We start from the raw sequence: 55,997 nt of genomic DNA, 5'->3' as shown, positions 1-55,997 counted from the left end.
CGAAGTCTGGTACGCCCATGATGTCCTGGGCTGCAATCGAAGTTGCTTCGACATCGTTCAGTGGGTTCAGGAAAAGCACGTTGCTCAGACACCAGAGCCGATATTCGCGTTCGTTGGACTCCCCGCCCATGTCCCAGCCATCCGGCTTGTGTGCTTGTCCGATCGCTTCAACGTCGTAGTGATCCGAGATCTGCTGTGCGCAACGCGCAAAGTACTCTATCAGCGTGCTGTCGCCAAGATGAGGATGCTTACCGATCAGAGCCACTGCTTCTGTCAGATCGCGATGGGCATGAAGTGCGAAGACTCCGGCGTGTCCAGAGTCGTACAACGCCACGGCATAGTGCATCAATCCTCGCCCTCGATTGGCACGCGCCATCCAGAACTTGGGATCCATCTTGAGTGCTGCACTCCAATGTGCCCGGGCTTCGACGAAGCGTCCAAGGGTATCGAGCTGGTTGCCGAGATTGGTGCGTATCTGACAGCGGCGGAATACCCCCATTGCATCAACGCCCGGGCTGTTTATCGCGCGACGCAGCAGGTACACCTGTTGTCGAACCTCTGGTTGTTCGAAGTCCCAAACGGCCGCCCGATCACTACGTCGCGCTGCGTAGCGACATGCCCAAGCATTTGCCCTGAAGTAGTCGAGCAGCGCCATCTCGGCTGGAACAAGACCACGAGCCTGCAATTCATCCGCAAGCTTGAGTGAATCGTCAACCAGGTCCGGGTTGGACTCGTCGTCCGCCTGATCCACAAGGCGTGCAATCAAGTCCAGAGCGTCGTCGTTGGAAAGGCCATCTATCGTCGGCTTGCTGATTGGATCGACCATATTTCCTCCCCTTCGTTATTACCGGGCGCTGTGCGATTCTGGACGTAGTTGTCTGGGCGCGCGTGCCTCGTGCTTATTTCGCACGCCTTGCGCAAGAGGCCGTTGCCTATGCATTCCCTCTCGGCTCGACGTCTCGAAGACGGTCTTCGCCTTCACGTATCAATTCCCCAATGAAGTCCGGACGCGGGGCGACCTTTGCCTTCCATTGCGGGGACCTGATGTGATCGAGATGGCCGCGCATCTCCACGGCGATCCGTTGCGCATCTGAGCTGCCCCACCATTGAGAAAGTGCCTCTGGCAGCGCTTCGTCTCTGGACCGATCTGTCCCGAAATCAAAGAGAAGCTTTGCGATCTTGCGCAAATGCTTGTCGAAGCTGGCGAAGAGGTAGCGTGTCTTACCATCGCGGCCTTCTTCGTTGACCCGCCGAACGAACTCACTTAGATGCGTAAGGTCCCATGCGGCATTTCGCACACCCGCAATGGCAGCCTCCCGGTCAAGGGAGTTCTTGTCCTTGAAAACTCGTCGCCTCGGGGGAGAGTTTGGTGCGAAGTAGACGCTGGCCATCAAAGCCGCGGGACCACCGAACATGAAGTCATCTCGCATCCAATTGAACAGGCGGAGCACGCGATCAATGGGAAGAAGCGACAACTGCTCCAACTCGAGCATTTTCAGGGCGATGATGTAGTTCCGATTCCAACGCTTGATTGGCGTTGCTAGGTCAAGCCTTGGATTCACCACGTGAGCTTCGTATCGACGCGAGAGAACATCCTGTCGCCCTAATGCGAGGTCCAGCAGGTCTTGGGACACGGCGTTGTTCGCAGCACGAAACCAGCCCAGTTCAGTCCACGCCTCCTCGTTGCCTTGCTTGTGTGCCAGTTCATGGAAAGCGATCGACGGTTCCGCTTCGATGTGCAGACATTGCGAAAAGGCCAGCAGTCCCGCCGCGATCCTGAGTTGCTGATCGCCGCGTACAGCCGCTCCTTGAGCCAGCTGAGCGAGCCGCGAGGCTACATTTCTATCCGGCAGGAGCCAAGTCTGAATGCCTTCGAAGTCTTGCTCGTAGAAAAATCCATTCGGGTGATACAGCCCGACTGGAGGCGGGATATAGCCCGGAACGCACACGTCAGCCTCGGCAAGCAGGTGGCAAGTCTCGAGGAGGTCTGCCATGGGGAAGTCGGACGGTAGCGCCGCACACAGATCCTCCTCATCTTCGTCTTGCATCGATCTCGCCCTCGTGCAGATATCTGCGTGACTCATTCGTCACCAACCCGGCTGTTCGCGTATCGGCAAAACTTTGGCTGTCCACGGTAGGTCCGAGGGAACTCATGAGTGAGGACTATCGAAGATTGGGTGTTCCCCAGTCGATGAGGGAACATCAAACTCCACGTGCGCAGAGCCCCACGGACCGAAAGCAGGAACGTCGTATCGCCATGTGCAACGAGATCCTGTTGTCGGGTGGAGATCGATATCTACTTGTGCGCCAACGCGCACGACCGATGGGCCACCAACCACAACGACTCTTGCGCCCTCGAAGTACAGCTGTCTTAGCGGAAGCGTCAGTTCGCATCCGAAGACGCAGATCGATTCGGCCTCCTCGGCCACCAGCAGGAATGTCGTCGGCAAATCTTCATCGCGAAGAAGTCTGGCTACCTGTGCATCTTTCACTTGGATCCTGCAATTTTTTGGCTGTATCTCACTACCATTGCCGAGCGAAATCCCGCCTTCAAGGATGTCAACCGCCTCCGCCAACGCCTCGTGTTCGTCGCGCGTGAATGAAACGGCGGAGGAGAACAGAACACGTGCCTCCAAGTGCCTGGCAAGAGTCCCTACGCGTCGGGAGTACGACAGCAAGGCATTGACTGCCTGGAAGTAGCCTTTGAGTCCCTCGCTTTCATTGAGGGAGCCGCGCAGCAGTTGCCGCCCCTGGATCTCGAGGGTCATTTCGAGCCTCCATCCTTTGCTCAAGAGCTGGAAGATTTCCGCCGCTTTGTCTATATACGGCAATGCGCGCACGTCTAGGCCGTTCCATTTGTCTAGATCAAGAAAGAAGGTGCTTTGATCGATCGCGACATCGCCCTCGAAGTGCTTACGGAAGCTGAGGCTTAGCAGCTCATCGAATCCGGTGCCTTGGTACGTCAATGACCGTCGCCCGACAGCGACAGTTCCAGTCATGTCGTCTAGAGGCTTGATCGTTCCGTCTTCCGGGTGCTTGAGACTTAGTTTGAGCGTGGCAGACCTGTTGCGCGGTTCGAGCCTTAGCACTCCACCGGATTCAGCAGCTGATTCAAAAATGCGAGAGACGAGGGGTGAACCGCTGCTTGACACTGTGTGAGCCGGAAGGCTCACGGGACTACCGTGGTCCATTAGTTCACGCAGCGCTGCTCTTGCTGCTCCTCCATCTGGCGCCGCGTTTGCATCAAAGGTGAATGACACCCGCATAGGCTCTTTGGCACTGATCGAATGAGTGAAGACATTGCCGGCATAGCTGGTGCGCACATCGCAGCGCGGATCCATTGATTGCAGTTCCAACTCCATCGCTCCAATAAGCTGAGCAACGGCATTCCGCGGCAGATGTCGAGGGGCGCCGCCCAGGCTTGCTACGACGAGTTGCTGAGCGTCGGAATCGGTTATCAAGCGCTGACCTTGTCGACTGCGAGCTCGTTCCTCCGCGTTTTCTTTCCACCGACGCAGGAGTTCCGCAGGGAAGAGGTCGGCATTGGTGTCCACACGATCATGGCACGATGCGCATAACCAAATCCCGTTGTCGATGGAGCGACGCTCCTCCAAGCTCATCGAGTCCAGGAATCGAGGCCCACCAGACATGGCAGCATGAATGTGTGCCGCTTTGCCGATCGTGCTGACCCGGCGATTACCTGGCCCAGCGGCAGTTGTTGCGACATCACAGCAGGAGCATTGATGCGCTACACGATCCTTGAGGCGCCTGATAGTGTCAGGAGGAAAGTCTGCTTGTCTCATTTTTCTTCCTGCCGTTGACCGCTTTCATAGCCAGCCCGTTGACGCTAGAACGGTATGTCATCGTCAACGGCTTTGGTTCCTGAAGGAGGGGGCGCCACGTGCGTCGAACGGCCGCTGGAAGGCACCCTCATCGCAGGCGCATCCACAGCCCTCTCGAAGGTGGCATTGCCCGGCATCGTTGCACCAGCGCCGACACCGTCAAGCGCGGCCTTGAGCGCCGCTTCGACCGCGTCGATGCGCTCTTTGCACACCTTGTATGCGTCAACGGACTCCGTGACGATTGTCAATAGATCATCGATGTTGGGTTCGTTCTGATCACGCAGGGTCTCCGCATGCTTCTGCAGAACTCCATAGGCGTCCTTGAAACTTCTCTGAGCCATGGTCACTTCTTTCGTTTGGCGGGGATGGTTCGCACTTCGGTTGACCCGTCCCTGAATTGAATATTGAGCGTCGGTGAAATCTGGGCTTGCTCGCTGGAGGTCACCGGTCTTCCCTCGTCGGTGCGCACGATCGCGAAACCACGTGTCAATGTTTTCTCGGGGCCCTGTCCCGCCACCTCGCGCATCAGCGCCTGAGCATTGCCGCGGGCCTGCTGCACTACGCCCACGGCGTGTTCCGCTACCCGCTGCAGGCGGTTGTCCAGAGCTTGGGCTACCGTTCGCGTGACTGCCGACGTACGATCGACGACGGTGTTGAGCGCCAGGCCTGTCGCAGACCTTGCCTCGCCGATGTTCGAGAGCGCATCGATGCGAATAGCGGTCATCAAGACCGGCACCTCCTGCTTGGCCGTTGCGACGGCTTGCATTGCATCGGCGCGCACTTCGTTCAGCAAGGCCAGGTTTTGCCGGGATGCGTCATGGACGCGCCGCACCGAGCCGACGGCGATCGTGTTCAGGGTGGCCGTACTTTCCTGTTTCGCTCGAGCCAGATGCTCGCGGGCATCGGCTCTGATTCCCGCTTCACGGCGCTCTACGCCAAGTCGGACAATGCGAGCAGCTTGCGTACCAGCCGCAAGGATTGCATCCCAAGCCGCCCGGGCTTCGCGCACGCGCCGCGAGATCTGCTGCTCAATCCCGCCGATGACTTTGCTCGGTGTGTCGAAGCGGGCGTAGGCCACCTCATCAGGCAGTGTGCTGTCGCGCTCATGGCCGATGCCCGTGAGGACTGGAATGTCCTGGTCGCAAACGAAGCGGGCAAGCTCGTAATCGTTGAGCCAAGCGAGGTCGTTCACTGCACCGCCGCCGCGGATGATGACGATCGCGTCGGGGCGGTCGGTTTGTCCCAGCTCACGCAGCGCGGCCGATGTAGCCGCTACTACCTCGCGTGCTGCGCCCTCGCCCTGAAAGCGGCTGTACACATAGATGAAGCGGCAGATGCCGAAACGTTCCAGCCGCTCGGCCTCTTTCCTGAAATCGCCCAAACCGGCCGCCTCCTGCGGTGCGACCACCAGAACGACGCGGTAGTCCCACGGCGGCGAGAGTCGGCGATTGCGATCGAACACACCTTCCTGCTGGAGTCGGGCCCGGATTTCTTTCTTGCGGGCTTCAAGGTCGCCGAGCGTGTACTCGGAGTCAATCGCATCGATCTCGAGACTGAGGCCATATTGCGCCTTGAAGACCGGCTTCGCTCGCACCAACAGCTTGATGCCTGCGCCGATCACCGCGCCCGAGGCTTTTTCAAAGTCAGGAAGGATGCGCGAGGCCGTGCCGGCCCAGATCATGGCTCGTGCCCTGGCGATGGGTTGCCCCGCGCTGTCTCGTTCAGAGAGCTCCAGGAAGACATGACCATTGCGCACACTGGCTTCGTTGACCTCGACTAGTGTCCAGACGCCGCTGGAGAAGGCCTTGGCCACTGCGGCCGCGACGCCGCTGAGCAGGCGGGAAAGCGGGATGCCCTTCTTGACTGTGACTATGCCGGACGCCGGCGCATCCGCAAGCGCGACGTCCGTAGCACCGCTGGCAGTTGGCGCGGCACCCGCAGGTAGCCAGGCACTGAACGCGACCAGGTCGACACCGGCCTCGACGTACCAGCGCTTGACCGTGCCGTCGAAGCGCGCGCCGAGCGCCTTCGCGGCATCCTTGGAGCGGTAGGGAACGTCGAGGTACTGGCGGGACATAGTGCGTTCAGGTTACCGCTTCGCGCCAAGAGCAACCGATCTGGTGTGCGGCATCGCTACTAGGGAACCCAAGGCAGCAGGGATCCTTTTGCAGCCCGCAAAACTGCCGGATGAAGTTCATTTGTGCTGGGCTCTACGAGAGGGTTTGACGACTGCTTCTTCATCTTGGGCATTCCCTGTCGAAACAGGCAGATGCATACGTGTTGCGGATGCTGCGCTGACGAGTAAATGATGCCGTCCAATGCGGCATTCCTGCATTCACTGGCCAGAGCTTGCGTGCTTTCATGCCGCGGTGACTGCAGACCAGGGAATTTTTCCGCCATCCCACGAAGGTCCACGAGCCGCAAGCGCCGCTCACTCTTGAAACAAGCAGCGGAATATTCGCGGAGCTGCGACAGGCTGCAGGCCATGAGTTCACGCCGAAAGCGCGTCTCATACAGCGCGGTCTCCTCTGTGTCTGCGAGATAAGCCGTGACGTCGTCGATCAAATCAAAACGGCCGTCCAGCGTACCCGCCGGCGCAAGAATGAACCCGTTCACGCGCGCGCTCGCAGGAAGCGCGCGAGTCCGCTGAATCCGGTACCAAGGTACTTGTAAAGGGAGTTCTACATATGGAAGTTCGAAATTCTTGAAATTCATTGCTTGAGGTCAGTGAGCCTCAGCCGTTGCCAGTTTCAGTATGCGTTCAAGTGCGGCGCCCTGCTCCAGGGCCGCGCGCGGGGTCCGCCCGTCGAGAGCTTCCCGCGGCGTTTCAAGAAACGCGAGCAGTCGCCAGCCATCGTTCGTATTCAGGTTCGCCGAAATGTGCGTGAGGGCCGGCCAGATGGACGGCTCGAACTGCCATCGCGGCAAACGAAATCCGCGACGCAGATTCGAAACACCGATGCATCGACCTGCCTTGATCCAGGCATTGATCGTGACGCGAGTTGTTCCTGCGACGCTGGCCGCGTCATCCGTCGAAATCATATCGGCAGCCTCGATGCGCTCGCGTCGAAATTGAGCCCCCGACTGCAGCAGGGCGGTCGTTTGTGAGGCCGGCACATACACATTTGTGACGGAATCATTCGCTTTAGCGCTTGAAGTGGCTCGGGATGAGGAAATTTGAGGAGGGTTCATGCGTTCAACAGAGAAATTTCGTCGCATCAAGGCGCGTTGCGCAGATTTGCCTTGGCTGCACAAAAGAAGCCCCTCACTTCAAGCACGGCGGTGCTCGCTCGAGCTTTGCAAATAGCTCGTCGAGTCTGGGCCTGGCGGGTATGGGAAAAGTAGCGGATGCCCAGCTCCGCGACAAATTGCCTCACCCTCATCAGCCTCTCGGCCCAGAAAATGACGAACTCGGAAAGTTCAGGCCATCGCGACTGCCAGAGCCCGCGGAATCTGCTCTCTAAACCATCTACCCCGAGAGTCTTATGTACTGCCAAAAAAGCCTTCATCATCGCCACGGCGACTTCAGTCGGCTCAAAGGGGACGACAGCCCCGTTGCGGCGAATGATCTGGTAATGACCTAAGTCTCTGTCAGATGGAATTGGCGGCATAGTGGGCGCGCCGGGTTCAGACCAAGTAAGCATTGCAGCCTCCAAGTACCAAAGAACAAATGCTTCGGTACGAGGCTCTAGGATACGGCGATTCGGAAAGTTTGTAAAACTCGTTAAGTTGGAATGGCAACACGGAACATGCCCCGGCCCAAGGAGGAAGGGCCCGGCGGCAGCACGGAAGTAACGTGTCGGTTTCGGCGCTTCGTCGAGTTTTCTCAACTACCGTGGACGATTTCTCAATTAGCGCATTGGCAACCGCCGGCAGTTGCCGTGTCCGCGAGCGCAACGTCCGTGGAACCACCAGCAGATGGTGCGGTGCTGCGGGCAGCCAGGCATTGAACGCGACTAGGTCGAGACCGGCTTCCACGTACCAGCGATTGACCGTGCCGTCGAAGCGCGCACCAAGCGCCTTAGCAGCATCCTTGGAGCGGTATGGGACATCGAGTTATTGGCGGGACGGGGTGCGTGGTCAGACTGTCGTTTCGCGCAACGGGCGTCCGATTTTGCGAGCGGGATCGAACCTGTAGACGTGTTTGCGCGCCGAGCGTCTGCAGCGGCCCACGATCTGCCCCCGGAATTCCTTGCCGGCCTCGAATAGGACAACACTCGCACTGCAAAGGGGCCAGGTGCCTTGCAAGCCGCAGGATTCCCATGGGTTGAGGTGCGCTCATGGCGCGTAATCTCGCGAACCCGCCTCCAACCGCTTCCGATCCTGGGCCGGTCCGGGCCTGCCACGGCCGCCGGAACAGCACCTGCTCTTCGAGCTTGAGGGCGATCAAAGGCGGTCCTCGGAGCCTTCTGCGCATAACTGCGCTCCCGCCAAGCTGCCCGCAGATCTATCCGGGCAGAGTCGCAGCCGAGGCTTCGCCGTCGCAGGTCAACGAGCAGGCCGGTCGGAACCGGTCTGTAATAAGGCGAAATGGATCGAACGTCCGGAGTTAAATCCGGTTGGTCAGCGTGCGAGCGCCGGGTTGATTATCAGCGAAGGCCTCTTTCCCTCCGCGATCGGTGGCGCCCGGCGTCGAGATCGACGCACAGGTATTAGCCTTCGAGGCCCCGGCCCGCCGAAGGATGACGCTCCTTCTGACCGACCGTAGTCGTACTCGAAAACCCCTACCGCGTCCCTGCGACACGGTTTCCGCGGCGGCCAGCAGCCCGATTTGCAAGTCGTGAGAATGTTTGCATCTATTCTGAGAACCTACATTCTTACACGTCGATGTTCGCGGCCCTCAGCGCGTTCTGCTCGATGAACTCGCGGCGCGGCTCCACCTCGTCGCCCATCAGCATCGTGAACACGCGGTCGGCCTCGATGGCGTCGTCGATCTGCACGCGCAGCAGGCGGCGCACGGTCGGGTCCATGGTGGTTTCCCACAGCTGTGCGGGGTTCATTTCGCCCAGGCCCTTGTAGCGCTGGCGCGAGGTGGCGTTTTCGGCCTGGCCGATGAGCCACTTCATTGCGATGCGGAAGTCGGCCACCTTTTCTTCCTTGGCGCGCTCGCCTTCGCCGCGGCGGACGATGGCGCCCTCGCTGCTCAGCAGGTTGCGGAAGGTGTTGGCGGCTTCGGCAAGCGCGGCGTAGTCGGCGCCGTGCACGAAGTCCTGCGTGAGCACGCTGCTCTTGATGTTGCCGTGGTGGCGGCGGCTGATGCGCAGCAGCGGCTTGTCGGTGCGGGCGTCGAACTCGCTGCTCACCTCGGCCGGCACGCCGGTGGTGTTGAGTTCGCGCAGCTTGGCCTGCAGCGCCACGGCCGAGGCTTCGGCCGCGGGCGTGGTGTCCAGGTCGAGCGCCACGCCGTCGGCAATCGCGCGCAGCGCCTCGGCGTCCATGAAGTTGCGCAGGCGCGCGATGACGGCCTCGGCCAGCTGGTGCTTGCGCGCGAGCTCGGCCAGCGTGTCGCCGCTCAGGGTGGTCGAGTTGGGGCCACCGGTCTCGATGCTCGCGTCCTTCAGCGCCACCTTCAGCAGGAAGGCGTCCAGCGCGGGGCCGTCCTTCAGGTACTGCTCTTCCTTGCCGACCTTCACCTTGTAGAGCGGCGGCTGGGCAATGTAGATGTGGCCGCGCTCGACCAGCTCGGGCATTTGCCGGTAGAAGAACGTGAGCAGCAGCGTACGGATGTGGGCGCCGTCGACGTCGGCGTCGGTCATGATGATGATGCGGTGGTAGCGCAGCTTGGCAACGTTGAAGTCGTCCGCCCCGCCGCCCGCGGTGGTGGCGCCGGCGCGGCCGATGCCGGTGCCCAACGCCGTGATCATGGTGAGAATTTCGTTGCTGGTGAGCAGCTTCTCGTAGCGCGCTTTTTCCACGTTCAGGATCTTGCCGCGCAGCGGCAGGATGGCCTGGAACTTACGGTCGCGGCCCTGCTTGGCGGAGCCGCCGGCGGAGTCGCCCTCCACCAGGTAGACCTCGCACAGCGCCGGGTCCTTTTCCTGGCAGTCGGCCAGCTTGCCGGGCAGGCCCATGCCGTCGAGTACGCCCTTGCGGCGCGTCATTTCGCGGGCCTTGCGGGCGGCCTCGCGGGCGCGGGCGGCCTCGATGATCTTGCCGCAGATGATCTTCGCGTCGTTCGGGCGTTCCTGCAGGTAGTCGGTCAGCAGTCGCCCGACGATGTCTTCGACCGGCGCACGCACTTCGCTGGACACCAGCTTGTCCTTGGTCTGGCTCGAGAACTTGGGCTCGGGCACCTTCACGCTCAGCACGCAGCACAGGCCTTCGCGCATGTCGTCGCCGGTGACTTCGACCTTGGCCTTCTTGGCCAGTTCGTTCTCTTCGATGTACTTGTTGATGACGCGGGTCATCGCGGCGCGCAGGCCCGTGAGGTGGGTGCCGCCGTCACGCTGCGGGATGTTGTTGGTGAAGCACAGCACCTGCTCGTTGTAGCCGCTGTTCCACTGCATGGCCACTTCAACGCCGATGTGCGTGCCGGGGATGCCGCCGTAGGTGTCGGCGGGCTTTTCGCCCGCTGCATAGAACGAGTTCGGATGCAGGACGGTCTTGCCCTTGTTGATGAATTCGACAAAGCCGCGCACGCCGCCGGCGCCCGAGAAGTCGTCTTCCTTGCCGGTGCGCTCGTCCTTCAGGCGGATGCGCACGCCGTTGTTCAGAAAGCTCAGTTCGCGCAGGCGCTTGGAGAGAATTTCATAGTGGAAATCGTTGTTCTCCTTGAAGATTTCCGTGTCGGGCAGAAAGTGCACCTCGGTGCCGCGCTTGTCCGTGTCGCCGATGATCTTCATGGGCGAGACCTCGAAACCGTTCACGGTTTCGAGCAAACGGTTCTGCACGAAGCCGCGGCTGAATTCGAGTTCGTGGATCTTGCCCTCGCGGCGCACGACCAGGCGCAGCATCACGCTCAGCGCGTTCACGCAGCTCACACCCACGCCGTGCAGGCCGCCCGACACCTTGTAGCTGTTCTGGTTGAACTTGCCGCCGGCGTGCAGCTCGGTGAGCGCAATTTCAGCGGCCGAGCGCTTGGGCTCGTGCTTGTCGTCCATCTTCACGCCGGTGGGAATGCCGCGGCCGTTGTCGGTCACGGAAATGGAGTTGTCGCTGTGGATGGTCACGACGATGTCGTCGCAGTGGCCCGCCAGCGCTTCGTCGATGGAGTTGTCGACCACCTCGAACACCAGGTGGTGCAGGCCCGTGCCGTCGGAGGTGTCGCCGATGTACATGCCGGGGCGCTTGCGCACCGCCTCGAGCCCTTCGAGGATCGTGATCGAGCCTTCGCCGTAGCTGGTGTCGGCGGGCGTGATCTCGATCGGCACCGCACTCTCGATCTCGGGCGTGTAGACCGGCTCGGTGTGGGGCACTTCGGGCTTGTTTTCTTCTGCACTCATTCGGATATTCCTCTATCTCTCACGGCATTCACGGGATTTTTCGGGCCTTCGGGGCCTGCTTTTCCTGCCTCTTGAAAGCGCAAACCCGCGGAGGGCCGCGGGCTGTCTGCGCAAGGCGCTGTGTTTTCTGTCTTCTAGATTCGCATCGGCATCACGACATATTTGAAGGATGCGTTCTCGGGGATGGTCAAAAGGGCGGAGCTGTTGGAGTCGGCCAGGTCCAGCTTGACCATGTCCTGGCCCATGTTCGCGAGGGCGTCGATCAGGTAGGTCACGTTGAAGCCGATCTCGATGGCGTCGCCGCCGTAGTCGATGTCGAGCTCGTCCTGTGCTTCTTCCTGTTCGGCATTGTTGGACGCAATGCGCAGCGTGCCGGGCTCGATGTTCAGGCGCACGCCCTTGAACTTCTCGCTTGTCAGGATGGCGGTGCGCTGCAGGCTGGCCAACAGGGGCGCGCGGCCGAGCGTGACGCTGTTCTTGTGGTTCTTGGGAATCACGCGGTTGTAGTCGGGGAACTTGCCCTCGACCAGCTTGGTGACGAACTCCATGCCGCCGAAGCTGAACTTGGCCTGGTTGTTCGCAAACTGCATCTCGATGGCGCCTTCGGCGTCAGACAGCAGGCGCTGCATTTCGAGCACGGTCTTGCGCGGAAGGATGACTTCCTGGCGCGGCACTTCGACGTCGAGCGTAGCCGACGAAAACGCCAGGCGGTGGCCGTCGGTGGCCACCAGGCTCAGCTGCTTGCCTTCGGCCACGAACAGGATGCCGTTCAGGTAGTAGCGGATGTCGTGCACGGCCATGGCAAAGGAAACCTGCGAGAGCAGGTCCTTCAGCGTCTTTTGCGGCACGCTGAACACAGGACCGAAATTGGCGGCCTCTTGCACCAGCGGAAAGTCTTCGGCCGGCAGCGACTGCAGCGTGAAGCGGCTCTTGCCGCCCTTGAGCACCAGCTTGCTCGCGCTCGACTCGAGGCTCACGGTCTGGTCGGCCGGCATGGTGCGCAGGATGTCGATGAGCTTGCGCGCGCCGATGGTGGTGGTGAAGTTGCCTTCATCGCCGCCGAGCTCGGCCGTGGTGCGGATCTGGATCTCGAGGTCGCTGGTTGTGAGCTGCAGCTGGCCGCCGGTCTTGCGGATCAGCACGTTGGCCAGGATAGGCAGGGTATGGCGTCGCTCCACGATGCCCGCCACCGATTGCAGCGCGGCGAGGACTTTGTCTTGGGTTGCCTTCAAAACGATCATGTCTTCTTCCTCTTCTCTTATCTCTTTGAATCCGCTTGTAAGACGCCATTCTCCGCTGTTGCGGGTGGCTTTCTTGATGACATCCGGGGTCAGCCCTTGAGCGTTTGTTCAAGCACGTGGAGTTGCTGGTTCAGTTCGGTGAGCTGCTGGCGCTCTCCCGAGATCTTGCGCACCGCATGCAGCACCGTTGTGTGATCGCGCCCGCCGAAGAGCTCGCCGATTTCCGGCAAGCTCTTCTGGGTGAGTTCCTTGGCCAGGTACATCGCGATCTGCCGCGGCCGCGCAATGCTGGCCGGGCGTTTCTTGCTGTACATGTCGGCGACCTTGATCTTGTAATAGTCGGCCACCGTCTTCTGGATATTTTCGACCGAGATCTGCCGATTCTGGATCGACAGCAAGTCGCGCAGCGCCTCGCGCGCCAGGGCGATCGAGATTTCTTTCTGGTTGAAGCGCGAGTAGGCCAGGATCTTGCGCAGCGCGCCTTCGAGCTCGCGCACGTTGGAGCGCACGTTCTTGGCAACGAAGAAGGCCACTTCCTCGGGCATCTCGGCCGATTCGGCGCGCGCCTTGTTGATCAGGATGGCCACGCGCATTTCGAGCTCGGGCGGCTCGATGGCGACCGTGAGGCCCGAATCGAAACGCGAAACCAGCCGCTCGTGGATGTCGGCGAGACCCTTCGGATAAGTGTCGCTGGTCATCACGATGTGCGACTTCTTGGCCAGCAGGGCTTCGAACGCATTGAAGAATTCTTCCTGCGTGCGGTCCTTGTTGGCGAAGAACTGCACATCGTCGATCAGGAGCAGATCGAGCGAGTGGTAGCGCTCCTTGAACTCGTCGAAGGTCTTGCGCTGATAGGCCTTGACCACATCCGATACGAACTGCTCGGCATGGATGTAGAGAACTTTGGAATCGGGCCGGTCGGCGAGCAGCCGGTTACCCACAGCGTGCATCAGGTGGGTCTTGCCCAGGCCGACGCCGCCGTAGATGAACAGCGGGTTGTACAGATGGCCCGGCATGCCGGCCACGTGCATGGCCGCGGCGCGCGCCATGCGGTTGGCCGTGCCCTCCACCAGGGTGTCGAAAGTCAGGCCCGAATTCAGCCGGTTCTTGAAGCCGGCCGCGGCCGGCTCTTCGCCCGGGCCGGCCATGTCGCGCGGCACGTCGGTTTCTGCCATGACGGCAATGGGCGCAGAGCGCACGGGCGCTTCACGCGGAGCAAGCGCTAACTCAACTGCCACCGGCTGGCCGTACATCTTCTCGGCCATGGCGGCGATCTTGCCGGCGTACTGGGCGCGGATCCAGTCGAGCTTGAAGCGGTTGGCAACGAACACCGTCATGCGCGAAAGGTCGTCGGTGACCTGCGCCGTCAGGGGTTTGATCCAGGTATTGAATTGCTGCTCGGACAGCTCCTGCGCGAGCTGGTCGACACAGGCCTGCCAGAGGCTTTCACCGATGCCGTCAGTCGACATGGGTGCTTGAAAAAGTGGTGCGTCCCTCGTCCATTTTTTGGTATATGTATTGTGGATATTCTCTGCTGCAAGGCGGCCCGCATTCTAACTTGTCAAAACCTTATCCACATCCCCCCGGGCACCATGCAAAGGCCCGCAAAGTTACTCGATGTTTGGTGTTGGGCCGAATGTTTGCGATAATTGCGGGTTTCCCTGAAAACCTCATTGCGTCTTTCGGGGGTCATCCGAAAAACGCTCCCAGCGCCCGCCTGCCCGATACAGCCTTTCCAGGCTTCGTCGGGCTCGGTGGATATCGGGGGAATCAGCAGGAAATCTCATCATGAAACGCACTTACCAAGCTTCCAAAGTCCGCCGCGCCCGTACCCACGGCTTTCTGGTCCGCATGAAGACCCGTGGCGGCCGCGCCGTCATCAACGCACGCCGCGCCAAGGGCCGCAAGCGCCTGGCCGTCTGACGGCAGTTCCTCTGCCGTTGCCAGCCGCCGACCCGCCAGCGCCAGCTTTCCCAGCCAGTGTTTCTGGCGTGTCTGGCCCGGCTTCCATGCAGCGGCTCAAGACCCGCGCGCAATTCCAGGCCGTCCTCGCAGGTGCCACCGTGGCGCGCACTGCTCATTTCGCGTTGCATCGCTGCGCACTCGATTCAACATCGAGCGCGCAGCCCTTGTTCGCGTCCGACGATGTCTGGCTGGGCGCCATGGTGCCCAAGCGCTGGGCGCGCCGTGCCGTCACGCGCAACGCCATCAAGCGACAGATCTATACCGTGAGCGCCGCGCCCGGCGTCGGCCTGCCTCGTGCGGCGCACGTGGTGCGGCTGCGCGCGGCGTTCGACCGCAAGGAATTCGTGAGCGCCAGTTCCGACAAGCTCAAGGCCGCGGTACGCGCCGAGCTTCAGCAACTGCTGGCTCGGGCCGCGCGCGCCCCTGCATCCTCGTCGTCATGAAGCGCCTGCTGATCGGCCTTGTGAAGGGCTACCGCCTGTTGCTGAGCCCTTGGCTCGGGCAGTCGTGCCGCTTCGAGCCGACCTGCTCCGTCTATTCGATCGAGGCGCTGGAAGTCCACGGCGCGCTCAAGGGCAGCTATCTCACCCTACACCGCATCGTGCGCTGCCAGCCCTGGTGCCAGGGCGGGCACGATCCGGTTCCACCGAAATCACCGCGTCGCACTGACAAGTCAGGCTCGCTGTTTTCGTCTCTCCTTTCCTCCGACAAGAAGTCTTCGTCATGAACGATATACGCCGCACGATCCTGTGGGTGATTTTTGGTTTCTCGCTGGTGCTGCTGTGGGACCAATGGCAGGTCTTCAACGGCAACAAGCCCACCTTCCTGCCGTCGACCAAGCCGGCTGCCGTGGCCTCCGCCCCGGCGGGCAGCACGCCGGCGGCCAGCAACGGCGTACCGAGCGCATCCACGGCCGGTGGCAGCGCCGCCGCCGTGCCCACGCAGGCTGCGCCCGCGGCGCCACGTGAGCGCGTCAACGTCACCACCGATCTCTTCAAGGCGGTGATCGACAGCGAAGGCGCCACGGTCAACTACCTCGAGCTGCTCAAGTTCGACGAAGCCGATCGCACCAAGCACGTGGTGCTGTTCGAGAACGACTCGCCCGCCACGCGCTACGTGGCGCAAACCGGCCTGCTGAGCCAGACCGGGGAAGCCTTTCCCAACCACCTGACGCCAATGACGCCGAAGGCCGGTCCGCGCGAAATGGCCGAGGGCCAGAACACGCTCGAAGTGAGCTTCGAAAGCGCCCCCTCGGGCGGCCTCAAGTACGTCAAGACCTATGTCTTCAAGCGCGGCGAATACACCGTCGGCGTGCGCCATGAAGTGGTCAACGTGAGCGACCAGCCGCGCGACGCGCAACTCTACATGCAGCTGCTGCGCCACGGCACGGTGGCGGCAGGCACGATGTTCGGCACCAACACCTTCACCGGTCCGGCGGCCTACACCAACGAAAAGAAGTTCCACAAGCTCGACTTCAAGGACATTGCCAAGGGCAAGGTCGAGCCGCCGCCGCCCGCCAACGACGGCTGGATTGCAATGGTGCAGCATTACTTCGTGTCGGCGTGGCTCCTCAAGGGCGACCCGGCCAGCGAACAGCTCCGGCGCGAATTCCGCGTGAAGGACCTGGGCGACAACCTGTTCACCGTGGCCATGGTGGCCACGCTGCCGAAGATCGCCCCGGGCCAGACCCTGGTGGTCAACAGCGCGCTGTTCGCCGGCCCCGAAGAAGAAAAGAAGCTCGAAGCCATTGCACCGGGCCTCGACCTGGTCAAGGACTACGGCATCTTCGCGATCATTTCCAAGCCGCTGTACTGGCTGCTGAACCAGCTGCACGGCATCCTGGGTAACTGGGGCTGGGCCATCGTGGCGCTGGTAGTGCTGCTGAAGGCGGCCTTCTACTGGCTCAACGCCAAGGCCTACGCCAGCATGGCCAAGATGAAGGCCATCAACCCCAAGATCATGGAAATGCGCGAGCGGCTGAAGGACAAGCCGCAGGAAATGCAGCAGGAGATGATGCGCATCTACAAGACCGAGAAGGTCAACCCGATGGGCGGCTGCTTCCCGATCCTGATCCAGATCCCGGTGTTCATCGCGCTCTACTGGGTGCTGCTGTCGTCGGTCGAAATGCGCCATGCGCCGTGGATCGGCTGGATCACCGACCTCTCGGCACCCGATCCGTGGTACATCCTGCCGATCGTGATGACGCTGACCTCGCTGTTCCAGACCTGGCTCAACCCGACGCCGCCGGACCCGATGCAGGCCAAGCTGATGTGGATCATGCCGCTCGCGTTCAGCGTGATGTTCATCTTCTTCCCGGCCGGCCTGGTGCTGTACTGGATCACCAACAACGTGCTGTCCATCGCGCAGCAGTGGTTCATCAACAAGCGGCTGGGCGTGCTGGGCAAGTAAGCCGCAGGGGCTTCCGCCTCACCGCAAACACCCGCAAAGGGCCGCATTCGCGGCCCTTTTGCTTTTGCTGAAAGAATCGCGCTTCCATGACATTCGCCCGCACCACCGATCCCATCGTCGCCATTGCCACCGCCTCGGGGCGCGGGGCGGTGGGCATCGTGCGCGTTTCGGGCGCCCGGCTCGCGCCGCTGATCGAAGCGCTTTGCGGCCGGCCGCTCAAGCCACGCGAAGCCACCTACCTGCCCTTCCGCGATGCGGCCGGCGAGCCGGTCGACCGTGGCCTGGCCATCCACTTTCCCTCGCCGCATTCGTTCACCGGCGAAGACGTGCTCGAACTGCAGGCGCACGGCGGAACGGTGGTGCTGCAACTGTTGCTGGCGCGCTGCCTCGAAGCCGCCGCCGAGCCCGACGCGGTCACTGGCCGGCCGCGGCTGCCCGGCCTGCGCGTGGCCGAGCCGGGCGAGTTCAGCCAGCGCGCCTTTCTCAACGGCAAGATCGACCTGGCTCAGGCCGAGGCCATTGCAGACCTGATCGACGCCAGCACCGAGGCGGCCGCGCGCAGCGCCGGCCGTTCGCTCTCGGGCGCCTTCTCGCGCGAGATCCATACGCTGCGCGATGCGTTGATCCACCTGCGCATGCTGGTCGAGGCGACGCTCGACTTTCCGGAAGAGGAAATCGACTTTCTTCAAAAGGCCGATGCGGCCGGGCAGCTGGTGAGATTGCAGGCGCAACTTGCGGCGGTGCAGCAGCGCGCGAAGCAAGGGGCGCTGCTGCGCGAAGGCATCAAGGTCGTGATTGCAGGCCAGCCCAATGCAGGCAAAAGTTCGCTGCTCAATGCACTCGCCGGTGCCGAACTGGCCATCGTGAGCGCGGTGGCAGGCACGACGCGCGACGTGGTCTCGCAAACGATCCAGATCCATGGGGTGCCGCTGCATGTGGCCGACACCGCGGGCCTGCGCGAGAGCAGCGACGAAGTCGAGCAGATCGGCGTTGCGCGCGCGTGGGGCCAGATCGAGAGCGCCGACGCCGTGCTCTTTCTGCACGACCTGACGCGCTCTAGCCATGCCGACTACGCCGCCGCCGACGCGGAGATCCTGCGCGGCCTGCGGCAGAAGCTGCCCGCGAGCGTGCCGGTGCTCGATGTGTGGAACAAGCAGGACGCCGCGCCCACAACCGCCATACCTGCGTCGGCCCAGGGCATTGCCCTTTCTGCCAAGACCGGCCTCGGCATCGAAGCGCTGCGCGAACAACTGCTTGCCATGGCGGGTTGGCAGTCGGTGCCCGAGGGCGTCTACCTCGCGCGCGCGCGCCATGTGCAGGCGCTGGGCCGCGTCCAAACCCACTTGGAGTTGGCTGCAAGCCACTTGGCTGCACAAGCCCAACTGCTCGATCTGCTGGCCGAAGAGTTGCGCCTGGCGCAGAACGCACTGAACGAAATCACCGGCGAATTCGGCGCGGACGACCTGCTGGGGGTCATCTTTTCGCGCTTCTGCATCGGCAAATAGCGACAGCCGCAACGAAAAACGTAAAGAGTTGTAGCCGAAACCTGCGGCCTTCGCGGATACTTCGGCACAGATGCGGGGGTTGAGAAAAGCATGTCCATCCAGAACCTGAGCCGCGCCATCGCGGACAACAACAGCAACGACGCCTTTGCGTTGACGCTCAACGTACAGCAGTGGGAAACGCTGGCGGGCTATCTGCAGCCCATCGATACCGGCGTTGGCGACGTTCTCATCGAACAAGGCACCCACGACCGCTCGGTGTACTTCCTCGAAGGCGGCGCCATCAGCGTGCATCGCGTCAGCAGCAAGGAACAGATGAAGCTGGCCGTGCTCATGCCGGGATCGGTGGTGGGCGAAGGCTCGTTCTTCTCGCGCGAGCCGCATTCGGCCAACGTGGTGGTGACCGGCGCCGGCCGCGTGTGGCGCCTCACGGCCATCCGCTTTGCGGAAATGTCCAACCGGCAACCCAACCTCGCCCTCGAAATTGCCATGGGGCTCGGCGCGGTGATCGCCAAGCGCATGGGGCATCGGTCCAAGCGCGTCGCGGTGACCTGAACCTCCATCGGGTCGGTTCCGCAATTCAGGCCCAGACGGCTCTTCACAGCCAGTTTTTGAAATCGTTTTCCTAGAAGTCAGTCGTCATGGCCTTGATCTGTCCGGTGTGCAGCGCGGAGAACCGCGAGGGCGCGAATTTCTGCAGGAGTTGCGGCGGAAAGCTGGCGCCTGCGGCACCGGCGCCGATGGCGCCGCCACCGGGCCCTGAAAGCCGGTCGGAGCGCGAATGGGCCGCCACGGCGCCCGCGCAGTTGCGCGCACCCACCATTCCCGGCGGGCTTTTCGACGGCAGCTTGCCGATCGCTTCTCAAGCCGCCTACGCGCATGCCGGATCGCTGGCCGATGAAAAAACCGTCATCGTCGGGGCGGGCCGCTCCAAGCGGCCGCCTTCGCCGCCGCGCGAGCCCCGGGCCAAGAAGGCTTCGAGGCCTCGGACGCCGCGCCCTGCCGGCGCGGAAGTGCGCAACAAGCCACCGCGCATGCGCGGCATCCTGCTTTGGCTGGTGCTGCTGGCAGTGGGGCTGCTCATGATCGTCGCCGGCTGGTACGGCTACGGAAAAGGCACGCCGGACGAACAGGCCGAAGCAGCGTCGCCCCCGGTGCCTGTTGCCGCGCCTGCCGTGGCGCCTGTTCCTGCATCGCCAGCTTCCGAGGCGGCACCGCTTGCGTTGCCGCCCACCGAGCCCCCGGCTGCTGCAGATGCGGCACTTGCCGCCGCAGCCCCGGCCACGCCGGCCGCCGCAACCCCGAAGCCGCCATCCGCCGCGGCCAAGTCCCGCAAGCCCGCGCCAGCGGCACCGTCGCAGCCGGGCGCGCCCGAGCCCGCGCCGGCAGTGGCCGCCGCGCCCGCGCCGCAGCCCGCAGCGGCGGGACCGTCAGATCCGCAATCCATCTGCGGCGACCGCAATTTCATCGCCAAGGCGCAGTGCATGGCTGCGCAGTGCCTCAAGCCCGAATTCAAGCCGCACGCGCAATGCGAAGCGGTGCGCCGTCAGCAGCGGATCGAAGAAGAAAAGCGCAATCCCACGCTGGTGAACTGAGCGGGCTCCGAAGGCTGCGGCCGCCCCTGCCGGCGCCTTCTCTCAGCCTTTTTGCAGCCGCTCGATGGCGACCGCCAATGCGGCCGGCTTGCCCGACAGCACCAGCGTGTCGCCGTCCGTCAGCACCGTGTCGTCGGTGGGATCCTGCGGCTGGCCATCATGCCGGCGCAGGCCGGCAACGCGCACCCCCAGTGTTTCCAGCGCCATCCGCGCCAGCGTCTGGCCGACGGCGCGCGCGCCGGGCGTGAGCGTGAAGGTGTTGAGCCGCTCATGGTCGAGTTCGTCGGCGTTGTCGTCGTCGGCACCATGAAAGTAGCCGCGCAGCAAGTTGTAGCGTGCATCGCGCTGGTCTTGCACCACGCGGATCACGCGCCGCATCGGCACACCGACCAGCGCCAGCGCATGGCTCGCGAGCATCAGCGAACCCTCGATGGCTTCGGGCACCACCTCGGTGGCGCCGGCGGCCTGCAGCTTCTCCAGGTCGTGGTCGTCCTGGGTGCGCACGATCACCGGCACCTGCGGTGCGTGGGCGCGGGTATTGGCGAGCACCTTCATGGCGCCGGGCACGTCGAGGTAGGTGACGACCACGGCGCTGGCGCGGGCCAGGCCGGCCGCCATCAGCGCCTGCAGCCGCGCCGCGTCGCCGAACACCACCGAATCGCCGGCTGCAGCGGCCTGCCGCACGCGGTCGGGGTCCAGCGCCATGTACGGAATGCCTTCGCGCTCCAGGATGCGCGCCAGGTTCTGGCCGCAGCGCCCGTAGCCGCAGATGATCACGTGCTTGGCGGTGTTGATGGTCTTGCGCGCGATGGATGTCATCTGCAGCGACTGCTGGAGCCAGTCACTCGCCACCAGCTTGCGCACGATGGCGTTGGTGTACATCACGATGAAGGGCGTGGCCAGCATCGACAGCACCATCGACGCCAACACCGGGTTGGCCAGCCACGGCGGCAGCAGGCTGCGCTCCTGCGCGAGCGTCAGCAGCACAAAGCCGAACTCGCCCGCCTGCGCCAGGTAGAGGCCGGTGCGCAGCGACACGCCCGAGGTGGCGCCCAGCACCCGCGCCAGCACCGTCACCAGAACCAGCTTGAACGCCAGCGGTATCAGCAGCAGCACACCCACCAGCGCCCAGCGGTCCACCACGATGTGCCAGTCGAGCGACATGCCCACCGTGATGAAGAAGAGCCCCAGCAGCACGTCGTGGAACGGGCGGATGTCGGTTTCGACCTGGTGCTTGTATTCGGTCTCCGAAACCAGCATGCCGGCGATGAAGGCGCCCAGCGCCAGGCTCAGGCCGGCCAGTTCCGTCAGCCAGGCCAGCCCGAGCGTGATCAACAGCACGTTCAGGATGAACAGCTCCTCGCTGCGCCGCCGCGCCACCAGCGTGAGCCACCAGCGCATGATGCGCGGCCCGCCATAGAGCAGCACACCGATCAGCAGGATGGCCTTCACCGTCGCGAAGCCGATCGCCTTGGCCAGCGCTTCGGGCGGCGCGCCCAGCGCGGGAATGAGCACCAGCAGCGGCACCACGGCCAAGTCCTGGAACAGCAGCACGCCCATCACCCGCTTGCCGTGCTCGCTTTCGAGCTCGAGCCGCTCCGCCATCAGCTTGACCACGATGGCGGTGCTGCTCATGGTGAGCGCGCCCGAGAGGGCCAGCGCCGTCTGCCAGCCGAGCCGCCAGGCCGGTGGCAGCTGCGACGCGATCAAGAGCGCGCCGGCCGTGGCAAGGGTCATCGTCAGCAACACCTGCAGCAGGCCGAGCCCGAACACATGCTTGCGCATGGCGCGCAGCTTGGGCAGGCTGAACTCCAGCCCGATCACGAACATCAGGAACACCACGCCGAATTCGCCCAGGTGGCGGATGGCCTCGGAGTTCTGCGCCAATGCCAACGCATGAGGGCCGATCAGCACGCCGGCCGACAGATAACCGAGCATCGGCGGCAGCTTCAGCGAGCGGCAGACCACCACGCCGATGACCGCGGCAAGCAAATACAACAGCGTGAGATCGAACGAAGACATGGCTGGATGCTAGAGCAATGTCCATGCCCCGCGCGCGCCGCTTTCACCCGATGACGGCGGATGCCGGCCGCCCCGTAAAATCCGCCGATGAGTTCAGCTCCCCTGCCCCCCGTGGTCGACGCCGACGCCATCCTTGCGCGGGCCCGCGCCACCTTCGACATCGAGTCCGATGCCGTACTCGGCCTCAAGTCGCGCGTGGGCCCGAGCTTCGTCGAAGCCGTGCGCAAGGTCCTCGAGGTGCGCGGCCGCGTGGTCGTGATGGGCATGGGCAAGAGCGGCCACGTCGGCCGCAAGATCGCCGCCACCCTGGCCTCCACCGGCACGCCGGCCATGTTCGTCCACCCGGCCGAGGCCAGCCACGGCGATCTCGGCATGATCAAGTCGGTCGACCTGGTGCTGGCCATCTCCAACAGCGGCGAGGTCGACGAGCTCACCGTGATCCTGCCCGTGGTCAAGCGCCAGGGCGTGCCCCTCATCGCCATGACCGGCCGCACCGATTCCACCCTGGCGCGCCACGCCGACATCGTGATCGATGCCGGCGTTGCCAAGGAAGCCTGCCCGCTCAACCTGGCCCCCACCGCAAGCACCACCGCCCAGATGGCGATGGGCGACGCGCTGGCGGTCGCGCTGCTCGACGCGCGCGGCTTCGGCTCCGAAGATTTCGCGCGCTCGCACCCCGGCGGTGCGCTGGGCCGCAAGCTGCTCACCCATGTGAGCGACGTGATGCGCTCGGGCGACGACGTGCCGCGTGTGGCGCCCACCGCAACGCTCAGCGAACTGATGCGCGAGATGAGCTCCAAGGGCCTGGGCGCCACGGCGGTGGTCGACGCCGACGGCCGGGCCATCGGCATCTTCACCGACGGCGACTTGCGCCGGCAGGTGGAGACCGGCGGCGACCTGCGCGGCCTGACCGCCGCCGACGTGATGCACCCCGGCCCGCGCACGCTGCGCGCCGATGCGCTGGCGGTCGAGGCGGCCGAGCTGATGGAAGAACACCGCATCACCAGCGTGCTCATCGTCGACCCCGCGGGGCTTTTGATCGGCGCGCTCAGCATCAACGACCTGATGCGCGCGAAGGTCATCTGATGCCGCTCGACTTCCAGGCCGAAACCTTGCTGGCCGCGCAGGATGTGCGGGTGGCCTTCTTCGACATCGACGGTGTGCTGACCGACGGCGGCGTGTACTTCACCGAGCACGGCGAAACCCTCAAGCGCTTCAGCATTCTCGACGGCTACGGGCTCAAGCTGCTTCGGCTGGCGGGCATCACGCCGGCGGTGATTACCGGGCGCGACTCCAAGCCGCTGCGCGTGCGGCTCGAAGCGCTCGGCATCCAGCATGTGCGCTACGGCACCGAGGACAAGCTGCCCGCGGCCGAAGCCATGCTCGAACAGCTGGGCTTGGGCTGGCACCAGGCCGCGGCCATCGGCGACGACTGGCCCGACCTGCCGGTGCTGGCGCGCGTCGGCTTTGCAGCGGCGCCGGCCAACGCGCACGTGGAAGTGCGCGACGCCGTCAACTACGTTACCCGCGCGCGCGGCGGCGAAGGCGCGGCGCGCGAGTTCTGCGACCTGCTGCTGACGGCCTGCGGCCAGTACAGGCGCCTGCTCGACGCGGCACGAGGTCCCACGCAATGAGCCGCGCCTGGAACCTGCTGCGCAACGCCGTCGACCGCGCCACGATCTACCTGCCCATCATCCTGACGGCAGCCGTGGCGCTCGGCACCTACTGGCTGGTGCGCAATGCGCCCAAGCTGCTCGAGCCCACCGTCAAGGCCGCGCCGACGCACGAGCCCGACTATTTCATGCGCGGCTTCGTCATCAAGAACTACCTGCCCAACGGCGACTTGCGCAGCGAACTCCACGGCAAGGAAGGCCGGCACTACCCCGACACCGACACCACCGAGGTCGACGACGTGCGCGTGCGCTCCGTTTCGCCGCAGGGCTACACGACCCATGCCACGGCCAACCGCGGCCTGTCGAATTCCGACGGCAGCGAGATCCAGCTCTTCGGCAATGCCATCGTGATTCGCGATCCGGTCGTCGGCCCCAACGGCAAAGCCACGCCGCGGCTCGAGTTCCGCGGCGACTTCCTGCACGCGTTTCTCGACACCGAGCGCGTGACCTCGAACAAGCCCGTCACGCTCATTCGCGGCACTGACCAGTTCACCGCCGACAACCTCGACTACGACAACCTGAGCGGGGTCGCCAACCTGACCGGGCGGGTGCGCGGCGTCCTGATTCCATCGGCGGCCACCCCAGGCGGCAAGCCGCGCTGAAGAAGAAATTCACCGGAAGCCGCCCGCACCCATGACTGCGTCCCCGTTGGTCTTCATCACCGGTGCATCGAGCGGCATCGGCCAGGCCCTGGCCGCCAGCTTTCACCACGCCGGCTACCGGTTGGCGCTGGTGGCGCGGCGCACCGCGGAAATCGAAACCTGGGCGAACGCCCGCAATCTCGATCCGGCCAGCTACCGGATCTATAGCGCGGACGTGGCGCAGACCGACAGCATCCTGGCCGCTGGCGCCGCATGCATCGAGCGCCAGGGCCTGCCCGACGTGGTCATTGCCAACGCCGGCATCAGCGTGGGCATCGACACCACGGAGCGGGAAGACATCGACGTGATGGCGCGAACCTTTGCCACCAACAACGTCGGCCTGATGGCCACCTTCCATCCTTTTGTGGCGGCAATGAGGCAGCGCGGCAGCGGCCGGCTGGTCGGCATCGCGAGCGTCGCGGCCATACGCGGCCTGCCGGGACATGGCGCCTATTGCGCCAGCAAGGCGGGCGTGGTCGCGTACTGCGAGAGCTTGCGCGGCGAGCTGCACAACAGCGGCGTCAAGGTCGTCACCCTCTGCCCCGGCTACATCGACACGCCGCTGACACAGGGCAACCGATACGGCATGCCCTTTCTCATGAAGGCGGAAGATTTTGCAGACCAGGCGCTGCGCGCCATCGAGGCCGGCACCAGCTACCGCGTGATTCCCTGGCAGATGGGTGTTGTCGCCAAGCTCATGCGCATGCTGCCGAACGCCGTGCTCGACCGCGCCGTGCAGGGCCGGGCGCGCAAGAAGCGCAGCGGCGAAAGCTGAACTGCCGGGGCTCTCGGCAAGGCTGCGCGAGCGGATTCTTCGCGAGCACCAAAGAAAAAGGCTCCCTCGGGAGCCTTTTGCCTGTGTGCCTGGAATGCAGGGCTCAGTAGCCGCTGTTGCCGCCGCCGTAGCCGCCGCCACCGCCGGAGCGGCCACCGCCGCCGCCACGGGGACCGGCGCCGTAGGGGCTGCGGAAACCGCCGTCGCCACCACCACCGCCGCCGCCACTACGGCCACCACCACCGCCGTAGCCGCCGCCACCACCGGAACGGCCGCCACCGCCGCTGCGATCGCCGCCGCCACCACCGTAGCCGCCACCACCACCGCCGCCGTAGCCACCGCCACCACCGCCGCCATAACCACCACCGCCGCCGCCGCCGCCGTAGCCGCCACCACCGCTGCGCGGGGGACGTGCTTCCATCGGGCGTGCTTCATTGACGACGACGCTGCGGCCGCCCAGGGGCTGGCCATTCATGCCGTTGATTGCTGCTTGCGCTTCCGCGTCGCTGCCCATCTCGACGAAGCCGAAGCCCTTCGAGCGGCCCGTGTCGCGTTCCATCATGACCTTGGCGCTGGTCACCGAGCCGAATTGTCCGAAAGCCTGTTCGAGATCACCGTCGCGCACCGAGTAAGGCAGGTTGCCGACATACAGTTTGTTGCCCATCAAGGGACTCCTATAAACACATCAAGAAAAGCGATGGAGTCCCGAAAGCATCACTCAACCAAGAGCTGTCGAGTCGCGCGAAACTGACCGATCACCGAACTGCCGCCCCGGCAAAATGAAGAGGGAGGCTCGTGCATTATGGGTGAAATACACGAAATGCAAGCAGGAATTTGCTGCTTCCTGTAGGGCCTCCGAAAATTAAAAGAAGCTAGCGCCCGCTTACAAGAACGGCGCCGAAGGGGCCGCAAAGCCGCAGGTAGAATCCGCTCCGTCATTGGGGAGTAGCCGCCTTCCATCACGAGAAGGGCCCGCGTCAACAGACTTGTCCTGCCCCACACGGGACATGGCGCGTGCAGTGATTCACCTGGCGAGACCTTTGACCGTGCAACTTCGGGAATTTGGCCGAAGGTGTTGCACGGTCAATTGCGTCCTTCGGCCCAAGGAACCCCTGCTCTCATGGAAGCTTTTCTCGTTGCAACCGGCGTGGTCGCGCTCGCCGAAATGGGCGACAAGACCCAGTTGCTGGCCCTGCTGCTGGCTGCCCGCTTCAGAAAGCCCTGGCCGATCGTGCTCGGGATCTTCGTTGCCACCATCGTCAACCATGCCCTGGCCGGCGCCGTCGGCAACTGGATCACACACTGGCTCGGCCCCGACGTGCTGCGCTGGATCCTGGGCGGCTCGTTCATCGCCATGGCTGCCTGGATGCTGATTCCGGACAAGCTCGACGAAGACGACGCGCCCGCGGCGTCGCACTACGGGGTATTCGGCACCACGCTCATTGCGTTCTTCCTGGCTGAAATGGGCGACAAGACCCAGATCGCCACCGTCATGCTCGCCGCCCGGTTCACCGACGCCTACATCTGGGTGGTCACGGGCACCACGCTCGGCATGATGCTGGCCAATGCGCCCGTGGTCTGGCTGGGCGACAAGCTGGTGAAGCGCGTGCCGATCACGCTCGTGCACGGCATCTCGGCGGCGATCTTCCTGGTGCTCGGCATCGTGATGATCATCGGCTGGTAATGCAGCAGAGCGATATACTGCCGGCTGCGCCGATTTGCTTCAGCTTGCGGGCGCTTTATAAATTCAGCTAAAGACAGTCAGTTGGCGAACAACCCGGCTCGTTTTTGGCGAGGCCGGGTTTTTTATTGATGTCGTCAACTTCTTTGGTCGTCTCTGCGCAGTCGATGCAGTTCGCGGGCCCGCTGGCCCTGCGCAGCGGCGCGTCGCTCGGCAGCTACACGCTCGCCTACGAAACCTACGGCACCCTGAATGCCGAGCGCAGCAATGCGGTGCTGGTGTGCCATGCGCTCAATGCCTCGCACCATGTCGCCGGCGTCTACGAAGGCCAGGCCAAGTCCGAAGGCTGGTGGGACAACATGGTGGGCCCGGGCAAGCCGGTCGACACCAACCGCTTCTTCGTGATCGGCGTGAACAACCTCGGCTCCTGCTTCGGCTCGACGGGTCCGATGCACACCAATCCGGCCACGGGGCGCATCTACGGCGCCGATTTTCCGGTGGTCACGGTCGAGGACTGGGTCGACGCCCAGGCCGTGCTGCTCGACGCGCTCGGCATTCGCACGCTTGCGGCCGTGATGGGTGGCAGCCTCGGCGGCATGCAGGCGCTGTCGTGGACGCTGCAGTACCCGGACCGCGTGCGCCACGCCGTGGTGGTGGCCAGCGCGCCCAACCTCACGGCCGAGAACATTGCCTTCAACGAAGTGGCGCGACGTGCCATTGTCACCGACCCCGACTTCCATGGCGGCCACTTCTACGAGCACGGCGTCATTCCGAAGCGGGGCCTGCGCATTGCGCGAATGATCGGCCACATCACCTACCTGAGCGACGACGTCATGAACGAGAAGTTCGGACGCATCCTGCGCAGCGCGGTCGAAGGCGAGGCAGCGCAGGACTACCGATACTCCACGCAGGAAATCGAGTTCCAGATCGAAAGCTACCTGCGCTACCAGGGCGACAAGTTCAGCGAGTACTTCGATGCCAACACCTACCTCCTGATCACGCGCGCGCTCGACTACTTCGACCCGGCACGCGCGCACGGCGGGAACCTCAGCGCTGCGCTTGCGAAGGCCACCGCCAAGTTTTTGCTCGTGAGCTTCAAGACCGACTGGCGCTTTTCGCCGGCACGCAGCCGCGAACTGGTGAAGGCGCTGCTCGATAACCGCCGCAACGTGAGCTACGCCGAAATCGATGCGCCGCACGGGCACGACGCGTTTCTGCTCGACGACGTGCGCTATATGGGCGTGGTGCGGTCCTATTTCGAGCGCGTGGCCCTCGAAACCGAGGCTGAAGGGAGTGCCGCCCAATGAGCGATATCGAAACCCAGCGCCTCATCGCCAACCTGGTGCCCGAGGGCGCGCGCGTGCTCGACCTCGGCTGCGGCGACGGTGCCCTGCTCGACCTGCTGCAGCGCGAGCGCGGCTGCACGGGCTACGGCGTGGAAATTGCCGATGGCAACGTGCTGCAGTGCATTCGCCGCGGCGTCGACGTGATCCAGCTGAACCTCGACGAGGGCTTGGCGGTGTTCGACGACGCCACCTTCGACGTGGTGCTGCAGATCGACACGCTGCAGCACCTGCGCAATGCCGAGGTCATGCTGCGCGAAACCGCGCGCGTGGGCCGCATCGGCATCGTGGCCTTCCCCAACTTTGCGCATTGGCCCAACCGCATCAGCATTGCGCGCGGCCGCATGCCGGTGACGCGCCGCCTGCCCTACCAGTGGTACGACACGCCCAACATCCGCGTCGGCACGTTCAAGGACTTTGAAGTGCTGGCGCAAAAGAACAGCCTGCGCGTGCTCGACGCGTTCGGCGTGCAGGAAGGCCGCAGCGTGCGCTGGCTGCCCAATGCGCGCGCGAGCACGGCGGTGTTCAAGTTCGAGCGGGAGCGCTGAGCGCTTTCGCGCCTCGCAAGAACGAACACGGCGGCCCCATGAGCTTCACGCTCTCGCAACCGGCGCACAGCGACCTGCTGGTCAAGAAGAGCCGCTTCATCGGTTGCGTGCAGCCCGTGGCCGACCGCGCCGCTGCGCTCGCCGTGGTGGCGGCGCTGCGCAACGAACACCCTGCCGCGGCGCATGTCTGCTGGGCGTTGATGGCAGGCGGCCAATCGGCGGCCAACGACGACGGCGAGCCGGGCGGCACGGCCGGACGGCCGATGCTCGAGGTGCTGCGGCATCAGCAACTCGAGGGCGTGCTCGCCACCGTGGTCCGGTACTTCGGCGGCATCAAGCTGGGCGCGGGCGGTCTCGTGCGGGCCTACACCGATGCGGTTGCGCAGGCTTGTGTCGGCGCAACGCTGGTCCCGCTGGTGCGCCAGCGGCTGCTGCAATGCACCGTGCCCTATGCGCTCGAAGGACTCGTGCGGCGCGAGATTGCCGCGGCGGACGGCGCCGCGCTGGTGGACGTGCGGCACGGCGATGCGGTGGACTTCACGTTCGCGCTGCCCGAGCCCGACGCGAACGCCTTCATCGCCCGCCTCGACGATGCTGCGCAAGGGCGCGCCGTCTGGCAGCAGGCGTAAGCCGCCGCGCGGGAACCGCTGGCGCCGAGGGCGCCGTCATCGCCAGCACGCCCCGCGGCGCGAACGCCACCGGCGCCTCATCGTCGCCCGGACCGCGCCGCGCCATCTCGGCAGTGACGATGCCCGTCGGCACCGCCAGCACGCCCCAGCCCAGCAGCATCATCACGGAGGCAATGGCGCGGCCGAGATCGGTCTTGGGCACCAGGTCGCCGAAACCCACGGTAGCCATGGTCGAGATGGCCCAGTAGATCGCTACCGGAATGCTGGTGAAGCCGTGCACCGGGCCTTCGACCACGTACATCAGCGTGCCCATCACCAGCACCACCAGCATCACAAAGCCGACGAACACCGTGATCTTCCGGCGGCTGGCGGCCACGGCAGAGACCAGCGCGCGGTATTCCACCGAGTAGCGCGACAGCTTGAAGATGCGGAACACACGCAAAAGCCGCAGCACGCGCACATCGATGAGGTAGGCGAGCTCGGGCGCAAACGCCACCAGGTACGTTGGCAGCAGCGCGAGCAGGTCGATCACTCCATAGAAGCTCAGCGCATAGCGCATCGGCTTGTTCACGCAGGCGAGCCGCGCGATGTATTCGAGCGTGAAGAGAATGGTGAAGCCCCATTCGAACGCATTGAACAGAGGCCGCCACTGGTCGCGGATCGACTGCACGCTGTCCAGAATGACCACCAGCACGCTGGTCACGATGACGGCGATCAGCGCCAGGTCGAAGAGCAGACCGGCGCGCGTGTCGGCCTCGAAGATCACGGTGAACAAGCGGCGCCGCCAGCCGCTTGCCGGCTTGTCGAAGCGCGCGTCGATGGTCGAGGAGATAGCCAGGGTCCGGGCAGCGGGAGCGGTGTTCGATCGGGTCATCTTGCGAGCCAGGAGGTCACGGAAGGGGGCATTGTCCAATGCGGCGGGATTTATTCAGTTACGTTTCTTGCGCAATGAAGTGCCGCAGGCCGTGGAGTGGTTCTTACGATAGCCCCTTTGTTGAGGAGCTCCCCTTTGGCTACACAGTCCCCATTTTTCGGCAAGCGTGATCGTGACACCGACTCGTTGACCTCCCGCCCCGCGCCGCTGGTGGGCTCGGGTACCAATCTCTCGGGTTCGCCCGTCAACCCTTCTTCCCTCACCGCACAGCAAGGCGGCCTGGCTCCGGCGGCCGCTCCCGCCGCCAAGGAAGGCGGCAGCAAGCTCACCGTCGGCCCCAACATCAAGCTCAAGGGCGTCGAGATCACCGATTGCGACACGCTCGTGGTCGAAGGCCTTGTCGAGGCCACCATGGACTCGCGCCTGATGCAGATCGCCGAGCAGGGCGAATTCAAGGGCTCGGCCGAAATCGACATTGCCGAAATCCGCGGCATTTTCGACGGCAGCCTCACGGTGCGCGAAAAGCTCGTGATCCATTCGACCGGCAAGGTCACCGGCAAGATCCGCTACGGCAAGATCGTGATCGAAGAAGGCGGCCAGCTCTCGGGCGAAATCAGCTTCGGCGCCAAGCAGTCGCTGCAATCGGCCACCTGATCCATATCTGACTCCTAGCTGTCAGGCCGCCTCTTCGGGCGGCTTCCAACCCAGGCGCTCCAGCAAGGCACCGGCCGCGGCCGGTGCTTTTTCTTTGGCGCCGTTGATGAAATAGACGAACACGTCGCGCTTCTTGGGCGTTTCGGCCCATTGCTGCGCACGCTCGGCCCAGCTGTCGAGCGCTTTCGGCGCATAGCCGGTCTTGAGCTTGGCGTCGGCCATCATGAGCCGTGCGTAGGCGAAGTCGCCCTCGGGCTCCTCGAACGACGGAAACTTGTCGGCGTCGGTGAACACGGTCGACACCTTGTGCTTCTTCGCGAGCGCCCGGTAGGTGGGCGTGATGAAGCTCTCATGCCGCACGTCCATCACGTGGCGCAGCACGCGGCTGCCCTCCTTCTTGGGCAGCAGCTCCAGAAAGGCCTCGAAGTCTTCGGCATCGAACTGCTTGGTGGGCATGAACTGCCAGACGATCGGCCCGAGCTTGTCGCCCAGCTCGCTCACGCCGCTGTCGATGAAGCGCTTGATCGAGTCTTCCGCGGTGGCCAGCACCTTGCGGTTGGTCGAAAAGCGCGAGGCTTTCATCGAGAACATGAAGTCGTCGGGCACCTCGTCGTGCCACTTGCGAAAAGTCTCTGGCTTGAAGGTGCTGTAGTAGGTGCCGTTGATCTCGATGGCGCTGACCTTGCGGCTCGCATAGCGCAGCTCCTTTGCGTGCGCTAGCCCCTTGGGGTAGAAGTTGTCCCGCCAGGGCTCGTAGGTCCAGCCGCCGATGCCCACCTTGATATTCGCCTGCGTCCGAGTCGATGTTGCCTTGCTCACATTGCGCTCCGGGTTGAGAACGCCGCACTCTACGCGGGGTTGCGGCGAGGCGCAAAATGCGATTTTTCGTCACCCCCGCGGAGAACCCACCGATGAACGCCCCCCTGCACCGCGAAATGCCCGCCGGAACGCTCGACGCCGAGCGCGCCCTCTCCGATGTCACCGCCCAATGGGACGGCGACATCGTCAGGCAGCTCACCGACTACATCGCCATTCCCGCCAAGTCGCCGGGCTTCGACAAGGACTGGTCGGCCAACGGCTACCTGGAAACGGTGCTGCGCAACGCGGCCGCCTGGGTCGAGGCGCAGAAGGTCGAAGGCCTGAAGCTGGAAATCGTGCGGCTCGAAGGCCGCACGCCGGTGCTGTTCTTCGAAGTGCCGGCCACCGGCACCGACATGAGCGAAACCGTGCTGATGTACGGCCACCTCGACAAGCAGCCCGAATTCACCGGCTGGCGCAACGACCTCGGGCCCTGGACGCCCAAGTACGAGAACGGCCTGCTCTACGGCCGCGGCGGCGCCGACGACGGCTATGCGGTCTACGCCAGCGTTGCCGCGCTGCAGGCATTGAAGAACCAGGGCGCGGCCCATCCGCGCATCGTGGGCATCATCGAAACCTGCGAGGAAAGCGGCTCCTACGACCTGCTGCCGTACGTCGATGCGCTGCGCCCGCGCCTCGGCAATGTGGAACTGGTGATCTGCCTCGACTCCGGCGCCGGCAACTACGACCAGCTGTGGCTCACCACGTCGCTGCGCGGCATGGCCAGCGGCACGCTCAAGGTCGAGGTGCTGACCGAGGGCATTCACTCCGGCGATGCGTCGGGCCTGGTGCCCTCGAGCTTCCGCATCATGCGGCAGGTGCTCGACCGGCTCGAAGACAGCGTCACCGGCCGCCTGCTGCCCGCCAGTTTCCATTGCGAAGTGCCGGCCGACCGCCTGGCGCAGGCCAAGGCCACCGCCGCCATCCTTGGCGAAGAGGTCTACAAGCGCTTTCCTTGGGCGCACTACGACTGCGGCGGCTCGACCATGTTCGCGCTGCCGACCACCACCGACCCGGTCGAGGCGCTGCTCAACCGGACCTGGAAGCCTACGCTGTCGGTCACCGGCGCCGAAGGCTTTCCGGCGCTGAAGGATGCGGGCAACGTGCTGCGCCCCTATACCGCGTTCAAGCTCTCGCTGCGCCTGCCGCCATTGGTCGATGCGGCCGAGGCGGTGCAGAAGCTGAAGGCGCTGCTCGAGGACAACGCGCCCTACCAGGCGCGTGTCACCTTCGAAAGCGGCGGCGGCGCCACCGGCTGGAATGCGCCGACGATCACGCCCTGGTTCGAAGACGCGCTCAACAAGGCTTCGCAGGCGCACTTCGGCGCGTCGTGCGGCTATATCGGCCAGGGCGGGACCATTCCGCTGATGAACATGCTGAGCGCCGGCTTCCCCAAGGCGCAGATGATGGTCTGCGGCGTGCTCGGCCCGAAGAGCAATGCGCACGGCCCCAACGAGTTCCTGCATGTGCCCTATGCCAAGAAGCTGACGGCCGCCGTGGCCGAAGTGATTGCGGCCTTGCCGGCTGCGCACCGCACCGCCGCCGCGGAGCCGGCCGCCGCTTGAGCGGAACTGCGCCGCAGCGCGTTTCACTGTCCACGCCGGACGGCGAGACGCTGGCGCTGCGCCGCCTTCCTGCAGCCGGCGCGCCGCGTGCGGTGGTGGTCCTGGTGCACGGGCTTGGCGAGCATGCTGGACGCTATACGCAGCTTGCCGCGCGCCTGCGTGAATGGAATTTCGCGGTGTGGGCATACGACCACCACGGCCACGGCGAATCGTCGGGCGCACGCGGCGGTTTGCCGGGCGAGCTGCGGCTGGTCGAAGATCTTGCGCTGGTCATCGACGACGCTCGCCGCGAGAACGCCGGCCTACCATTGGTGCTGCTGGGCCACAGCCTGGGCGGGCTGGTCGCGGCCAGCCTGGTGTCGCGCAGCGTGCGGCCGGTCGATGGGCTGGTGCTGTCGTCCCCGGGGTTCGATCCCGGCCTGAGCGCTCTACAAAAGGCGCTGCTCGCGGTGCTGCCGCGCATTGCGCCGAACCTGCGTGTCGGCAACGGGCTCGACGACAAATTTCTTTCGCACGACCCGGCCGTCGTGCGGGCCTACCGCGCTGATCCGCTCACGCACGACCGCATCGGCAGCCGGCTGGCGCGTTTTCTCGCGCACGAAGGGGCGGCCATCCAGCAGGCCGCGCCGCATTGGCCCGTGCCCACGCTGTTGATGTATGCGGGCGACGATCATCTCGTGAGGCCGGCCGCCAGCCGTGCCTTTGCCGCGGCAGCCGCGGCCGGTGGCATGCTCGAGGCGCATTGCTTCGAAGCCATGTACCACGAGATATTCAACGACCTCGATGCCGGGCCCGTGTTCGCCGCGCTGCAGCAGTGGGTCGACATGCGCTTTCCGCCCCGCTGAGCGGGGTTCAGGCGTTTGCGGCGGCCTCGCGCCGGCGAGACTTTGCGAGCCACAGCAGCCCCGCGCCCGTGAGCACCACCGGCACCAGCGAACCGTAGTTCAACAGCTGCCAGCCCTGCGTCGTGACCAGCACGCCCGAGGCGAACGAGGTCAGCGCCACCGTTGCGAACACACAGAAGTTGAGTGCACCCTGTGCCCGGTCTCGTTCTTCCGCCGTGTAGGCGGTGAGCGAAAGCGTGGTGCTGCCGGTGAACAGGAAGTTCCAGCCCACGCCCAGCAGACACAGCGCCACGAGAAAGTGCTGAAGCTCCACACCCGAGAGCGCGACGGCAATGCAGCCGAAGTTGAGTGCAACTCCCACGCCCATCACCGGCAGCGCACCGAAGCGGCGGATCAGGTGGCCGGTGAAGAAGCCGGGCGCGAACATGCCGATCACGTGCCATTCGAGCACCAGCGCGGCATCGGAGAAAGGCAGGCTGCAGATCTGCATCGCAATGGGTGTGGCGGCCATCAGCAGGTTCATCACGCCAAAGCCCAATGCACCCGCCGCGGCCGACACGACGAACACCGGCTGGCGGATGAGCTGCGACAACGTCCTTCCACCCATCGCCTGCTGGCGCGTGAGCGGGGGTGGAAATTCAATGAAGCGCATGACCGCCATCGACAGCAACGCCACCGCCGCCAGCGCAATGTAGGCCCCCGCGAACGGCACGGCGAACACTTCGCGCGTGGCCGTGGCGAGGTTGGGCCCCGCCACGGCGCCGATCAGTCCGCCGGCCATCACCAGCGACACCGCCTTCTCGCGCCACGCCGGTGCCGCGAGTTCGGCGGCTGCAAAGCGGTAGAGGCCGGCGTTGGCGTTGTAGTAGCCGGCCACCACCGTGGCAAAGCACAGCAGCCAGAAGTTCTTCGAAATCACCGCGAATGCGCACAGCAGGGCCGACCCGAGCCCGACGGCCAGGCCGATCTGGAACGACCCGCGCCGGCCGAAGCGTTGCTGCGTGCGTGCCACCAGCCCGGTGGTCAGCGCACCACCCACCACGTAGCCCATGATCGGCAGCGTGGCCATCCAGCCGCGCGGCGCAATGCTCAGGCCCACCAAGCCGTTGATGGCAATGAACGTGACGTTGTTGGTCAGGAACAAGCCCTGGCAGATGGCAAGCAGCCAGAGGTTGCGGTTCATCGGAAGAAGGTGGAAGCAGGTTGCGGCATGAAGGCTTGAGGTTCTACGTGATTCGCCGCGGATGCGCCAGTCGAAATGCGGCAGCCAAAAAAAAGCGCCCTCGTGGGCGCCGGAACTTCTATGAGCAAATTGGCTTACAGCTGCTTGTTCTGCAGCAGGCTGCTTAGCGAACCCAGGAGATCGTTCGGCGTGTCCAGGCCTTGCTCCGGCACCTTGCCTTGCGGCGTGAGCTGGTCGATGAGGGTGGGCAACATGGCAGCCAGCATGGGCAGCAGCGTTTGCGCATTGATGCCGAGCTTGGAAGCGATGCTGGCGATGGTGTCGCTGCCCAACGCGTCTTGCAGCTGCCCGCCGGAAACTGGCTGGTTTTCTCCCTTGCCAATCCATGAGCCGATGACGTCGCCCATGCCGGCCTGCTCGAATTTCGAGACCAGCCCTCCCAGGCCACCCTGGCCGCCATTGTTGGCGAGCAGGCCGCCCAGCGCGCCGGCCAGGCCGCCGAGATCTCCCAAGCCGCCGATACCGCCGCCTTGCGGCTGCTGCTGTTGGGCAGCGCCTCCCAGCACTTGGCCGAGTACCGAATCGAGCATTCCCATGGACGTTTCCTTGGTGTGTGACAGAACTGCCGGCATTGTCGCCAGCGCGATGGGCTGCGCGCGAAAGGGGTTGCCCACTTTCGAGCGCGCAGTGTGACAAATTACTTGGTGCGCGCCGCGCGCTTCGGCAGCAATGCGGGGCTGACCCCTTGCACGCCGACCAGGCCGAGCACAGTCACGAGCGAATTCTGCGCGCCTTTCCATGCGTCTGTCACGTCGATCGATTCGCTCAAGGCATGAAAGCCGGTGGACTTGCCGCCGCCGCCGATGATGATGGCCGGAATGCCGTACGACATCGGCACGTTGGCATCGGTGCTACCGCCGCGCAGCAGCGTCTTGTGGCCGAAGGCGGTGTTCGAGCGGATGGCCGCCTCCACGATCACCGAGTCGGACGGCGTGCGGCCGCCGGGACGGTCGCCGATCAGCTTGTTGCTGGCGCTCAGCGTGGACACGTTCCAGCGCTTGTTTTCCTCGGCCACGGCCTCGTCGATGGCCGCAAGAATCTTCTTCTCGGTTTCGAGCAGCGACGCCATGTCGTCCGAGCGAATGTCGATTGCCATGCGAGCGTCGGGTGCAATGGTGTTCACCGACGTGCCGCCGCCCACGGTGCCGACCGTGAAGGTCGTCTTTGGGAAGCTGGGCGTGCGCACTTCCGCGATCTTGGCAATGGCGCGGCCCATGCCGTGGATGGCGCTGGGCACCTGACCGAAGGCGGCAAAGCTGTGGCCGCCCGGTCCCTTGAACGTGACTTCATAGCGGTGGCTCGCGGTGCCGAGAATCAGCACGTTGCCGTCGGGCGAAGGCTCCAGCCCCACCATGCCGTCGATGTCCAGGTTGTCGCGGAAGATGGCCTTCATGCCGCGCAGGTTGCCGAGTTCTTCCTCGCCGACATTGGCGACGAACAGGAGGTCGCCGACCGTCTGCACCTTGTTGTCGTTGAGCACCTTGAGCCACGACAGCAGCACCGACAGGCCGCGCGTGTCGTCCGCGATGCCGGGCGCATGCAGCTTGCCGTCGCGCTCCTTCACTTTCACATCGGTGCCGGCGGGAAACACGGTGTCGAGATGGGCCGAAACGAGCAGCTTGGGGCCGTTGCCGGTGCCCTTGCGCAGGCCGATCACGTTGCCTTCGGCATCGATCTTCGCGTCGGTGAGGCCAAGAGCCTTCATGCGCGCGAGAAAAGCTTCAGCGCGCTTCTGTTCCTTGAACGGAGGCGCCTCGATCTCGGTCAGCATCTTCAGGTCTTCGATCGAGCGGTCATGGTCGGCCTTGACTGCGTCGAGCAGCTTCTGGATCGAAGGTGCCGCCGTCAGCTGGGTAAAGACCTTGTCCACCTCGGGAGCGACTTGCGCGGGCGTGGGCGCCACGGCGGTGTTCTGAGCCTGCGCACCCTGGGTGGCGAAGAGCATGGCCAGCACAAGGGGAGCGAGGGGCGCAAATCGGAGCGCGCGTGGCGAGCGAAGCATGACGTGAAGATCCTTCTCTGGTTGTGATGAATGGGTGAAGCAAGCATTGTTCCGCAACTTGCATCCCGGGGCGGGCTGGCCTAGTGACCGGCCAGCGATACCAGCGCGGCGAGTGCCGCGGTTTCCGCGCGCAGCACGCGGGGCCCGAGCGTGACCGGCGCAAAGCCGCACGCGAGCGCTTCTTGTTCCTCAGCGGCGCTCAGACCGCCTTCGGGACCGCTCAGCACCAGCACGCTTCGATCGGCCGGAGCCGACTCAATGGCGTCGGCCAGGCGGCGCGTGCCTTCGGCAAGGCTCAGGATGAGGCGCAGCGCCTCTTTGCCTACCGCTGCGTCGATCCACGCCGAGGGGCTCGAGAAAGACCGCACTGGATGAATCACCGGCACGCGGTTGCGGCCGCACTGCTCGCACGCCGCAATAGCAATCGCTTCCCAATGCGCCCTCTTCTTCTCGGCACGCTCGCCCGAAAGGCGCAGCACGCCGTGGGCGGTCGCCAGGGGCTGGATGCTCGCGACGCCCAGTTCGGTGGCCTTTTCGACCAGCCAGTCCATGCGTTCGTTGGCCGGCATGCCGACCGCGAGATGCACCGCGCGCGCAGCTTCGCGCTCCGCCGGCGTGTGGACGCCGACCGTGACGGAAACGTCGCTGCGCCCCATGCGCTCGACCGTGGCCGCGTATTCGCCGCCGGAACCGTTGAACAGCGTGAGTTCATCGCCGGGTTGCATCCGCAGCACCTGCACGTGGCGCGCGGCGCCGGGCGGCAGGGCCAGTGTGACGCCGGCGGCCAGCGGCACCGGGCAGTGAAAGCGGGGCATCTAGACCCTGCCGTAGGCAAAGCCGGTGATGGCCGAGCTGCCTTCGATTTCGTCGATCACACGCAGCAGCGGGGTCAGCTCCATGTAGCGGCTGGCCGTGGAGCGGATGTAGGCAATGAAGCGCGGCGTGTCGGCCAGGTAGCGCGGCTTGCCGTCGCGCAGCGTCAGGCGGGCGAAGATGCCGGCGACCTTGAGGTGGCGCTGCAGGCCCATCCATTCGACGGAACGATAGAAAGCGCCGAAATCCGGATCGACCGGCAGCTTGGCCTTGCGGGCGGCCTCCCAGTAGCGGATCGTGATGTCGAGCACGAATTCTTCGTCCCAGCTCAGGAAGGCGTCGCGCATCAGGCTGGCGATGTCGTAGGTGATGGGGCCGTAGACCGCGTCCTGGAAGTCGAGCACGCCGAGGTCTGCATCATTGCGGACCATCAGGTTGCGCGGCATGAAGTCGCGGTGCACATAAACGCTTCGCGAGGCCAGGTTGCTCTCGACGATGAGCTTGAAGCTGCGATCGAGCCGCTCCTTGAGTTGGCCCTCGACGGCAATGCCGCGATGGCGGCCGATGTACCACTCGGGAAAAAGCGCCAGTTCCCGCTCGAGCAGCGCCCTGTCGTACGGCGGCAGCACGCCCGGCCTGGACGCCAGTTGCCAGCGGATCAGCGCGTCGATCGCCTGGTCGTAGAGCGGACGGCTCGCGTCCGGCTGGGCCGGATCGATCACGTCGAGCATGGTCTGGTGGCCGAGATCGTCGAGCAATAGAAAACCGTTCGGCCGGTCCCATTCGAGCACCCGCGGCGCCGTGACGCCGGCTTCGGCCATCAGGCGGGCGACCTGCACGAACGGCTCGCTGTTCTCCTTGTCGGGCGGCGCATCCATCACGATGCGGGTGCCAGCGGCCTCAGCGGCGTCGACGCGGAAGTAGCGCCGGAAGCTCGCATCGGCCGATGCGAGGCGCACGGTGCCGGGCAGCAGGCGGTGCGCGGCGGCAATGCCGGCCAGCCAGCCTTCGAACACCGCGGCGCGCTGCGGATCGGCCCACAGAATGGGGTTGGCAGGGGGTGCGGGCTCGGTGGCCGGGGACGGGGGTGCTGTCATGGATAATCGATTCTACAAATCCGCCTGGCGCGGCAACTCCTGCGGTCCTCCCTGGTCGAACAGAGTTGCCGCCGGCCCCTGCAACCTGCCGGCCTGCCGCGCCGTCCTCCCGACGATCCTTCGTTCCTGACCGATGCCTACGATCCAAAGCTCCCACGTTTGGCACCTTGTGCACTCGCAGCCCTCCTTGGGGAGACTGCGGTCCTTCTCCGGAACGATGCGGCGGGGCGCTTGATGAGCCGACGTGCTGCTGCCTTGCGGCGTTCCGGCCCGCCGCTGCCGTTGGCGTTGCTGTCGCTGGCGCTGCTGCACGCGCACGGCGCCTCCGCGCAGCCGGCGGGCGGCCTCGACGGCCCGCTGGTGCTCAAGCGCACGCCGCAACTGACTGAAACACTGCCCCCCGCGGAGCGCAGCCAACTGCCGAGCCTGATCACCGGGGATCGCCTGTCGGGCCGCCAGGACCTCGAAACCGTGGTCGAGGGCAACGCCACCTTGCGGCGCGGCGAAGTCGCCATCACCGCCGACCGGCTCGAGTACTACCAGCCCGACGACCGCGCCAAGGCGCGCGGCAACGTGCGGGTGAACCAGGCCGGCAACGTGTACGAAGGCCCCGAGCTCGAACTCAAGCTCGAGACCTTCGAGGGCTTCTTCAACAACGTGCGCTACAGCTTTCTTGCCACCGGCGGGCACGGCGAGGCGCAGCGCATCGATTTCGTCGACAGCAGCGTGTCGGTGGCCCGAACCGCCACCTACACCACCTGCCGCCGCGAAGACTACCCGGGCTGGATGCCCGCCTGGCTGCTGACCGCGGCCACCATGACCACGGACACCGAGGAAAACATCGGCGTGGCCACCAATGCGCGGCTGAGCTTCATGGGCATCAGCACGCCGCCGCTGCCGAGCGTGAGCTTTCCGCTGTCCAGCGAGCGCAAGAGCGGCCTCTTGCCGCCGACGATCGGCATCGACAACACCAACGGCATCGAGATTTCGCAGCCGTACTACTGGAACATCGCACCCAACCGGGATGCCACGTTCACGCCCACGCTGATGAGCAAGCGGGGGCTCAATCTGGGCTCGGAATTCCGCTATCTCGAGAAGGGGTACAACGGCACCATCCGCCTCGACTTCATGGGCAGCGACCGCCTGGTGGGCCAGCGCTACAACGAGCTGCGCGCCAGCCAGCTCCAGCAGCTGGCCAACGGAGAAATCCAGGCCAAGGACCTGACCGCGGCGCCCAACAGCAGCAAGCGCTGGGGCATCTGGGGCACCCATCACCAGGAGTTCAATGCCAAGGCGCTGGGCCTGGATTCGCTGTCGGCCAACATCAACATCAACCGGGTCAGCGACGACGACTACTGGCGCGACTTCACGCGCACGCCCACGCTGGCGCAGCGCCAGCTGCCGAACGAAGCGTCGCTCAACTGGGCCAAGGACGACTGGAGCGGCATTCTGCGCACCACGCGCTACCAGACGCTGCAATACAACCTCTCGCCGATCGTGCCGTCGTACGACCGGATGCCGCAGATCACCGCGAACTATGCCAAGTACGACTGGCACGGCTTCGACGTGGGGCTCAACCTCGACTACACGCGCTTCCGGGTCAACAGCATCCTGAGCGGCCAGCCCGGCTTCGACGTCAACCAGCAGTCGCAGCCCGACGGGGACCGCGCCTTCGCGCAGGCAACCATCAGCCGCCCGTTCATCACGCCGAGCTCCTTCATCATTCCGAAGCTGCAGCTCCATGCGACTTCGTACAACTACTACCTGCCGCAGGCGGACGTTCCGAAGCTCACCGTCAACGGAATCACGTACGTCAACGGCGTGCCCTACAACCCGAACTCGCTGTACTTTTTCCCGACGTCGAGCAGCCGGACGGTGCCGACCTTCAGCCTCGACAGCGGGCTGATCTTCGAGCGCGATGCGAACTACTTCGGCCGTGCCTTCCGCCAGACGCTGGAGCCGCGCGCTTACTACGTCTACACGCCGTACCGCAACCAGAGCATGCTGCCGAACTACGATTCGGCGGCCAACGATTTCAGCTTTGCGACCATCTATACCGAGAACGCGTTCTCGGGCAACGACCGCATCTCCGACACCAACACGCTCACGCTCGGCGTGACGTCCCGCCTGATCGACCCCGCCACCGGCGTCGAGGCGGCGCGCTTCGGCATTGCGCAGCGGCTGCGCTTCAGCGACCAGAAGGTCACGCTGCCGGGCGGCGTGCCTGTCACCGACCGCGCGAGCGACCTGCTGGTGGGCGCGCAGATCAACTGGACGCCCAAGTGGAGCCTGGACACCGTCGTGCAGTACAACCCCGACACGCAAAGGTCCACGCGCTCGGCCATCAGCGCGCGCTACAACCCCGAGCCATATCACAACCTCAGCGCCGCATTCCGCTACCAGGCGCCCAGTACCCCGACCGCCACCGACGGCAACAAGTCGATCGACGTGGGCTGGCAATGGCCGCTCAACGACCTGTGGGGCGACAAGGGCAAGGACCTCGGTCCGGGCAAGGGCCAGGGTGGCGGCCGCTGGTATGCGGTGGGCCGGCTCAACTACAGCCTGCAGGACAAGAAACTCACGGACGGCGTGCTCGGTTTCGAGTACGACGGCTGCTGCTGGATCGGCCGCGTGGTGCTGCAGCGCGTGACCACCGGGCAGGTCACGGCCAACACCCGCATCATGTTCCAGCTTGAATTCGTCGGATTTTCCAGCATCGGATCGAGTCCCATGCAGGCCCTGCGGCAAAACATCCAGCGCTACCAGCCCCTTCGCGAGCCCACCGAGGCACCGAGCCGCTTCACCAATTACGACTGAGACGATTGAGCAACGCCATGAAACACATCCGTTCCATCCTTACCCTGAGCTGCCTTGCGGCGCTGGCCGCAACGTCGGGCGCGCAGGGCCTGCGTTCCGGCGGCGGCATCACGGACATCATGCGCGCGGGGCCGCGCCTTGCGCCTCCGGTGCAGCGCAGTGCTGCCCCTCCCGCTGCGGCGCCCGTGCAGCGCTCGGCCGAGTACATCGTTGCGCTGGTCAATTCCGAGCCCATCACCAACACCGAGGTGCAGACGCGCGTCACGCGCCTGGTCCGCGAAAACCCGGAGGCCGAGCGCGTGCCCCGCGCTGAACTCACACGCCTTGTGCTCGAGCGCCTGATCTCCGAGCGCGCGCAGCTCCAGCTGGCGAAGGAAAACGGCATCAAGGTGGACGACGTGGCGATCGACCAGGCCGAGCAGACCGTGGCGCGCCAGAACGAGCTCAGCCTCGAAGAACTGCGCCGCCGTGTCGCGGCCGAAGGCATCACGCCTCGCCAGTTCCGCAACGACCTGCGCGACCAGCTGCTGCTCACGCGCCTGCGCGACCGCGAAGTCGAATCGAAGGTCAAGGTCAGCGATTCCGAAGCCGACGAATACCTGCGCGACCAGCGCAACTCGCCCACCAAGGCCGCGGCCCTGCAGAACATCAATCTCGCGCAGCTGCTCGTCGCAGTGCCCGAGAACGCCACCGATGCGCAGGTTGCCACGCTGCAGCAGAAGGCGCAGGGGCTCGCGCAGCGTGCCCGCTCGGGCGAAGACTTCGCCAAGCTGGTGCAGGAAAACTCCGATTCGCCCGATCGCGCCAACGGCGGCGCCATCGGCATGCGCACCGCCGACCGCTATCCGACGCTGTTCGTCGAAGCGACCCAGTCGGTGCCGGTCAACGGCATTGCGGGCCCCATCCGCTCGGGCGCGGGCTTTCATGTGCTGAAGGTGCTGGCCAAGGCCCAGCTGGGCGCCACAGACGCGACCGTTACGCAAACCCAGGTGCGCCATATCCTGCTGCTCAACGATCCCAAGCGCACCACCGCGCAGGCTGTGGCGCAGCTGGCCGAGTTCAAGCGCCGCGTGCAAGCCGGCTCGGCCGACTTTGCCGGCCTGGCGCGCGACAACTCGCAGGACGCCAGCGCCAAGGAAGGCGGCGACCTCGGCTGGTCGCGCCCGGGCCAGTTCGTGCCCGAGTTCGAAGAAGCCATGGACCGGCTCGCACCGGGCCAGATCAGCGACCCCGTGGTGTCGCGCTTCGGCGTTCACCTGATCCAGGTGGTCGGCCGCCGTGAATCCAAGCTCACGCAGGCCGAGCAGCGCGAAGCCGCACGCGCGGTGCTGCGCGAGCAGCGGGTCGAGGAAGCCTTCACCACCTGGGTGCAGGAAGTGCGCGCGCGCGCCTACGTCGAATACCGCGAGGCGCCCCAGTCCTGATGGCACATATCGCCAGGAAGCGGTTCGGGCAGCATTTCCTGTCCGATGGCGGCATCATCGATGCGATCGTGCACGAGATCGCACCGCAGCCCGGCGATGCCATGGTCGAGATCGGTCCGGGGCTGGCGGCGCTCACGCAGCCGCTGGTCGAACGGCTCGGACGCCTGACGGTGGTCGAGCTCGACCGCGACCTGGCCAAGCGCCTGCGGGACCATCTGCAGCTCGATGTGATCGAGTCGGACGTGCTCAAGGTCGATTTCGCCGAGCTGGCCGCCCGGTTTCCGACGCCGCTGCGCGTGGTCGGCAACCTGCCCTACAACATCTCGACGCCCATTCTTTTCCATCTGCTGGGCTTCGCCCACCTGATTGCCGACCAGCACTTCATGCTGCAGAAGGAAGTGATCGACCGCATGGTCGCCAAGCCCGCCACTTCCGACTACAGCCGCCTGAGCGTGATGCTGCAGTGGCGCTACGAGATGGAAAACGTGCTGTTCGTGCCGCCGGAGAGCTTCGATCCGCCGCCGCGTGTCGACAGCGCCGTGGTGCGGATGGTGCCGCTGGCGCAGCCGCCGGCTGTCGATGCCGCGCGGCTCGGTGAGATCGTGCAGGTCGCCTTCAGCCAGCGCCGCAAGATCATGCGGCATACCCTGGGCAGGTGGCTCGAAGAGCATGGCTTTGCGGGCGAATTCGACGCCCAGCGCCGGGCCGAGGAAGTGCCAGTGGCCGAATACGTGGCCTTGGCGCAGGCCGTCCCCCCCGAGCCCAAATAAAAAAAGCCCGTCGAAACGGGCTTTTTTGCTCGCGCCGGAGGCGGGGCTTTTAAGCCGCCGCCAGCCAGTAGCCCGCATTGAAGGGGCTGCTCATGCGCAATGCGAGCGGAGAAACGTCGACCAGTTTGTCGGTCGGCATTTTTTCGCCTTCCGGCTCCGTGCCGGTTGCCGCGGCAGCTGTGCCGCCGTTGATTTCGATGCCATCGAGTGCTGCGCCGTTCGGCTGAGCCTCGTTCGCCCGTTCTGCTTGGCTGGTGTGTGCAGAACGGGCTACAGAAAAGAATAGAAGCACCGGAACGGGACTTTCCGGTCTCCCCAGTAGTCGGAGGCGTCGCGGAAGATGTCGAGCAGTTGCTCGCGTGCTTCCTTGTCGAACTTGGCGTTGGCCGGAATCTGCTCGAGCACGATGACGAAACCGGGCTGCGGGCCCGATTTATGCAACGGGTCGGTCATGCAGTCGTACAGCGCGTCGAAATTCTTGCCGAAGTGCGCCGGAAAGGTGAACTGCTGCGCGATGAGGTCGAGAACGTCCTGCTTGGTCTGGGCATTGCCCAGGTTGGCGTACAGGAAGTGCTGGCCCGCTGCGTTGGCGGCTTCCTGCAGGTCGTTCACGCGGAACGCACGAATCGATTGCACGATGTTCGGGCGTACGGCACGAAGGGATAAGGTCATCTCCGCTGGTCTTTCCATAGTCATCATCATTTCTTCGGGGCGCTTCGGGGCGCCGCTCAAGTCGTTGTCATCGCTCATGGTGCAATCCGTCTGAAACTCGCGTAGTGGTCTGCCGTATACCAGCAGGCCTCGGGTGTCGTGCGCTGTTCACCGCCGCAGACAATGCGCCGCGCACCGCGATCGCGCGAGCCGGGTGTTGCCACCGTGTACTCGCGGTAATGACCGCGCCGCGCCGGCGGCAAAAGACGCTCGCGATTGCCAAATACAGTGCCGTCCTTTTCGTATCGGAAGGGGCCGCCACTCAGGATGGCTTCGTAGGTTCGCTGGCCCTGAACCGGCAATTCGGACAGTGCGATCGATTCCTGGGCGGGCTTTCCGGTGCCGAACCACTCGCGGCGGGCCTCGGCCCCCGTCGCCAACGCCGCCAGCACAAAGCCGGTGAGCGCAAACTTAGTGACAGAGGACGTGATCGAGGCGTAAGCCGCCATGGGGCACCACAAGAAAAGAGCGGGGGTTCCGAATTGGCGGGCAAACCTTGGGGTTAACCCGCAAATTCAAGCCCGCGAGTGTGCACCACGCTGGCGAAAATAGCAAGCGACTGCCCAAAGTTTGAGCAGTGCGAAGGGGCGGAGGGTGGCTGTTTAAGTGGGCAACCACTCTCGCCAGAGAGCTTATCGCTCCGCGTTTGCGTCGGCGACAGTCAAAGCTGTCATGTTCACGATGCGTCGAACAGTTGCGCTGGCCGTGAGAATATGCACAGGTTTGGCGGCACCGAGCAGCACCGGGCCGATGGCGATATTTCCGCCTGCCGCGGTCTTGAGCAGGTTGTAAGAAATATTGGCTGCATCGATGTTCGGAAAAACCAACAGATTGGCGTCGCCCGCGAGCGCACTGTGCGGCATGACGACCGCGCGCTGCTTGCTGTCGAGCGCCACGTCGCCGTGCATTTCGCCGTCCACTTCGAGCCAAGGCGCCTGTACGCGCAGCAGGTCGAGCGTCTTGCGCATCTTGACCGCGCTGGGCTCGTTGCTGGTGCCGAAGTTGGAATGCGACAACAGCGCGGCCTTGGGCTTGAGGCCGAAGCGCATCATTTCCTCGGCCGCCATGGTCGTGATTTCGGCCAGCTCCTCGGGCGAGGGGTCGTAGTTGACGTGGGTGTCGACCAGGAACACCTGGCGGTCGGGCAGCAGCAGGCCGTTCATGCAGGCGTACACCGGCACGTCCTGCGGGGTGCTTTCGCAGCCGCCGGGGCGCTTGCCGATCACCTGGTCGATGTAGTGCAGGTGGATCAGCGTGGTGCCCCAGGTGCCGCAGATCATGCCGTCGACCTCGTCCTTGTGCAGCAGCATGGCGCCGATCAGCGTCAGGCGGCGGCGCATCTCGATCTTGGCGGTTTGAACCGTCTGGCCCTTGCGCTCCGTCATGCGGTGGTAGGTCTGCCAGAAGTCGCGGTAGCGGTGGTCCTGCTCGACGTTGACGATGTCGTAGTCGAGCTCTTCCTTCAGGCGCAGGCCGAACTTCTCGATGCGCTGAGCAATGATGGCCGGGCGGCCGATCAGCGTGGGGCGGGCAATGCCTTCGTCCACCACGATCTGCGCGGCGCGCAGGACGCGCTCTTCCTCGCCCTCGCAGTACGCCACGCGCTTCTTCTGCGCCCGCTTGGCGGCGTCGAAGATCGGCTTCATGGTGGTGCCCGAGGCATAGACGAAGCTCTGCAGGCGGTCGCGGTAGGCGTCCATGTCCTTGATGGGGCGCGTGGCCACGCCGCTCTCCGCCGCGGCCTTGGCCACCGCCGGAGCGATCTTCATCATCAAGCGCGGATCGAACGGCTTCGGAATGAGGTATTCAGGGCCGAAAGACAGCTTTTCGCCGACGTAGGCGGCGGCCACCCGTTCGCTCTGCTCGGCCTGCGCCAGATCGGCAATGGCGTGCACCGCGGCAATTTCCATCTCGTCGGTGATGGTGGTGGCGCCCGAGTCGAGCGCACCGCGGAAGATGTACGGGAAGCACAGGACGTTGTTGACCTGGTTCGGGTAGTCGGTGCGGCCCGTGGCCATGATCACGTCGGGACGCACCGCATGGGCGTCTTCAGGCGAGATCTCGGGGTTCGGGTTGGCCAGCGCAAAGATCACCGGGCGGGGCGCCATCTTGGCCACCATGGCGGGCTTGAGCACGCCGCCGGCCGACAGGCCCAGGAACACGTCGGCGCCTTCGATCACCTCGGCGAGCGTGCGCGCCGTGGTTTTCTGCATGTACTGGCGCTTGTCGTCGTCCATAAGCTCTTCGCGGCCTTCGTAGACCACGCCGGCCAGGTCGGTCACGAACACGTTCTCGCGCTTCAGGCCCACCTTGAGCAGAAGGTTCAGGCAGGCCAGCGCCGCGGCGCCCGCGCCGGAGGTGACCAGCTTGACCTGGGTGATGTCCTTGCCCGCCACTTTCAGGCCGTTGAGCATGGCCGCGGCCACCGTAATGGCCGTGCCGTGCTGGTCGTCGTGGAACACCGGGATCTTCATGCGCTTGCGCAGCTCGCGCTCGACGTAGAAGCAGTCGGGGGCCTTGATGTCTTCGAGGTTGATGGCGCCGAAGGTCGGCTCCAGCGCGGCGATCACCTCGACCAGCTTGGCGGGGTCCTTTTCGTCGATTTCGATGTCGAACACGTCCACGCCGGCGAACTTCTTGAAAAGCACGCCCTTGCCTTCCATCACCGGCTTGGCCGCCAGCGGGCCGATGTCGCCGAGGCCCAGCACGGCGGTGCCGTTGGTGATCACCGCCACCAGGTTGCCGCGCGCCGTGTACTTGAAGGCGTTGGCCGGGTCCTTGACGATTTCCTCGCAGGGCGCGGCCACGCCGGGCGAATAGGCCAGCGACAGGTCGCGCTGGTTCACCATCTGCTTGGTCGCGGCGATGGCAATCTTGCCCGGCACCGGAAGCTCGTGGTACTCGAGGGCGGCGCGCCGCAACTCGGCGCGCTTGTCTTCGGGCGTAGGGGTCGATGAGTTCGTCGAATCGGACATGTGCCGTTGCTCCTGGTGGCGCTTCTTCTGGGGGCGCCGATTGTAGACCTCGGCCCATGACGCCATAGGCCGCATGGCGGGGCATGGGCCTTGCCGAAAGCACGCCGGCCTGTCAAGGCGATGTGGCAATATGCGCAGTCTGTAAAAAAATTCGACGAGGAGCGGCCATGGCCCTGATGGATTTCATCAAGAAACAGTTCATCGACATCATCCAGTGGACCGAGACTGGCGATGGCACGTTGGCCTGGCGTTTCCCCATGGCCGAGATGGAAATCCAGAACGGCGCCTCGCTCACCGTGCGCGAGTCGCAGGTGGCCGTGTTCGTCAACGAAGGCCAGGTGGCCGACGTGTTCGGCCCCGGCATGTACAAGCTCACGACGCAGACGCTGCCCGTGCTCACGTACCTGAAGAACTGGGACAAGCTCTTCGAATCCCCTTTCAAGAGCGACGTGTACTTCTTCAGCACGCGCCAGCAGGTCGACCAGAAGTGGGGCACGCCGCAGCCCATCACCATCCGCGACAAGGACTTCGGCGCCGTGCGCCTGCGCGCCTTCGGCAACTACTCGTTCCGCATTGGCGACGCCAAGCTGTTCCACACCGAGATTTCCGGCACGCGCGACATCTACAGCGTGGCGGACCTCGACGGCCAGCTGCGCGGCCTGGTGCTGCAGAACATCAGCAACGCCATTGCCTCCAGCGGCGTGCCCTTTCTCGACCTTGCGGCCAACCAGATCCAGTTTGCGCAGGCGCTGGCCGCGCAGCTGGTGCCCGAGTTCGAGAAGATCGGCATCAAGCTCGAGAACATCACGGTCCAGAACGTCTCGCTGCCCGAAGAGCTGCAGAAGATCCTCGACCAGAAGATCGGCATGGGCATGGTCGGCAACGACATGGGCAAGTTCATGCAATACCAGACCGCGCAAGCCATTCCCAAGTTTGCCGAGGGCGCTGCCAACGGCGGCGGCATTGCGGGCGACGCCATGGGCCTGGGTGCCGGCGTGGCGCTCGGCCAGGTGCTGGCGCAAAACCTCGCGCAGGGCCTGAGCCCCAACGCAGCGGCGCAGGCTGCGGCAACCCAGCAGCAGCCTGCTGTTGCCGTGGTGAGCCCGAACGACGTCATGACCACGCTCGAAAAGCTCGGCGAGCTCAAGACCAAGGGCATCCTCACGCAGGAAGAGTTCGACGCCAAGAAGGCGGAGCTGCTCAAGAAGCTGGTCTAAGCACCGGCAATGGCTGAGCAACCAGGCGCCCAGCGCGCCTACCGTGCGCCCTGCCCTGGCTGCGGCGCACCGGTCGAATTCCGTTCCGCGCAATCGACGCATGCGGTGTGCCCGTATTGCCAGAGCACCGTCGTGCGCCAAGGCGACACGCTCGCGCGCATCGGCAAGATGGCCGAGCTGTTCGACGACTTCAGTCCGCTGCAGCTGCTTGCAGCCGGCCGCATCCAGGACCAGCCGTTCACCATCGTCGGGCGCCTGCAATACAGCCACCCGGGCGGGCGCTGGACCGAATGGATTGCCGCTCTCGACGACGGCCGAGCCGGCGTCCTGAGCGAGGACAACGGCGCCTATGTCTTTGCGCTGCCGTTCGAACTGCAGCGCGTCGCGCCGCCGCCCACCGACCTGCGCGTGGGCGCCACCAGCGCGTTCAACGGCCAGAGCTACACCGTTTCGTCGAACGAACAGGTGGCGCTGCTTTCCGCCCAGGGCGAGCTCTCGCATCTGCCGGAACTGGGCCGCTCGTTCCCCATGGTCGAGCTGCGCAGCGGCAACGGGCTGGTGCTCAGTCTCGACTACAGCACGCAGCCTCCGGGCGCGTACCTGGGCCGCTCGGTACAGCTCGAAGACCTGCAGCTCAGCGGCCTGCGCGACGAATCCGCCAAGGACGAAAAAGGCCGCGCCTTCAACTGCCCCAATTGCGGCGCGCCCGTTACCGTCAACCTGGCCGACAGCAAGAGCATCACCTGCGGCTCGTGCGACAGCATCATCGACCTGTCGCAAGGCATTGGCGGCGAGCTGAAGCACGCGGAGCAGAACGAACCCGTTCGCCCGCTCATCGCCATCGGCAGCGTGGGCCAGTTGCAGGGCGCACAGTGGCAGGTGGTGGGCTTCCAGCACCGCATGGGCACCGAGCCGGGCGACGACGAGCACTTCGGCTGGAGCGAGTACCTGCTGTACAACAAGAAGCGCGGCTTCAGCTTCCTGGTCGACGCCGAAGACGGCTGGAGCATGGTCAAGCCGACCACCGGCGCACCGGTCATGGCCGAGAACGGCAGCAGCGCCAGCTACCTTGGCAAGCGCTACACCCAGCAATACGCCTACAACGCCGAAACCACCTATGTGGCGGGCGAGTTCTACTGGCAGGTGGAGCGCGGACAGAAAACCTTCAACCGCGACTTCGCCAGCGGCAATGCACTGCTGTCGATGGAGCGCTCGGCCAACGAACTGACGTGGTCATCGGGCAGCAAGCTCGACAGCGGCGCGGTGTCCGCCGCGTTCAAGCTCGACGACAAGAAGGACATGTTCGTGCGCGGCGACGCACTGCCCGTCAGCGCTGCGTCGGGCATGGGCTGCGGCACGATCATCTTCATCGTGATCATCGTCATCGTTCTGCTCATCATTCTGAGCACCTGCTCGTCGCGTTGCGACCCGAGCGTGCAAAACTGTTCGAGCTCGCGCAGCACGGGCGGCTCGTACGGCGGCTATTCGAGCGGCGGCGGCCACAAATGACGGCGGAGTTTCTCGCGATGTCTTCTCTCACTACTGCTACTACGACTGGAGGTCCCCATGGGATTTGAATGGCTGAAACCGGGCGTGGTCCTCGGATCGCTCGTGTATGCGCTGCTTGGCGTGCTGATCTTCTGGCTGTGCTTCCTGATCATCGACAAGCTCACGCCCTACGATTTGTGGGGCGAGATCGTCGAGAAGCAGAACGTCGCGCTGGGGCTGGTGGTCGCGGCAATGAGCCTGGGCATCTGCGTCATCGTGGCCGCGGCAATCCATTAGCGCTTGCTTGCTTCCGTGGACGCTCCTGTCAGTCCGGCGCCGCCGGCCAAGGGGCCGCAGCCCGTTGAAATTGCGCTGCTCGCCAGCGTGTTCGTGGTGGCCGCCTGCGGCCTGGTCTATGAACTGACCGCGGCCGCGCTGAGCTCCTACCTGCTCGGCGACTCGGTGCTGCAGTTCAGCACCATCATCGGCACCTATCTCTTCGCCATGGGCGTCGGCTCGTGGCTCTCGCGCTATTTCGAGCGGCAGCTGCCCGCGCATTTCCTTCGCATCGAACTGCTGGTTGCGCTCATCGGCGGCGCGCTGCCGGCCATTCTTTTCCTGGCCAACGCGTATGTGCCCGGCGCCTTCCGCCTGCTGCTCTACGGCCTGGTGATGGTGGTGGGCACGCTGGTGGGGCTCGAGATACCGCTCGTGATGCGCATCCTCAAGCGCAACATCCAGCTCAAGAACCTGGTATCGCAGGTGCTCACCTTCGACTATCTCGGTGCGCTGGCCGTGTCGGTGGCTTTTCCGCTCATCCTGGTGCCGCAGCTCGGCATGATTCGCACGGGGCTCTTGTTCGGCTTCATGAACGCGGCCGTGGCCGTGTGGGCGCTATGGCTGTTTCGCCATGAACTGCGCCGCATGGGTGCCCACGCGGTGGCTTGCTTTCTTGCGCTCGCGGCGCTGCTTGGCGCCTTTGTGTGGGCCGACCACATCACCACGCTGGCCGAAGACAAGTTCTACCAGGACCACATCGTGTTCAGCGCCAGTTCGCCCTATCAGCGCATCGTGGTCACGCGCGGGCAACTCGGGCACCGACTGTTCCTGAACGGCAACCTGCAGTTCGCCGAGCGCGACGAATACCGCTACCACGAGGCGCTCGTTCACCCGGCAATGGCCGCGCACGGCGCACCGAAGAAAGTGGCGGTGCTCGGCGGCGGAGACGGCATGGCGGTGCGCGAGATTCTCAAGTACCCGTCGGTCGAATCGGTCACGCTGGTGGAGCTCGATCCGAACATGACCCAGCTTTTTACCGGGCATGAAACGCTGGCTGCGCTCAACGGACATGCGCTGTCGTCGGCCAAGGTGAAGGTCGTCAACACCGACGCCTTCCAGTGGCTGCAGCAACCCGGAGACATGTTCGACGTCATCGTGGTGGACTTTCCCGACCCGACCAACTTTGCCATCGGCAAGCTCTACACCAACAGCTTCTATTCGCTGCTGGAAAAGCGTCTTTCCGCGAGCGGCTACGCGGTGATCCAGACCACATCGCCGCTGGTGGCGCGCAAGAGCTACTGGACCGTGGCAACCACCATCGAGTCGGTCGGTCTGAAGGCCACGCCGTATCACGCGCATGTACCGAGCTTCGGCGAGTGGGGCTACATCATCGCCAGCCGCCGCCCGTACCGCATGCCGGATGCGCTGCCCTCCGGACTGCGTTTCCTGGCACCTTCGACATTGCCGTTGATGTTCGACTTTCCACTCGACATGGCGCGTGTGCCGGCCGAGGTCAACCGCCTGTCGAACCAGACTCTCGTCACCACTTACGAACAAGAGTGGGGCAAGGTCATGACGCACTAGCCCCGGCATGCAGCGGCGCGATTTTCTCGGTGCAGTGGGTGCGGCGGGCGCCTTTGCCCTCGCGGGCTGCGAGGCGCCGCAGCCAATCATCGAAGGCGGCTTCACCGGCATCGACATGGCGCGAGGCCACGCCATGCGCGACGGCGGGCTCAAGAGCCAGGCCCCTGCAACCGTGAAGCGCACGCGCGTGGTCATCGCCGGAGGCGGCGTTGCAGGCCTTGCCGCGGCGCGCGCCTTGCGGCTTTCGGGCATCGAAGACTTCGCCCTGCTCGAACTCGAAGACACGGCCGGCGGCAACTCCCGTGCCGGCATGGTCAACGGCATTGCCTGCCCGCTGGGCGCGCATTACCTGCCGGTGCCCGACGACAACGCCCGCGAGGTGCAAGACCTGCTGGAGGAACTGGGCCTGCGCCGCCGCGTGGCCGGGCGCTGGGAATACGACGAACGCAACCTTTGCCACAGCCCGCAGGAGCGCCTGTTCTTTCGCGGCGAATGGCAGGACGGCCTCCTGCCCGTGCATGACGTCGGCGAGAGCACCCATGCGCAGTACCGCAAGTTCGCGCAACGAATCGATGCGCTGCAGCACGCGGCGCATTTCGCCATTCCCGCGCTCAAGGTGGCGGCAACCCCCGAGCTGCTCGCGCTTGACGCCGTTCCGTTCGAGCGCTGGCTCGACAGCGAAGGCTTCAGCGATCCGCAACTGCGCTGGTACCTCGACTACTGCTGCCGCGACGATTACGGCGCCGGCATCGCCCATGTTTCGGCTTGGGCCGGCATCCACTATTTCGCAAGCCGGCACGGGTTTCATGCGCCGGGTTCGTCGGGCGTCGGTGCGGATTCGAGCCCCGAACGCGACGGCGTGCTCACCTGGCCCGAGGGCAACGGCTGGCTCACCAAGCGGCTCGCCGAGCCCCTGGGTGACCGGTTGCATACGGGGCAGGTCGTCACGCGCATCGCCGATCTGCGCGGGGGCGTGGAGGTCGACGCCTGGGACGCCGAAACGAAATCGCTGGTGCGCTGGCAGGCCGAGCGCTGCATCGTCGCGCTGCCGGTGTTCATCGCCGCCCGCATCGTCGAGAACGCGCCGGAGGTGCTGCGCAATGCCGTCGCGCACACGCGCTATGCGCCCTGGCTGGTCGCCAACGTGCACCTGAGTGGCCCGTTTGCCGACCGCCCCGGCGCGGCGCCGAGCTGGGACAACGTCGTGTACGGCACACGCGGCCTGGGGTACGTCGATGCGCGCCACCAGACGCTCGACCCTACGCCGCGCGGCACCGTCATCAGCTGGTACCGCCCCCTCGGGCCGAGCAGCTACGACTCGGTGGACGGACGCCGCCTGTTGCAGGACCGCCCCTGGACCGGATGGCGCGACGACCTGCTTGCCGAGCTCTCGGTGCCGCATCCGGACCTGCCGGAGCTGGCTACGCGCGTCGAGATCACCCGCTACGGCCACGCCATGGCCATTCCAACGCCGGGCCTGTTGGCACGCATGGGTACTGCGCACCGCGGCCACGTTGCCGCCGGGCGTCTCTCGTTCGCGCATGCGGACTGGTCGGGCTACTCCATCTTTGAAGAAGCGTTTACGCGTGGGCACGTTGCGGGCATGGTCGCCGCGTGACGATCCTCGCCGCACTGGCCGTGTCCCGGCTTCTGGCGAACAAGCCTTCGCTCCAGTTCTGAACGCTGCATGTCATGGCCGCGTCACGCGCAATCGGCATGGTCTCCCGTTTCGATTGAAACCTTTCTGCTTGCTCTCATGACGCGCATCGCTTCTCTCTCCTTCGTCGCCCTTGCCGGCGCATTTGCTTGCGGCAACGCCGCCGCACAGACCGTTTTTCCGGTCACGCTCGCCGGCCATGCCGTGCTGCCCGCGCAGAGCTTCGTGGCCGCGCCCAAGGACGCGCCGGCCGATCTGCAAGTGAGCGGCAAGTTCACCTCGGGCAAGCGCGTGGAGGCGCTGGGCACTGTGGAAGGTCTCTCGGGCGGGCGAGGCACGGGCGTTTCGGTGCCCTTCAAGGGCCAGTCGCTGCAGGGCCATTCGGGCATCAAGAAGATGGACGACGGCTCGTTCTGGATCCTTACCGACAACGGTGCGGGCGCCAAGGCCAATTCGCCCGACTTCATGCTCTACCTGAACCACTACAAGGTGGACTTCAAGAGCGGCAAGTTCAACCGCCTCGACACCGTTTTCCTGCATGACCCCGACAAGAAGGTGCCCTTCCGCATCGTTCATGAAGGCACGAAGCAGCGCTACCTCACGGGGTCCGACTTCGATCCCGAGAGCCTGCAGTTTGCCGGCGGTGCGATGTGGATCGGCGATGAGTTCGGTCCCTTCCTGATCAAGGCCGACCTGAAGGGCAAGGTGCTCGCGGTGTTCGACACGCTGGTGGGCGGCAAGGCCGTACGCTCGCCTGACCATCCGTCGGTCACCACGCCGGGGGCACCGGGTGGCGCGGTCGATTTCCAGGTCAAGCGCTCCAAGGGTTTCGAAGGCATGGCGGCGTCGAAAGACGGCAGCAAGCTCTATGCGCTGCTCGAAGGCCCGGTGTGGAACGCGGAGACCAAGGACTACGAGAAACAGGACGGCAAGGAAGCATTGCGCGTGCTGGAGTTCGACGTGGCCTCCGAAAAGTGGACGGGCCGCCACTGGCACTACGTGCTCGAGGCCAACGGCCATGCCATCGGCGACTTCAACATGATCGATGGCACCACGGGCCTCATCATCGAGCGCGACAACGGCGAAGGCACCAGCGACAAGGCCTGCCCCGAAGGCCAGAAGCGTACCGACTGCTTCCACGACATCGCCAAGTTCAAGCGCATCTACAAGGTCGAGCTGAACGACGCCAACGTGGGCGGTGCGGTGCGCAAGATCGGCTACATCGACCTGCTGAACATCGCCGACCCGGCCAAGCTCGCGCGCAAGCCGCTGAACGACGGCGTGCTCAAGTTCCCGTTCTTCACCATCGAGAACGTCGATGTGGTCGATGCGACGCACATCGTCGTGGGCAACGACAACAACCTGCCGTTCTCCAGCAGCCGCGAGCCGAACAAGGCCGACGACAACGAGCTGGTGCTGCTTGAAGCGGGGGCGTTGCTGCAGGCCAAGTAGCCTGAGTCTGCCGCGGTCTCGATAATCGGGCGCATGTCGCCCGAACTGCTTCCCGCCATTGCCGCCTTCGCACGCGTTGCGCACCACGCCAGCTTCACGCGAGCGGCGGAAGAACTGGGTGTCTCGCCTTCGGCCCTGTCGCAGACCTTGCGCACGCTCGAGCGGCGGCTGGGCGTGCGCCTGCTCGATCGCACCACGCGCCGCGTGGGCGTGACCGAACTGGGCCAGCAGCTGCTGAAGGGTGCGCAGCCGGCGCTTGCCGCGCTCGCGCAAACGGTCGAAGGCATCAATGAGGCGCGCGACAAGCCGGCGGGGCTGCTGCGGCTGAACGTTGCGCGCGCGTCGGCGGAGCTCCTGCTGTATC

At 64.8% G+C, this 55,997-nt stretch carries 51 protein-coding genes, 1 pseudogene and 1 riboswitch (2 of these 53 cut by a window edge); of the genes and pseudogenes, 28 read left to right on the top strand and 24 right to left on the bottom strand.

Going from position 1 to position 55,997, the window contains the following annotated elements; genetic code table 11:
• The 12 genes and pseudogenes from V9L20_RS15915 to dnaA all read right to left on the bottom strand — a co-directional run.
• Positions 1-826, bottom strand: partial view of an LA2681 family HEPN domain-containing protein gene (locus tag V9L20_RS15915; protein ID WP_337297325.1) — the 5' portion only. Its footprint begins 719 nt before the window's first position; only the first 826 of its 1,545 coding nucleotides appear in the window; the start codon lies at positions 824-826; its stop codon lies beyond the left edge, outside the window.
• A 106-nt stretch (positions 827-932) separates the two neighbouring features.
• A complete protein-coding gene (locus tag V9L20_RS15910) occupies positions 933-2,048 on the bottom strand; it encodes a hypothetical protein (protein ID WP_337297324.1) in 1,116 nt (371 codons plus the stop codon).
• Between the two features lie 102 nt (positions 2,049-2,150).
• A complete protein-coding gene (locus V9L20_RS15905) occupies positions 2,151-3,620 on the bottom strand; it encodes a hypothetical protein (protein WP_337297323.1) in 1,470 nt (489 codons plus the stop codon).
• A 227-nt stretch (positions 3,621-3,847) separates the two neighbouring features.
• Positions 3,848-4,183 carry an exodeoxyribonuclease VII small subunit gene (gene xseB, locus V9L20_RS15900; RefSeq protein WP_337297322.1) on the bottom strand — a complete coding sequence of 112 codons (336 nt, stop codon included), beginning with the start codon at positions 4,181-4,183 and terminating at the stop codon, positions 3,848-3,850.
• Between the two features lie 2 nt (positions 4,184-4,185).
• Positions 4,186-5,919 (bottom strand): exodeoxyribonuclease VII large subunit, encoded by a 1,734-nt coding sequence (gene xseA, locus V9L20_RS15895; protein ID WP_337297321.1) that lies wholly within the window; start codon positions 5,917-5,919, stop codon positions 4,186-4,188.
• A 59-nt stretch (positions 5,920-5,978) separates the two neighbouring features.
• Entirely contained in the window at positions 5,979-6,557 is a 579-nt protein-coding gene (locus tag V9L20_RS15890; RefSeq protein ID WP_337297320.1) for an RES family NAD+ phosphorylase, read from the bottom strand.
• A 9-nt stretch (positions 6,558-6,566) separates the two neighbouring features.
• On the bottom strand, positions 6,567-7,034 hold the full coding sequence (locus tag V9L20_RS15885) for a hypothetical protein (RefSeq protein ID WP_337297319.1): 468 nt from the start codon (positions 7,032-7,034) through the stop codon (positions 6,567-6,569).
• 26 nt (positions 7,035-7,060) lie between these two features.
• Entirely contained in the window at positions 7,061-7,486 is a 426-nt protein-coding gene (locus tag V9L20_RS15880) for a hypothetical protein (RefSeq protein ID WP_337297318.1), read from the bottom strand.
• Positions 7,470-7,886 (bottom strand): annotated as a pseudogene (locus V9L20_RS15875) (DUF5710 domain-containing protein); the annotation flags it as partial. The pseudogene V9L20_RS15875 and the gene V9L20_RS15880, both read right to left, overlap by 17 nt.
• Positions 7,887-8,659: 773 nt before the next feature.
• Positions 8,660-11,284 (bottom strand): DNA topoisomerase (ATP-hydrolyzing) subunit B, encoded by a 2,625-nt coding sequence (gene gyrB, locus V9L20_RS15870; protein WP_258503127.1) that lies wholly within the window; start codon positions 11,282-11,284, stop codon positions 8,660-8,662.
• 134 nt (positions 11,285-11,418) lie between these two features.
• The gene (gene dnaN / locus V9L20_RS15865) at positions 11,419-12,525 is read right to left on the bottom strand and encodes a DNA polymerase III subunit beta (protein ID WP_157611122.1); all 1,107 of its coding nucleotides are present in this window, start codon (positions 12,523-12,525) and stop codon (positions 11,419-11,421) included.
• A gap of 89 nt (positions 12,526-12,614) precedes the next feature.
• Positions 12,615-13,994, bottom strand: a complete 1,380-nt coding sequence (dnaA, locus tag V9L20_RS15860; protein WP_126749323.1) for a chromosomal replication initiator protein DnaA — start codon at positions 13,992-13,994, stop codon at positions 12,615-12,617.
• A gap of 319 nt (positions 13,995-14,313) precedes the next feature.
• Between dnaA and rpmH the strand changes: the two genes are divergently transcribed.
• The 7 genes from rpmH (at position 14,314) to V9L20_RS15825 (ending at position 19,996) form a co-directional block, all read left to right on the top strand.
• Positions 14,314-14,448, top strand: a complete 135-nt coding sequence (gene rpmH, locus V9L20_RS15855) for a 50S ribosomal protein L34 (protein ID WP_007834827.1) — start codon at positions 14,314-14,316, stop codon at positions 14,446-14,448.
• Positions 14,449-14,534: 86 nt separating this feature from the next.
• Positions 14,535-14,933, top strand: coding sequence for a ribonuclease P protein component (locus V9L20_RS15850; protein WP_337297317.1), 399 nt, complete (start codon positions 14,535-14,537; stop codon positions 14,931-14,933).
• A complete protein-coding gene (gene yidD, locus V9L20_RS15845) occupies positions 14,930-15,217 on the top strand; it encodes a membrane protein insertion efficiency factor YidD (protein WP_337297316.1) in 288 nt (95 codons plus the stop codon). The genes V9L20_RS15850 and yidD overlap by 4 nt, the downstream gene beginning before the upstream one ends.
• Positions 15,214-16,899 carry a membrane protein insertase YidC gene (gene yidC / locus V9L20_RS15840; RefSeq protein WP_258503119.1) on the top strand — a complete coding sequence of 562 codons (1,686 nt, stop codon included), beginning with the start codon at positions 15,214-15,216 and terminating at the stop codon, positions 16,897-16,899. The genes yidD and yidC overlap by 4 nt, the downstream gene beginning before the upstream one ends.
• Positions 16,900-16,985: 86 nt before the next feature.
• Positions 16,986-18,404, top strand: a complete 1,419-nt coding sequence (mnmE, locus tag V9L20_RS15835; protein WP_337297315.1) for a tRNA uridine-5-carboxymethylaminomethyl(34) synthesis GTPase MnmE — start codon at positions 16,986-16,988, stop codon at positions 18,402-18,404.
• A gap of 90 nt (positions 18,405-18,494) precedes the next feature.
• The gene (locus V9L20_RS15830) at positions 18,495-18,956 is read left to right on the top strand and encodes a Crp/Fnr family transcriptional regulator (RefSeq protein WP_126749319.1); all 462 of its coding nucleotides are present in this window, start codon (positions 18,495-18,497) and stop codon (positions 18,954-18,956) included.
• Positions 18,957-19,042: 86 nt separating this feature from the next.
• Complete coding sequence (locus tag V9L20_RS15825; protein WP_337297314.1) at positions 19,043-19,996, top strand: zinc ribbon domain-containing protein; 954 nt, start codon at positions 19,043-19,045, stop codon at positions 19,994-19,996.
• Between the two features lie 42 nt (positions 19,997-20,038).
• Here V9L20_RS15825 and V9L20_RS15820 read toward each other — a convergent pair whose 3' ends face one another.
• Positions 20,039-22,018: a monovalent cation:proton antiporter-2 (CPA2) family protein gene (locus V9L20_RS15820; protein ID WP_337297313.1), complete on the bottom strand. Its 1,980-nt coding sequence runs from the start codon at positions 22,016-22,018 to the stop codon at positions 20,039-20,041.
• 87 nt (positions 22,019-22,105) lie between these two features.
• Here V9L20_RS15820 and V9L20_RS15815 point away from each other — a divergent pair, with 87 nt between their 5' ends.
• Genes V9L20_RS15815 through V9L20_RS15800 form a run of 4 tightly spaced genes read left to right on the top strand, consistent with a single transcriptional unit; the run spans position 22,106 to position 25,107 of the window.
• Complete coding sequence (locus V9L20_RS15815; protein ID WP_337297312.1) at positions 22,106-23,104, top strand: KpsF/GutQ family sugar-phosphate isomerase; 999 nt, start codon at positions 22,106-22,108, stop codon at positions 23,102-23,104.
• Positions 23,104-23,652: a KdsC family phosphatase gene (locus tag V9L20_RS15810; RefSeq protein ID WP_337297311.1), complete on the top strand. Its 549-nt coding sequence runs from the start codon at positions 23,104-23,106 to the stop codon at positions 23,650-23,652. The genes V9L20_RS15815 and V9L20_RS15810 overlap by 1 nt, the downstream gene beginning before the upstream one ends.
• Positions 23,649-24,293 (top strand): LPS export ABC transporter periplasmic protein LptC, encoded by a 645-nt coding sequence (gene lptC / locus V9L20_RS15805; RefSeq protein ID WP_337297310.1) that lies wholly within the window; start codon positions 23,649-23,651, stop codon positions 24,291-24,293. Before V9L20_RS15810 ends, lptC begins: the two co-directional genes overlap by 4 nt.
• Before the next feature lie 31 nt (positions 24,294-24,324).
• Positions 24,325-25,107 carry an SDR family oxidoreductase gene (locus V9L20_RS15800; protein WP_337297309.1) on the top strand — a complete coding sequence of 261 codons (783 nt, stop codon included), beginning with the start codon at positions 24,325-24,327 and terminating at the stop codon, positions 25,105-25,107.
• A gap of 103 nt (positions 25,108-25,210) precedes the next feature.
• On the opposite strand, the gene V9L20_RS15795 is transcribed toward V9L20_RS15800, so the two are convergent.
• On the bottom strand, positions 25,211-25,771 hold the full coding sequence (locus tag V9L20_RS15795; RefSeq protein ID WP_337297308.1) for an RNA recognition motif domain-containing protein: 561 nt from the start codon (positions 25,769-25,771) through the stop codon (positions 25,211-25,213).
• Positions 25,772-26,034: 263 nt separating this feature from the next.
• Positions 26,035-26,218, top strand: a riboswitch (yybP-ykoY riboswitch).
• Positions 26,219-26,227: 9 nt separating this feature from the next.
• Between V9L20_RS15795 and V9L20_RS15790 the strand changes: the two genes are divergently transcribed.
• The 4 genes from V9L20_RS15790 (at position 26,228) to V9L20_RS15775 (ending at position 29,308) form a co-directional block, all read left to right on the top strand.
• Positions 26,228-26,791, top strand: coding sequence for a TMEM165/GDT1 family protein (locus tag V9L20_RS15790; protein WP_258503108.1), 564 nt, complete (start codon positions 26,228-26,230; stop codon positions 26,789-26,791).
• 128 nt (positions 26,792-26,919) lie between these two features.
• A complete protein-coding gene (gene metX / locus V9L20_RS15785) occupies positions 26,920-28,095 on the top strand; it encodes a homoserine O-succinyltransferase MetX (RefSeq protein ID WP_337297307.1) in 1,176 nt (391 codons plus the stop codon).
• Positions 28,092-28,679 (top strand): methionine biosynthesis protein MetW, encoded by a 588-nt coding sequence (metW, locus tag V9L20_RS15780; protein WP_337297306.1) that lies wholly within the window; start codon positions 28,092-28,094, stop codon positions 28,677-28,679. Before metX ends, metW begins: the two co-directional genes overlap by 4 nt.
• 38 nt (positions 28,680-28,717) lie before the next feature.
• Complete coding sequence (locus V9L20_RS15775; RefSeq protein WP_337297305.1) at positions 28,718-29,308, top strand: IMPACT family protein; 591 nt, start codon at positions 28,718-28,720, stop codon at positions 29,306-29,308.
• Here the strand turns inward: V9L20_RS15775 and V9L20_RS15770 are convergent.
• A complete protein-coding gene (locus V9L20_RS15770; protein ID WP_337297304.1) occupies positions 29,253-30,182 on the bottom strand; it encodes an ion transporter in 930 nt (309 codons plus the stop codon). The genes V9L20_RS15775 and V9L20_RS15770 overlap by 56 nt on opposite strands.
• A gap of 135 nt (positions 30,183-30,317) precedes the next feature.
• Here V9L20_RS15770 and V9L20_RS15765 point away from each other — a divergent pair, with 135 nt between their 5' ends.
• Complete coding sequence (locus V9L20_RS15765) at positions 30,318-30,836, top strand: bactofilin family protein (RefSeq protein WP_258503102.1); 519 nt, start codon at positions 30,318-30,320, stop codon at positions 30,834-30,836.
• 21 nt (positions 30,837-30,857) lie between these two features.
• On the opposite strand, the gene V9L20_RS15760 is transcribed toward V9L20_RS15765, so the two are convergent.
• A complete protein-coding gene (locus tag V9L20_RS15760; RefSeq protein ID WP_258503101.1) occupies positions 30,858-31,655 on the bottom strand; it encodes a DUF72 domain-containing protein in 798 nt (265 codons plus the stop codon).
• Positions 31,656-31,747: 92 nt separating this feature from the next.
• Here V9L20_RS15760 and V9L20_RS15755 point away from each other — a divergent pair, with 92 nt between their 5' ends.
• Positions 31,748-33,259: a M20 family metallopeptidase gene (locus tag V9L20_RS15755; protein ID WP_337297303.1), complete on the top strand. Its 1,512-nt coding sequence runs from the start codon at positions 31,748-31,750 to the stop codon at positions 33,257-33,259.
• Positions 33,256-34,104 carry an alpha/beta hydrolase gene (locus V9L20_RS15750; RefSeq protein WP_337297302.1) on the top strand — a complete coding sequence of 283 codons (849 nt, stop codon included), beginning with the start codon at positions 33,256-33,258 and terminating at the stop codon, positions 34,102-34,104. Before V9L20_RS15755 ends, V9L20_RS15750 begins: the two co-directional genes overlap by 4 nt.
• Positions 34,105-34,111: 7 nt before the next feature.
• On the opposite strand, the gene V9L20_RS15745 is transcribed toward V9L20_RS15750, so the two are convergent.
• The 5 genes from V9L20_RS15745 to V9L20_RS15725 form a co-directional block, all read right to left on the bottom strand.
• Complete coding sequence (locus tag V9L20_RS15745) at positions 34,112-35,287, bottom strand: MFS transporter (protein WP_337297301.1); 1,176 nt, start codon at positions 35,285-35,287, stop codon at positions 34,112-34,114.
• Positions 35,288-35,421: 134 nt separating this feature from the next.
• The gene (locus V9L20_RS15740) at positions 35,422-35,883 is read right to left on the bottom strand and encodes a YidB family protein (RefSeq protein ID WP_258503097.1); all 462 of its coding nucleotides are present in this window, start codon (positions 35,881-35,883) and stop codon (positions 35,422-35,424) included.
• A 101-nt stretch (positions 35,884-35,984) separates the two neighbouring features.
• Complete coding sequence (locus tag V9L20_RS15735; RefSeq protein ID WP_337297300.1) at positions 35,985-37,349, bottom strand: M20/M25/M40 family metallo-hydrolase; 1,365 nt, start codon at positions 37,347-37,349, stop codon at positions 35,985-35,987.
• Between the two features lie 80 nt (positions 37,350-37,429).
• On the bottom strand, positions 37,430-38,164 hold the full coding sequence (locus tag V9L20_RS15730) for a 16S rRNA (uracil(1498)-N(3))-methyltransferase (RefSeq protein WP_337297299.1): 735 nt from the start codon (positions 38,162-38,164) through the stop codon (positions 37,430-37,432).
• Positions 38,165-39,259: an aminoglycoside phosphotransferase family protein gene (locus tag V9L20_RS15725; protein ID WP_337297298.1), complete on the bottom strand. Its 1,095-nt coding sequence runs from the start codon at positions 39,257-39,259 to the stop codon at positions 38,165-38,167.
• Positions 39,260-39,493: 234 nt separating this feature from the next.
• Here V9L20_RS15725 and V9L20_RS15720 point away from each other — a divergent pair, with 234 nt between their 5' ends.
• Genes V9L20_RS15720 through rsmA form a run of 3 tightly spaced genes read left to right on the top strand, consistent with a single transcriptional unit; the run spans position 39,494 to position 44,270 of the window.
• Positions 39,494-42,076, top strand: a complete 2,583-nt coding sequence (locus tag V9L20_RS15720) for an LPS-assembly protein LptD (RefSeq protein WP_337297297.1) — start codon at positions 39,494-39,496, stop codon at positions 42,074-42,076.
• 17 nt (positions 42,077-42,093) lie between these two features.
• Positions 42,094-43,500, top strand: a complete 1,407-nt coding sequence (locus V9L20_RS15715) for a peptidylprolyl isomerase (protein WP_337297296.1) — start codon at positions 42,094-42,096, stop codon at positions 43,498-43,500.
• On the top strand, positions 43,500-44,270 hold the full coding sequence (gene rsmA / locus V9L20_RS15710) for a 16S rRNA (adenine(1518)-N(6)/adenine(1519)-N(6))-dimethyltransferase RsmA (RefSeq protein ID WP_337297295.1): 771 nt from the start codon (positions 43,500-43,502) through the stop codon (positions 44,268-44,270). Before V9L20_RS15715 ends, rsmA begins: the two co-directional genes overlap by 1 nt.
• 270 nt (positions 44,271-44,540) lie before the next feature.
• Here rsmA and V9L20_RS15705 read toward each other — a convergent pair whose 3' ends face one another.
• From V9L20_RS15705 to V9L20_RS15695, 3 genes are all read right to left on the bottom strand, one after another.
• Positions 44,541-44,966 (bottom strand): barstar family protein, encoded by a 426-nt coding sequence (locus tag V9L20_RS15705; RefSeq protein WP_086012221.1) that lies wholly within the window; start codon positions 44,964-44,966, stop codon positions 44,541-44,543.
• Between the two features lie 50 nt (positions 44,967-45,016).
• Positions 45,017-45,430, bottom strand: a complete 414-nt coding sequence (locus V9L20_RS15700; protein ID WP_337297294.1) for a ribonuclease domain-containing protein — start codon at positions 45,428-45,430, stop codon at positions 45,017-45,019.
• Between the two features lie 183 nt (positions 45,431-45,613).
• Positions 45,614-47,956 (bottom strand): NADP-dependent malic enzyme, encoded by a 2,343-nt coding sequence (locus tag V9L20_RS15695; protein WP_281148894.1) that lies wholly within the window; start codon positions 47,954-47,956, stop codon positions 45,614-45,616.
• A 167-nt stretch (positions 47,957-48,123) separates the two neighbouring features.
• Here V9L20_RS15695 and V9L20_RS15690 point away from each other — a divergent pair, with 167 nt between their 5' ends.
• From V9L20_RS15690 to V9L20_RS15660, 7 genes are all read left to right on the top strand, one after another.
• Positions 48,124-49,173, top strand: a complete 1,050-nt coding sequence (locus tag V9L20_RS15690; RefSeq protein WP_157616494.1) for an SPFH domain-containing protein — start codon at positions 48,124-48,126, stop codon at positions 49,171-49,173.
• Positions 49,174-49,182: 9 nt separating this feature from the next.
• Positions 49,183-50,682, top strand: a complete 1,500-nt coding sequence (locus V9L20_RS15685; protein WP_258503084.1) for a DUF4178 domain-containing protein — start codon at positions 49,183-49,185, stop codon at positions 50,680-50,682.
• 57 nt (positions 50,683-50,739) lie between these two features.
• Positions 50,740-50,958 carry a DUF350 domain-containing protein gene (locus V9L20_RS15680; RefSeq protein ID WP_015868006.1) on the top strand — a complete coding sequence of 73 codons (219 nt, stop codon included), beginning with the start codon at positions 50,740-50,742 and terminating at the stop codon, positions 50,956-50,958.
• A gap of 15 nt (positions 50,959-50,973) precedes the next feature.
• Positions 50,974-52,524 carry a polyamine aminopropyltransferase gene (locus V9L20_RS15675; protein WP_337297293.1) on the top strand — a complete coding sequence of 517 codons (1,551 nt, stop codon included), beginning with the start codon at positions 50,974-50,976 and terminating at the stop codon, positions 52,522-52,524.
• Positions 52,525-52,531: 7 nt separating this feature from the next.
• Positions 52,532-54,142 carry an FAD-dependent oxidoreductase gene (locus tag V9L20_RS15670; protein WP_337297292.1) on the top strand — a complete coding sequence of 537 codons (1,611 nt, stop codon included), beginning with the start codon at positions 52,532-52,534 and terminating at the stop codon, positions 54,140-54,142.
• A gap of 138 nt (positions 54,143-54,280) precedes the next feature.
• Positions 54,281-55,633, top strand: a complete 1,353-nt coding sequence (locus tag V9L20_RS15665; protein WP_337297291.1) for an esterase-like activity of phytase family protein — start codon at positions 54,281-54,283, stop codon at positions 55,631-55,633.
• Between the two features lie 33 nt (positions 55,634-55,666).
• Positions 55,667-55,997, top strand: partial view of a LysR family transcriptional regulator gene (locus V9L20_RS15660; RefSeq protein WP_337297290.1) — the start only. 644 nt of this gene lie beyond the right edge of the window; only the first 331 of its 975 coding nucleotides appear in the window; it begins with the start codon at positions 55,667-55,669; its stop codon lies beyond the right edge, outside the window.

It is taken from the genome of Variovorax sp. CCNWLW225 (assembly GCF_037204045.1).
Taxonomy (GTDB): domain Bacteria; phylum Pseudomonadota; class Gammaproteobacteria; order Burkholderiales; family Burkholderiaceae_C; genus Variovorax.
This window is presented reverse-complemented; position numbering and strand designations above follow the sequence as displayed.

What these genes read in the sequence shown, in the direction of transcription:
- V9L20_RS15830 (WP_126749319.1), top strand. Translation starts at nt 18,495, where the DNA reads ATGTCCATCCAGAACCTGAGCCGCGCCATCGCGGACAACAACAGCAAC.
- dnaN (WP_157611122.1), bottom strand. Translation starts at nt 12,525, where the DNA reads ATGATCGTTTTGAAGGCAACCCAAGACAAAGTCCTCGCCGCGCTGCAA.
- V9L20_RS15740 (WP_258503097.1), bottom strand. Translation starts at nt 35,883, where the DNA reads ATGGGAATGCTCGATTCGGTACTCGGCCAAGTGCTGGGAGGCGCTGCC.
- V9L20_RS15725 (WP_337297298.1), bottom strand. Translation starts at nt 39,259, where the DNA reads ATGACAGCACCCCCGTCCCCGGCCACCGAGCCCGCACCCCCTGCCAAC.
- V9L20_RS15735 (WP_337297300.1), bottom strand. Translation starts at nt 37,349, where the DNA reads ATGCTTCGCTCGCCACGCGCGCTCCGATTTGCGCCCCTCGCTCCCCTT.
- V9L20_RS15770 (WP_337297304.1), bottom strand. Translation starts at nt 30,182, where the DNA reads ATGACCCGATCGAACACCGCTCCCGCTGCCCGGACCCTGGCTATCTCC.
- V9L20_RS15905 (WP_337297323.1), bottom strand. Translation starts at nt 3,620, where the DNA reads ATGAGCTTGGAGGAGCGTCGCTCCATCGACAACGGGATTTGGTTATGC.
- V9L20_RS15910 (WP_337297324.1), bottom strand. Translation starts at nt 2,048, where the DNA reads ATGCAAGACGAAGATGAGGAGGATCTGTGTGCGGCGCTACCGTCCGAC.
- dnaA (WP_126749323.1), bottom strand. Translation starts at nt 13,994, where the DNA reads ATGTCGACTGACGGCATCGGTGAAAGCCTCTGGCAGGCCTGTGTCGAC.
- V9L20_RS15755 (WP_337297303.1), top strand. Translation starts at nt 31,748, where the DNA reads ATGAACGCCCCCCTGCACCGCGAAATGCCCGCCGGAACGCTCGACGCC.
- yidC (WP_258503119.1), top strand. Translation starts at nt 15,214, where the DNA reads ATGAACGATATACGCCGCACGATCCTGTGGGTGATTTTTGGTTTCTCG.
- lptC (WP_337297310.1), top strand. Translation starts at nt 23,649, where the DNA reads ATGAGCCGCGCCTGGAACCTGCTGCGCAACGCCGTCGACCGCGCCACG.
- xseB (WP_337297322.1), bottom strand. Translation starts at nt 4,183, where the DNA reads ATGGCTCAGAGAAGTTTCAAGGACGCCTATGGAGTTCTGCAGAAGCAT.
- V9L20_RS15665 (WP_337297291.1), top strand. Translation starts at nt 54,281, where the DNA reads ATGACGCGCATCGCTTCTCTCTCCTTCGTCGCCCTTGCCGGCGCATTT.
- V9L20_RS15705 (WP_086012221.1), bottom strand. Translation starts at nt 44,966, where the DNA reads ATGACTATGGAAAGACCAGCGGAGATGACCTTATCCCTTCGTGCCGTA.
- V9L20_RS15775 (WP_337297305.1), top strand. Translation starts at nt 28,718, where the DNA reads ATGAGCTTCACGCTCTCGCAACCGGCGCACAGCGACCTGCTGGTCAAG.
- V9L20_RS15720 (WP_337297297.1), top strand. Translation starts at nt 39,494, where the DNA reads ATGAGCCGACGTGCTGCTGCCTTGCGGCGTTCCGGCCCGCCGCTGCCG.
- V9L20_RS15890 (WP_337297320.1), bottom strand. Translation starts at nt 6,557, where the DNA reads ATGAATTTCAAGAATTTCGAACTTCCATATGTAGAACTCCCTTTACAA.
- V9L20_RS15825 (WP_337297314.1), top strand. Translation starts at nt 19,043, where the DNA reads ATGGCCTTGATCTGTCCGGTGTGCAGCGCGGAGAACCGCGAGGGCGCG.
- V9L20_RS15800 (WP_337297309.1), top strand. Translation starts at nt 24,325, where the DNA reads ATGACTGCGTCCCCGTTGGTCTTCATCACCGGTGCATCGAGCGGCATC.
- V9L20_RS15850 (WP_337297317.1), top strand. Translation starts at nt 14,535, where the DNA reads ATGCAGCGGCTCAAGACCCGCGCGCAATTCCAGGCCGTCCTCGCAGGT.
- V9L20_RS15795 (WP_337297308.1), bottom strand. Translation starts at nt 25,771, where the DNA reads ATGGGCAACAAACTGTATGTCGGCAACCTGCCTTACTCGGTGCGCGAC.
- V9L20_RS15715 (WP_337297296.1), top strand. Translation starts at nt 42,094, where the DNA reads ATGAAACACATCCGTTCCATCCTTACCCTGAGCTGCCTTGCGGCGCTG.
- V9L20_RS15680 (WP_015868006.1), top strand. Translation starts at nt 50,740, where the DNA reads ATGGGATTTGAATGGCTGAAACCGGGCGTGGTCCTCGGATCGCTCGTG.
- V9L20_RS15815 (WP_337297312.1), top strand. Translation starts at nt 22,106, where the DNA reads ATGAGTTCAGCTCCCCTGCCCCCCGTGGTCGACGCCGACGCCATCCTT.
- rsmA (WP_337297295.1), top strand. Translation starts at nt 43,500, where the DNA reads ATGGCACATATCGCCAGGAAGCGGTTCGGGCAGCATTTCCTGTCCGAT.
- V9L20_RS15685 (WP_258503084.1), top strand. Translation starts at nt 49,183, where the DNA reads ATGGCTGAGCAACCAGGCGCCCAGCGCGCCTACCGTGCGCCCTGCCCT.
- V9L20_RS15880 (WP_337297318.1), bottom strand. Translation starts at nt 7,486, where the DNA reads ATGCTTACTTGGTCTGAACCCGGCGCGCCCACTATGCCGCCAATTCCA.
- V9L20_RS15790 (WP_258503108.1), top strand. Translation starts at nt 26,228, where the DNA reads ATGGAAGCTTTTCTCGTTGCAACCGGCGTGGTCGCGCTCGCCGAAATG.
- V9L20_RS15885 (WP_337297319.1), bottom strand. Translation starts at nt 7,034, where the DNA reads ATGAACCCTCCTCAAATTTCCTCATCCCGAGCCACTTCAAGCGCTAAA.
- V9L20_RS15810 (WP_337297311.1), top strand. Translation starts at nt 23,104, where the DNA reads ATGCCGCTCGACTTCCAGGCCGAAACCTTGCTGGCCGCGCAGGATGTG.
- V9L20_RS15820 (WP_337297313.1), bottom strand. Translation starts at nt 22,018, where the DNA reads ATGTCTTCGTTCGATCTCACGCTGTTGTATTTGCTTGCCGCGGTCATC.
- V9L20_RS15690 (WP_157616494.1), top strand. Translation starts at nt 48,124, where the DNA reads ATGGCCCTGATGGATTTCATCAAGAAACAGTTCATCGACATCATCCAG.
- mnmE (WP_337297315.1), top strand. Translation starts at nt 16,986, where the DNA reads ATGACATTCGCCCGCACCACCGATCCCATCGTCGCCATTGCCACCGCC.
- rpmH (WP_007834827.1), top strand. Translation starts at nt 14,314, where the DNA reads ATGAAACGCACTTACCAAGCTTCCAAAGTCCGCCGCGCCCGTACCCAC.
- metX (WP_337297307.1), top strand. Translation starts at nt 26,920, where the DNA reads ATGTCGTCAACTTCTTTGGTCGTCTCTGCGCAGTCGATGCAGTTCGCG.
- V9L20_RS15730 (WP_337297299.1), bottom strand. Translation starts at nt 38,164, where the DNA reads ATGCCCCGCTTTCACTGCCCGGTGCCGCTGGCCGCCGGCGTCACACTG.
- V9L20_RS15670 (WP_337297292.1), top strand. Translation starts at nt 52,532, where the DNA reads ATGCAGCGGCGCGATTTTCTCGGTGCAGTGGGTGCGGCGGGCGCCTTT.
- V9L20_RS15745 (WP_337297301.1), bottom strand. Translation starts at nt 35,287, where the DNA reads ATGAACCGCAACCTCTGGCTGCTTGCCATCTGCCAGGGCTTGTTCCTG.
- xseA (WP_337297321.1), bottom strand. Translation starts at nt 5,919, where the DNA reads ATGTCCCGCCAGTACCTCGACGTTCCCTACCGCTCCAAGGATGCCGCG.
- yidD (WP_337297316.1), top strand. Translation starts at nt 14,930, where the DNA reads ATGAAGCGCCTGCTGATCGGCCTTGTGAAGGGCTACCGCCTGTTGCTG.
- V9L20_RS15695 (WP_281148894.1), bottom strand. Translation starts at nt 47,956, where the DNA reads ATGTCCGATTCGACGAACTCATCGACCCCTACGCCCGAAGACAAGCGC.
- gyrB (WP_258503127.1), bottom strand. Translation starts at nt 11,284, where the DNA reads ATGAGTGCAGAAGAAAACAAGCCCGAAGTGCCCCACACCGAGCCGGTC.
- V9L20_RS15700 (WP_337297294.1), bottom strand. Translation starts at nt 45,430, where the DNA reads ATGGCGGCTTACGCCTCGATCACGTCCTCTGTCACTAAGTTTGCGCTC.
- metW (WP_337297306.1), top strand. Translation starts at nt 28,092, where the DNA reads ATGAGCGATATCGAAACCCAGCGCCTCATCGCCAACCTGGTGCCCGAG.